Genomic DNA, 56309 nt, shown 5'->3' with positions numbered 1-56309 from the left:
TCCGAGAAGGATCTGACCGCGCTCGAATTCGCCGCGCGGCAGCAGCAATATTACGGCGCCATCGCCGCGGCCCCCTCCGAAGGGCTGGTCTCGGAGGCCACCGTCGCAGCGGCGAACTACCATGATGTCGCGTCGGCGGGCGCCTCGGCCGTCAAGGCCTGCGATTCGGCTCGAAAGGGCGGCAAGCCTTGCGTGGTCGTTGCCGAAATCCGTCCGATCGGCTGGGAGCCGCGCCGGATCAGCCTCAGCGCGGCGGCCAGCGACGGGGTACGCAAGCAGTACCGCCCGGCCAAGGGCCGCAAGGCGATGGCCATCTCGTCCGGGACCGGCATCTGGGCCGTCGCGTCGGGACCGGAGGCCGAACGCGATGCGGTTGCAAGCTGCGCCCGGCAGTCGAAACGCGACGATTGCCGCGTGGTCATCGCCGATCGCTAGCCAGGTGTCCAGTTTGCCTGACAGCAATTATGTCAGTTTTCCTTGACAGAGGTCAAAGTCTGTCCATGCTGTGTGGCGGTAACAAAAGGAAGACGTGGGACGCGCGGACCACCCGAAAGGCGGAATCGCGCCGTATTCCAGATGCTGTGCGGCCTGGCAAGGCAGATGTTTCCGATCGGAACGCAGGGCGGGTGGAATGTGGCGATCGACCGCAAAAGATCGGTCAAATTCGCGCCATCCCGCTTAGACAGGCAGCGTTTTTCGACTAAGAAAGACGCGCAGGGAAAAGAGGAGCGGCGCCACAGCGCGATCCCGGGAGCGGGACACGCAAGACGCCATGGGTGGGCGCCGCGAGGCACCCGAACAAAACGGAGGACCCGGACGGCTCCCGCGCCGCGGGGAACGATCGCCGGGTGACCAGCGGCCCTTCGGGGCCCGAAAGCGAAGGAGAGACCCGGTGGATTATACCGCAGCACTGGACACGGCCATCAACCGGCTGCACGATGAAGGCCGCTACCGTACCTTCATCGACATCGCGCGCCGGAAGGGGAATTTCCCCGAGGCCGTCTGGAGCCGCCCCGATGGCGGCCGTCAGGACATCGTCGTGTGGTGCGGCAACGACTATCTCGGCATGGGCCAGCATCCGATCGTTCTGGACGCGATGCAGGATGCGCTGAGCGCCGCCGGCGCCGGGTCGGGCGGCACGCGCAACATCTCGGGCACCACGATCTATCACAAGCAGCTCGAGGCCGAACTCGCGGACCTGCACCAGAAGGAGGCCGCTCTTCTGTTCACCTCGGCCTACATGGCCAACGACGCGACGCTCTCGACGCTGCCGGTCCTGTTCCCGAACCTCGTGATCGTCTCGGACGAACTGAACCATGCCTCGATGATCCAGGGCATCCGCCGCGGCAATTGCGACAAGCACATCTTCCGCCACAACGATGTCGCGCATCTGCGCGAAATCCTTGAAAGGATCGAAAAGGGGCGGCCGATCCTGATCGCCTTCGAGTCGGTCTATTCGATGGACGGTGATTTCGGCCCGATCGAGGCGATCTGCGATCTGGCCGACGAGTTCGGCGCGCTGACCTATATCGACGAGGTGCATGCGGTCGGCATGTACGGCCCCCGCGGCGCGGGCGTGGCCGAGCGTGACAACCTGATGCACCGCATCGACATCATCAACGGCACGCTCGCCAAGGCCTATGGCGTGTTCGGCGGCTATGTCGCGGCCTCGGCCAAGATGTGCGACGCCGTGCGCTCTTATGCGCCGGGCTACATCTTCACCACCTCGCTGCCTCCCGCGGTTGCGGCCGGTGCTGCGGCTTCGGTGCGCTATCTCAAATCCGCCAGTTCGCTGCGCGAGAAGCACCAGGACCGCGCGCGCGTCCTCAAGGCCCGTTTCAAGGGGCTTGGGATGCCGGTCATCGACCACGGCAGCCATATCGTGCCGGTGATCGTCGGGGATCCGGTCCACACCAAGCTGATCTCGGACAGGCTGCTGGAATATTTCGGGATCTATGTGCAGCCGATCAACTTCCCCACGGTGCCCCGCGGTACCGAGCGGCTGCGCTTCACGCCCTCGCCGGTGCACACGCAAGAGCAGATGGATGTGCTGGTCCGCGCGATGGACGAGTACTGGTCGCACTGTGCGCTGAATCGCGCCGAGCTTACGGCCTGACACAGTTCTGCGGGTGCAGCGCTCCCGGGCTTGTGATAATGTTTGCAGAGAAGGACGGCGATTCCCGGGGATCGCCGTTCTACCTTGGGAAACAAAGGCAGGCACGGGGCGGTTTTTATGATCAGGCGCAGGCAGTCGCGCATTGCGGCTGAGGGCTCTCAAGGCATACCCAAAGGGTTCGACGCCTACGAACTGCGCCTCGGAGACGTCATGCGTGGCGAACGGGCGACGCTGGGCAAGTCGCTGCTTGACGTCCAGCGCGAGTTGAAGATTCGCGCCACCTACATCGCCGCCATCGAGAACGCCGATCCCACCGCCTTCGAGACACCGGGCTTTATCGCCGGTTACGTGCGATCCTATGCCCGTTATCTCGGGCTCGACCCGGAATGGGCTTATCGGCGGTTCTGCGAAGAGGGCAATTTCGCCACTGTCCACGGGATGAACGCGGCCGCGGCCGCGCCGAACGCGCCATCGCGCCGCAAGGGCACAGAAGGGCGCGATCCGCTGGCCGACCCGAACGCGATCTTCGTCCCGCGCGGCGAGGCATTCCTGTCCCGGATCGAGCCCGGGGCGATCGGCTCCCTGACCGTGCTTCTGGGGCTGATGGCGGTTCTGGGCTATGGCGGCTGGACGGTGTTGCAGCAGATCCAGCAGGTCAGGCTGTCGCCGCTGGATCAGCAGCCCGGGCTTCTGGCCGATGTGGATCCGCTGGCCGCCGCCGATCAGACCGTGATTGCCGAGGCGCCCGTCACCCCGCCGACGACCGAGGCGCTGGACCGCCTTTATCGTCCCCAGGCGTTGGACCGGCCTGTGATGGTCCCGCGCGACGGACCGATTGCCACGCTCGACCCCGGCGAGATCGGGGTTCTGGTTTCGGACCGCCCGGACAATCACCGCCTTGCCACGGCCGCGACCGCCGTCGCGCCGGAGGCCCAGCCCGGCATGCCCGCGCCCGTACAGGTCGTGGCCGCGGCGCGCCTGCCTGAACTGGCGATCATCGCCGCCCGGCCCGCCTGGGTGCGCGTGTCCGCCGCCGACGGATCGGTGCTGTTCGAAAAGATCCTCGACGCCGGCGAAAGCTATGTGCTGCCCGAAACCGACCAGGCGCCGACGCTGCGCGCGGGCAATTCGGGAGCGGTCTATTTTGCGGTGAATGGCCAGACCTACGGGCCCGCCGCGCCGGGGGCCCAGGTCGCCAAGAACATCGAATTGTCGGCCGATGCCCTGAAGGGGCGGTTCCAGCTGGCCGATGTCGCGGCCGATCCCGATCTTGCGGTTGCGCTGGCGCAGAACGAGGCTGGTGCCGGGTCGCAATGACGCGAGCGCGACAGGGCGCGCGTTGCGCAGAGCCCGGCAATCCTTTATCCATAATGCGAAACCAGCCTACGCCGGACAGGAAACCCCGATGTCTTTGCACGCAGCGCGCCCGTGGCGCCAAATTGACCGCCGCAAGTCCCGCCAGATCCATGTCGGCCCCGTCGCCGTAGGGGGGGATGCGCCGATCTCGGTCCAGACCATGACCAATACGGTCACGACCGACGTCAAGGGCACCATCGCGCAGGTTCTGCGCGCGGCCGAGGCAGGCGCCGACATCGTCCGCATCTCGGTGCCTGACGAGGCCAGTGCCCGCGCGCTGAAGGAGATCGTTGCCGAAAGCCCGGTGCCGATCGTGGCCGACATCCATTTCCACTACAAGCGCGGCATCGAGGCCGCCGAGGCGGGCGCCGCCTGCCTGCGCATCAACCCCGGCAATATCGGCGACGAGACCCGCGTGCGCGAGGTCATCAAGGCCGCCCGCGACCACGGCTGTTCCATGCGGATCGGCGTCAACGCCGGGTCGCTGGAAAAGCACCTGCTCGACAAGTATGGCGAGCCGTGCCCCGAAGCGATGGTCGAGAGCGCGCTGGAACATATCCGCATCCTCGAAGACAACGACTTCTTCGAGTTCAAGATCAGCGTCAAGGCGTCGGACGTGTTCCTCGCCGCAGCCGCCTACCAGGGCATCGCCGAGGTGACGGATGCGCCGATCCATCTGGGCATCACCGAGGCCGGCGGGTTCGTGTCGGGCACGATCAAGTCGGCGATCGGGCTTGGCAACCTGCTGTGGATGGGGATCGGCGACACGATCCGCGTGTCGCTGTCGGCGGACCCGGTCGAAGAGGTCAAGGTCGGTTACGAGATCCTCAAGGCGCTGGGCCTGCGCCACAGGGGCGTCAACATCATTTCCTGCCCGTCCTGCGCGCGGCAGGGTTTCGACGTGATCAAGACCGTCGAGGCCCTGGAAAAACGGCTGGAACACATCAAGACGCCGATGAGCCTGTCGATCATCGGTTGCGTGGTGAACGGCCCGGGCGAGGCACTGATGACGGATGTGGGCTTTACCGGGGGTGGGGCTGGCAACGGGATGGTCTATCTCGCAGGCAAGCAGGACCACCGCATCTCGAACGAAGAGATGGTCGACCACATCGTCGCGCAGGTTGAGAAGAAGGCCGCCGAGATCGAGGCGGCGCTTGCGGCATCAGGGGCCGAGGCGGCCGAGTAGCGCGCCGCCGCTTCAACGGGCAAAAAGATCTTGCCGTCAGGCCGGACAGGAAAACTGGACCCTTCCTGTCCGGGTTGATTCAGTCGCCGTTTGCGTCAGTTGGCCCGAACCTCGTCCACGATCCGGCGCATCCCCTCGAGCGGCATGTAGCCCCGCAGCATCTGCGTTTCGACCACGAAGGTCGGGGTGCCAGAAATCTGCAACCGCTGGGCAAGACCCTGGTTCTCGGCGATCACGGCATCGACCTCGGGCGCGTTCATACGGCCCATGATCGCCGCACTGTCCAGCCCCAGCGAGTCGCCCAGCGATTTCAGGCCGTCCTCGGTCACGTTGCCCCGGAAGGTGATCAGCGCGTCATGCACGCGCTTGTAGGCATCGCCCCCTGCCAGTTGCAGCGTCGCGATGGCAAAGCGCGAGGACAGCACCGACTGGTCGCCGAGGATCGGGAATTCCTTCACCACGAAGCGGATATTGCCGTCGCTCGACACGAGTTCCGCGACCTCGTCATGGGCCTTGCGGCAATAGCCGCAGCGATAGTCGATGAATTCGACCAGCGTGATATCGCCGTCGAGGTTGCCGCCTACCCAGGATTGGCCATCGCGGAACAGCGCGTCGGCATTGACCTGGACGAGGGCCACGTCATTTGCAGACTGCGCCTCGGCCTGGCGCTGTTCCAGCACGCCGATCGCCTCCATCAGCACTTCGGGATTGTCCATTAGGTAGCTGCGCACCTCGGCCCGGAACGCCTCGCGCTCGGCTGCGGTCATCGTGGCCACGTCGAAGGCCTGGGCGGGCAGCGCGAGGCCGAGGGTCATCAGGGCGGCGGCGGGCAGGCGGGTCATCGGTCAGTCTCCATCATGGGTTGTCCTTCTTCCAGCACATCCCGCGCGCGGGGCCAATGGCCAATTTCCCTTGCCTTGGTCAATTCTTGCGGCGCATGGCGGTCGCGATGGCGGCCAGCGCGGCCTCGGGCAGGTCGCCCCGGATGAGGGTTCGCTCGAACACATGGGCGGGCGGCGGGCCCAGGTCGAGATCACGCATGAGCCCGCGATTGGCGGCCAGCGCGGCGGCGATGGCGCGGTCGTCCATCCGCCGGGCCACCCCGGCGGGATCGAGGCCGAGTGCGCGGGCGATCCCATCGAGCGTGGCGGGGGCCGCATCGGGTGCGGCGAACAGCGCATCCTGCGCGCGCCGGTAGGCATCGGGCCCGGCAAGGACAAGGACCACACGCGCGAAACGGGCGGCCCGGTCGGCGCCCGGTGCGGGGGCATCCTTGACGATAAGGCGCAACCCGGGATCGCTGTCGGCCAGCGCCCGTGCGGCCGCCAGCGCCGGGCCGCAGGTCGCGCAGCCGTAATCGACGAAGGTTACAAGCGTTACGTCACCCGTCGGATTGCCGCCTGACCAGTCGGCGGGATCGTGGAACAGCGCCACCCGGTGCGCCTCGATCCGGGCGAGGTCGTCCGCGACGGCATCGGAGTAGCGGCGCGCCTCTGCGGCGGCCAGCGCCTCGTCGATCACCTCGGGATGGTCCAGCAGATAGGCCCGCACCTCGGCGCGGAACGCCGCCCTTTGCGCCGGATCAAGTCCAGCGGCATAGGCCGGCGCTGCAGCCAGCGCCAAACCAAGAGGAATCATCCGTCTCGCCTTCATTTCTTGCGGCGTCCTGCGTTCTCGGCTGCGGCCAGCACGTCCTGTGCCCGCAGCCAGCCCGGCGCGCCCCGCGGCAACAGCCCGGCCGCGCGCCGGGCGTGGACGGCGGCCGTGTCCATCCTGCCGCCGATCGCGTAGCGCTCCGCCGTGGCCAGCGAGGCCATGCCGTTGTTGCCCGCCCGCGCATAGGCGACCGACAGATCGCGCAGCATCCGCGGGTCGAACGGATCCCGGGCGCGTGCCTTTTCCAGCGCCGCCAGCGCCTGACGGTTGCCATTTGCCGTGTCGAGCGCGAGCAGCGCCCTTCCGTGGCCCGCGAGGATCAGCGGTTCGTTCGGGGCCAGCGCGACGGCGCGGGCATAGGCGTTCACCGCCGGACCGAAGCGTCGCGATTCAAGCAGGATCTGGCCCTTCAGTTCCTGCACGAAGGCGTCGTTCGGCCGCTGGGCTTCCAGCCGGGCCATCTCGGCCAGGGCCTTCTCGGTCGAGGGCGTGCGATGGTGGGCGATCGCGCGCCGCATCACGCCCACGTCCGATCCGTCGCGTGCGGCCTTGCGCAGGGTGTAGCGCGGGCTTTGCAGGAAGGCGCCCAGCTTGCCCTTGGCGCGGGCGAACCAGTATTCGGCGGCCGTGTCCATTGCAGCCTTGCCCCCATAGGCCGCGGCAAAGCCCTTGGCCGCGCGCAGCCGGTCGGCCGTCAGCGGGTGGGTGCGCACGTAAGGATCCTGCCGGGTGACGCTCAGCGCCTCCTGCCCGCGGAAAAGGTCGAGGACGTCCACCATCGCCTGCGGGTCGACGCCGGCCCGTGCCATGTAGCGCGCGCCCGCCTGGTCGGCCGAGGATTCCTCGGCCCGGGTATGAGCGAAGAACAGACGCTGCGCGGAAGACGAGGTGCCCATGGCCAGTCCGACGCCCGCTTCTGCATTGCCCGACGCCGCGACCGCCATCGACATCAACAACCCCATCGCCGCGGCCGAATTCGCGCCGCGCAGGTTCGCCAGTCGACGCGTGATGTGGCCATTCGCGATATGGGCCAGTTCGTGCGCGATCACCGCCTGGGCCTGTTGGGCGTTGTCGAGCCGCAGCAGAAGGCCCGAGTGGATCATCACCGTCTGCCCGTCGAGGACGAAGGCGTTCATCGTGTTGTCGTCGATCACCATCACCCGGATCGCCGAGGCACTGATCCCCGCCTCGGCGGCCAGCGGCCGGGTCAGCTGGCGCAGCGCGTATTCGATCTCGGCGTCGCGGATCAGGTTCTGCGCGCGGGCCGCAACAGGTGCCAGAACGGCAATGACGGCAAGTGCCAGCACAAGGAACACCCCGCACACACGGACCCGCCCGATGGCTGCCATTGACCTCGCCCCCCTGCGCTGGAAGAAAGCCCGCATGACGGGCACCCTAAGGAGACGGGCATGAGGGTTTCAAGCCGCGGCGATGTCGATCCCTTCATTGTGATGGACGTGATGGCTGCCGCCGCGCGTGCCGAGGCGCAAGGCGCCCGGATCATCCACATGGAGGTCGGCCAGCCCGGCACGCCCGCCCCCGCCGCTGCCCGCGCGGCCCTGGCGAAGGCGATGGAGGCGGGGCCGCTGGGCTATACGGTGGGTTTGGGCCTGCCTGCACTGCGCGCCCGCATCGCGCGGCTGTATGGCGAGTGGTATGGCGTCGACCTGAACCCAGAGCGGGTGGTGATCACGCCCGGGTCCTCGGGCGGTTTCACACTGGCCTTTACCTCGCTGTTCGACGTGGGCGCCCGGGTCGGGATCGGGGCGCCGGGCTATCCGTCCTACAAGGCGATCCTTCAGGCGCTGGGGCTGGAAACCGTGATGATCGGCACCGAGGCACAGCACCGGTTCCAGCCGGTGCCCGGGGACTTGCCCTCCAAACTGGACGGTCTGCTGGTGGCTTCGCCTGCCAATCCCACCGGCACGATGCTGGACCACGACGCGCTGGGCGCGCTGATCGGGGCCTGTGCGGACCGCGGGGCGGCCTTCATTTCGGACGAGATCTATCACGGCATCGAGTACGAACGCAAAGCGGTCACCGCGCTGGAAATCACCGATCAGACCTATGTCATCAACTCGTTCTCCAAGTATTTCTCGATGACGGGCTGGCGCGTCGGCTGGATGGTCGTGCCCGAGGATCACATCCGCCGGATCGAGCGGCTGGTGCAGAACCTGTTCATCTGCGCGCCGCACGCCTCCCAGGTCGTGGCGCTGGCCGCGCTTGATTGCACGGATGAATTGCAGGCGAACATGGAGGTCTACCGCCGGAACCGCGCGCTGATGATGGAGGGGCTGCCCAAGGCGGGCTTCGCCCGGATCGCGCCGCCCGATGGCGCCTTCTACGTCTATGCCGACGTGTCGGACCTGACCGATGACAGCCGCGCCTTTGCCGCCGAGATCCTTGAAAAGGCGGGCGTCGCGGTCACCCCGGGGCTGGATTTCGACCCGGTGCGAGGCAAGGGAACGTTGCGCTTTTCCTATGCGCGCTCGACCGCCGATATCGAGGAGGGCTTGGCCCGCCTCGCCCGGTTCATGGCGGCGCGCTGAGGTGGAGGAGGCCAGGAAGGGCATCCTTGCGATGGCGGGCGCCTGCGTGATCTGGGGCCTCTCGTCGATGTACTACAAGCTCCTGTCCCATGTGCCCCCGGAGGAGGTGCTGGGTCACCGCACGCTGTGGTCGCTGGTGTTCTTCGGGCTGGTGCTGGCCGGGCAGGGGCGGTTGGGCGAGCTTGGCCGGCTGATCGTCCGGCCGCGCGCCCTGGCGGCGGTGGCGCTGGCCGCGCTGATGATCTCGGCCAACTGGTTCCTGTTCATCCTGTCGATCCAGATCGGCCACGCGGTCGAGGCCTCGCTTGGCTACTACATCTTCCCGCTGGTCGCCGTGGCGCTGGGCTTTCTGTTTCTCGGCGAGAGGCATTCGGCCGGGAAATGGGCGGCCGTCGCGCTGGCCTGCGTGGCTGTCGGGGGGCTGACCTGGGGCCTTGGCGTCGCGCCCTGGATTTCGCTGGCGCTAGCCGGCACGTTCGGGGTTTACGGTCTGATCAAGCGGGGCCTGCCCGCGGGTCCGGTCGTCTCGGTGACCGCCGAGGTGCTGTTGCTGGCGCCGCTGGCCCTGGTCTGGCTTTGGGGCGTGCATGTGCACGGCTGGGCCGGGTTGACGGGCCGCAATCTGGGCGCCTTTGGCCATGACCTGTCGGACAGCCTGATGCTGATGGTCTCGGGGCCTCTGACGGCGACGCCGATGATCCTGTTCTCCTATGCCGCCAAACGGGTCAGCTATGCCACGGTGGGGCTGGTCGGCTACATCAACCCCACGCTGCAATTCCTTGTTGCAACGCTTGTTTTCCGCGAGGCGTTCACACAATGGCACGGGCTGGCCTTTGCCCTGATCTGGGCCGCGCTGGCGCTGTATTCGGCTGAAAGCCTGCGTCAGGAAAGAGCGGCGCGCAGGGCAGCCAGCAGCGCCGGAACGTCCGGCACGACGCGGACATAGTCGCGCAAGCTGGCGTCGGCAAAGCCCTCGGCGATGAAATGGTCGATCAGCGCGGTCAGCGGCGCCCAGAACCCGTCGGTCGACAGCAGGAAGATCGGCTTGACGTGCAGACCAAGCTGGCGCCAGGTCAGCACCTCAAAGAACTCGTCCAGCGACCCCGCGCCGCCCGGCAGGACCACGATCGCGTCCGAGTTCATGAACATGACCTTCTTGCGCTCGTGCATGTTCTCGGTGACGACGAAGGTGGTCAGGTCGCGCTTGCCCACCTCGCGATCGAACAGATGCACGGGGATCACCCCGAAGGTCTGGCCGCCGGCCGCCTGCGCGGACCGCGCCACGCGGCCCATCAGCCCCACGTCTCCGGCGCCGTAGACCAGCCGCCAGCCCGCCTCGGCCAGCGCGCGCCCGAACGCCTCGGCTTCGGCTGCATGGGCGGGGTCGCGGCCGTCGCGCGAGCCGCAGAAGACGCAGACGGAAGGAGGACGAGCGATCATGGGGGAGCTTTGACCGTGGGATTTCTGGACCCGTGATAACGGGGTTGCTATGGTCCCGCAAGCGCAAGGGGCGGCGCCGAGAGGAAGGGCCATGTCGGACGGCAAGCGGAAATGGGGCCTGTGGACCTGGATCCTGATCGGGGGCGAGATCCTGATCGTTCTGATGGTGCTGAACTGGTTTCTCAACCGGGACCGCGCGCGCGACACGCCCGCCCCGGTACAGGGTGTACCCGAGCAGGGTGCCCTGCCGCCGCAAGGGGCAGAGCAGGCCGCAATGCCCGCCCCCGCGGTCGGTTCCGACAATGATGCGACACTGCTGGCGGATGCCCCGGACAAGATGGCCGACGAGCCGCCCGCGGACCGGGCGGCGCAGACCGCAGAGGGCGATGCCCCGGCCACGCCTGAACCGGCCGCCGCGCTGCCAGAGCCCCCGGTCTTCGACCTCGTCCGCGTCGATCCCGGGGGGGCGGCTCTGGTGGCAGGCCGTGCCGAGCCCGGCAGCGCGGTGGTCCTGCTGATCGAGGGCCGCGAGGGCGCGCGTGCCGAGGTGGGCGCGGATGGAGCGTTCACGCTGTTTCTTGACCTGCCCTTGGCCAGCGTGCCCCGCGCCCTGTCCTTGCGAATGGATCTGGCGGACGGCCGCAGGATCGCCTCGTCCGCGACCGTGTTCCTTGCGCCCGACCCCGCTGGGGCCGAGATCGCCGCGCCTGCGCCGACTTCGGCAGAGCCGCCACCCGCCGTTCCGGGCGAGGATGTCCAGGACACGGTTGCAGCGACCGAGGGGGCCGGGGTCGAAACAGGCCCGGTCCCGTCCGCCGAGGCCGCCGCGGCGGATGCCGCGCCCGGCCTTCCGGCGGTGCTGCTGTCCGACGCGGGCGGCGTGCGCGTGCTGCAGGCGCCCGAGGGCGACCTGCCGCCCGGAAAGCCGGGTCTGCTGATCGAGGCGATCTCGTACGACGCCCGGGGGGCGGTCGTCCTTGCAGGCCGGGGCGAGGCCGGGGGGGCGCTGCGGCTCTATCTGGACAATGCCGCCGTCGCCGGGGCGCGGATCGATGCGGCGGGGCGCTGGCGCCAGCGCCTTGATGGCGTGGCGCCCGGCCTTTACACCCTGCGCGCCGATCTTGTTACGCCCGAGGGCGGCGTCGCCGCCCGGTTCGAAACCCCGTTCCAGCGCGAACCCGCCGAAGAGATCGCCGCCGCGGCATCCGAGGGGGACAAGGACGGCGCTGGCCGCGAGGCCGCGGCGCGCGTGATCACCGTGCAGCCGGGGTTTACCCTTTGGGGGATCGCCGACCGCGCCTATGGCAGCGGCTTTCAATACGTCAAGATCTTCAGCGCCAACCGCACACAGATCCGCGACCCCGACCTGATCTATCCCGGCCAGGTGTTCGACCTGCCCGAGTGACCTGGTCACTGGTCTTTCCCTGTCCCAGGCATTAGGTTTGTACGGTTTCCTGAACCGGACCCCAGCCATGCGCCGCGGACGCCGCCCCACGACAGCCGATCTTTCGCAACTCGACCGCAAGAGCGGCATGCGCACGATTCGCAAGGTCACGCCCTATCTCTGGCCCGAGGGGCAGGGATGGGTGAAACGGCGCGTCGTGCTGGCGCTTCTGGTGCTGGTCCTGGCCAAGGTTGTCGCTGTCATCACGCCCTTCTTCTACAAGGCGGCGGTGGATGCGTTGACGGGCGAGGCGCGCACCGACGCGATGTTCCTGGCCGTGGGCGCGGTGGGGCTGACCGTCGCCTATGGCATGGCGCGGCTGATGAATACCGGCTTTCAGCAGTTGCGCGACGCGATCTTTGCCCGCGTGGCGCAGCGGGCGTTGCGCCGCCTCGCGCTGGAAACCTTTACCCATATCCACCGGCTGAGCCTGCGCTACCACATCACCCGCAAGACCGGCGGGCTGTCGCGAATCATCGAACGGGGGGTGAAGGGGGTCGAGTTCCTCTTGCGGTTCCTCGTCTTCTCGATCGGTCCGCTGGTGATCGAGCTGGCCCTGGTCGGTGCAATCTTCTATTTTGCCTTCGGGTTCTGGTACCTGGCCGTCGTCGCGGTGACGATCGCGCTGTATGTCCAGTTCACCTTCAAGGTCACCGAATGGCGGGTGAAGATCCGCCGCGAGATGAACGACCAGGACACCGATGCCAACCAGAAGGCGATCGACAGTCTGCTGAACTTCGAGACCGTCAAGTATTTCGGCGCCGAGGCGCGCGAGGCCCAGCGCTATGACCGCGCCATGGAGGGTTACGAGGCGGCGGCGATCAAGACCTCGTATTCGCTGGCCTTCCTGAATTTCGGACAGGCGCTGCTGATCACCGGCGGGCTGATCGCGGTGATGGTGATGGCGGCCATGGGGGTGCAGGCGGGGCGGCTGACCGTGGGCGATTTCGTGATGGTCAACGCCTACATGATCCAGATCACCATGCCGCTGAATTTCCTGGGCACGGTCTACCGGGAAATCCGCCAGAGCCTGGTCGATATGGCCGAGATGTTCGACCTGCTCGAACAGCCCGCCGAGGTGGTGGACAAGCCCGGCGCGCAGGCGCTGCGGGTCACGGGCGGGACGGTCGCGTTCCGCGATGTGCGGTTCGGCTATGATCCCGACCGGGTGATCCTGCGGGGGGTGACGATCGAGGTTCCCGCCGGCCGCAAGGTCGCCATCGTGGGCCCGTCCGGGGCGGGCAAGTCGACCATCGGGCGGCTTCTGTTCCGGTTCTACGACGTCAGCGGCGGTGCGGTGCTGATCGACGGGCAGGACCTGCGCGAGGTGACGCAGGAGTCCTTGCACGCGCAGATCGGGGTCGTGCCGCAGGACACGGTGCTGTTCAACGACACGATCTATTACAACATCGCCTATGGCCGTCCCGGGGCCAGCCGCGACGAGATCGAGGCCGCGGCGCGCGCGGCCAAGATCCACGATTTCGTCGCGGGATTGCCCCGGGGCTATGACACGCTGGTGGGCGAGCGCGGGCTGAAGCTGTCGGGCGGCGAGAAGCAGCGCGTGGGGATCGCGCGCACGCTGCTGAAGAACCCGCCGATCCTGCTGCTGGACGAGGCGACCTCGGCGCTGGACAGCGAGACCGAGGCGGGCATCCAGGCCCAGCTCAAGGCGATGGGCGAGGGGCGCACGGTGATTGCCATCGCGCACCGGCTGTCCACCATCGTGGATGCCGACGAGATCGTGGTGCTGGAGGACGGCCGCGTGGTCGAGCGCGGATCGCACGAGGTTCTGGTCGCCCGGGCCGGACGCTATGCCGCGATGTGGCAGCGCCAGCAGGCGGGCGAGGACGAGGACGTGGAGGCGGCGTGAGGTGGATGCCCGGAAAGTGGCGTCGGCTTGGAGGCCAAATGCCGGCATTGTGCCTTTTTTTGCCAATGTGCTATTGATCAGAGATGGGCAAGTATACAATCAGACATGACAAGAATGAACCCAGAGGATTTTTCAGGGGCGATGGAAGGCTGGCTCTGGGCGTCACCGTTGGGGCATTGGGGGTCCTTCTTTCGTTTATCGTGTTTGAGTTCTTCTGGGGGCCTAGGAACCGATCGGAATACATTTCTGTTGCGCCTTTGATCATCTCGCTGCTTGTTGCAGGAGCTTCAACGTACTTTGCTGCTCATGCGCTTCTTGAGCAACGTAGGGCACGTGAAGCCGGAACGGATCCGGTCTTGATCGTGCATCTCGGCCAAAGATCTGATGCGAGGGAGTTGATTACCTTTAATGTGACAAACGTGGGTGCAGGCGCTGCGATAAATGTCCTTCTCGATGTTGATGAGCCCGAGGATGAAGAGAATGATCGTTCGAAGCGAAATTATCTACGTCATTTATTTAAGTCGCATCACCCAATCTCTGTTATCCTTCAGGGTAAATCTTTGGAGTTTGATTTCGCGTTGGGCTGGTTTCTGATGGGGCAAGGCTCGGTTGGCCAGATCGATAGGGAGCTCCCGGCGCATCCGCTTCCACCCTTTCAAGCGAGGCTTTCGTATGAAGATCTCGCGGGCGGGAAATACTGGAGCGAGTTTACTATCGACGTTCGCGAGTTGCGAGGGCTTGGGGCGAGTAAGTCTCCTCAAATGCGAATGGTTGCCGCCCTTGAGGCCATCGCAAGGAAAAAATAACACGCATGCCCGATTAAAGCGCACGCCCGCTCCATCCCGACTGTCTCTCACTCCGCCGCCCGCAATGGCCGTTCCGGGCCGGTGCTCTCCGCATCCGGCTCTGGGCCGTCCGGGGGCAACTCCGACCAAAGCAATTGGGGCGAGCCGACGCCGCGGGCGGCGTGGTTCAGCGCCAACTCGCGCGCGGCCGGGCTGTCGGGGCCGCCCATCGCCGCCCGGAACCGCCGGAACGAGCCGTAGACCCCCGCCCAGAACCATTCGCGGATCGCCAGCAGGGCGGGCGTGAAGACCAGCGTCAGGATCGTAGCGATCCCGAGGCCGAAGACCACGGCCGTCGCCAACTGCTTCCACCACAGCGCGGTCGGGCTGTCGACGGTATAGCCGCCGTTCAGGAAGTCGAAGCTGACCCCCAGCATCATCGACGCAAGCCCCGCCATGGTCGTGACCGTGGTCAGCAGCACGGGGCGCAGCCGCACCTCGACCGTGCGCACGATCGCCTCGATCCGCGGCATGTAGCGGGCGTATTCCTGGTAGGTGTCGATCAGCACGATGTTGTTGTTCACCACGATCCCGGCCAGCGCGACGATGCCGGTGCCGGTCATGATGATCGAGAAGGGCTGGCCCATCACGATCATCCCGATCAGCACGCCAGTCGAGGACAGGATCACCGCCAGCAGCACGAGGGTCGCGTTGTAGACGCTGTTGAACTGCGCCAGCAGGATGATGAACATCAGCCCCAGCGCCGCGCCGAAGGCCTTGGACAGGAAGGCCGAGCTTTCCGCCTGGTCCTCCTGGTCGCCGGTCCATTCCCAGGTGACGCCCGCGGGCAGGGGATCGGTCTGCAGCCATTCGGTCAGCACCGCAATCCGTTCGTTGGCGTTGATCGGCGCGCCGTCCGGGGTGGTCAGGCCGTCGGCCACTGCGGCCTTGATGTCGAAATAGCGCTTGCCGTCCACCCGGTTGATCCGGCCCACCTTTTCGACCGGCGTCCGGGTGATGAAATTGGCGAGTGGCACCAGCCCCTCGGACGTGCGCACCTTGAGCGTGTCGAGGGTGGACAGAAGCCGGTCCTGTTCGGGCAGGCGCACGCGGATGTCGATTTCCTCGTCCGAGGAGGGCACGCGCATCGTGTCGAGCAGGATACCGCGGGTGACGAGCTGGACCATCGCGCCCACGGTCGAGGCGCTGGCGCCAAAGCGGCCGGCGGCCTCGACATCGACGTCGATCTGCCAGTCGATCCCCGGCAGCGGCAGCGTGTCCTCGATGTCGCGCAGGCCTTCGGTCGCCTCGAACCTTTCGACCGCGGCCTCGGCGGCGGCGGTAAGGCTGTCCCAGTCGTCGCCCATCAGGCGCAGATGCACCGGCTTGGGCGAGGCGGGGCCCATCGCAAGATCGAGGATCTCGGCGCGGACGCCGGGGATCGCGGCGAGCCGTTCCATGATCCGGGCCAGCACGAGGTCGCCGTCGAGGTTGGGGATGTCGGCCCGATCCTCCCAGGGGATCAGTTCGATCTGGATCTGCCCGATTGTGTCGAGCGGCGGGCTGGCGCCTGCGGTGTTGGCGTTGAGGCCCCCTTCGCCGGCAAAGGCGAAGGCGTTGCGCACGCCCCGCTCGGCGAGCACGATCGCTTCGGCCTTGCGCACCAGGCTGTCCTTTTCGTCGAGCGAAAGGTTGCCGCGGGCGCGGACATAGACGATGGCCTGCTCGGGCTCGGATTCGACGAAGAACTCCACCCCGTTGTTGTGCTTGCCGTAATACATGAAGACGGCGACGACGATGCCCAGCACCGCCGCGACCGACACCAGCGGCATCACCGGGTTGCCGGCGATCGCATGGATGATGTGCCCGGCCGGCGTGCGCCTGTACCCCGCCTGCACCGGTTTCCTGCGGGGGATCTGCAGGGCGTTCACGGCGATCGAGCACAGCACCAGCGCGGCCATGAAAAGGATCACGCCGGGCAGGATGTCCACGAGCCCCGAAGCGCCGGGCGAGGCGGCCGGAAAGGCCGGGTTCAGGATCCGCATCGCGCCGAAGAATGTCAGGACAAGCGCGAAGGCCATCAGCCCCCCCCGCGCCCAGAGCGGCCAGGGCCGGACCCGGGCGGTGATCCGCCACAGGATGCGCGAGAACCGCCCGGCGACGCCCCCCACCACCGGCAGGTAGACAAGGGCCACCATCAGGCTGGCCGACAGCACGAAGATCAGCGTGATCGGCAGCATGCCCATGAACTCGCCCGGCACGCCCGGCCAGAACAGCATCGGCAGGAAGGCACACAGCGTCGTCGCGGTGGAACTCACCACCGGCCAGAACATCCGTTTCGCCGCCTCGGTGAAGGCGTGCATCGGCCCGGTGCCTTCGGAAATCCGCCGGTCGGCATATTCGACCACCACGATGGCGCCGTCGACAAGCATGCCCACGGCGAGGATCAACCCGAACATCACGATGTTCGATACCGCGACGTCCATGACGCCGAGCAGAACGAAGCAGAGCAGGAACGAGGTCGGGATCGCAAAGCCCACCAGCAGCGCCGAGCGCGTGCCGAGAAAGGCCAGCACCACGATCATCACCAGCGCAATGGCGGTCAGCACCGAGCCTTCGAGCTGGCGCACCATCGAGTCGACGGTGTGCGACTGGTCGTTCGAGGTGCCGACGATCACGGCGTCGCGCAGGTCGTCCGGCCAGGCGGCGCGCGCCGCCTCGACCTCGGCGCGGACCAGTGCCGAGGTGTCGATGATGTTGAAGCCCTTGCGCTTGACGATCTGCAGCGCGACCGTCGGTTCTCCGTTGAAGCGTGCGATCGAGGTGCGATCCTCGAAGGTCAGGCGAATCTCGGTCAGGTCGCCCAGGGTCACCACCCGGTCGCCGTTCACCTTGACCGGCAGCGCGTAGATATCCTGCACCTCGTCGAAGGACGACGGGATCTTGACGGAGAACGTGCCCTGCGGCGCGTCCACCTCGCCCGCCGCGATCAACTGGTTGTTGTTGCGGACCACCTCGATCAGTTCGCCCGCGGTGACGTTGTAGGATTCAAGCCGCAGCGGGTCGATGATGACCTCGACCATCTCGTCGCGGTGCCCGGCGAGCGCGACCTCGAGCACGGGTTCCAGCCCTTCCAGCCGGTCCTGCAGATCCTTGGCGACGCGCAGCAGCGTCCGCTCCGGCAGCGGGCCCGAGAGGTTCACGATGATGATCGGGAATTCCGAGAAGTTGATCTCGTTGATCGAGTATTTCTCGTAGCCGTCGGGGAATTTGGCCTCGGCGGTGTTCATCCGGTCGCGCACGTCGGCGATGATCTTGGTCTTGTCCCAGCCGAACTCGAATTCCAGGGCGATGCCCGCGTAATTCTCGCGCGCGGTGGCGGTCATCGAATCGAGCCCGTCGAGATCCGACAGCTCGGTCTCCATCGGCTTGATCAGCAGCTTCTCGGCGTCCTCGGCCGAGATCCCGGGAAAGGGGACCGAGATGAACAGCGCGGGGATCTCGATGTCGGGCTCGCCCTCTTTCGGCAGTTCGACATAGGCCAGCGTGCCCGCGAGGATCGACAGGATCACGAAGGCCACGACCATTCGGGCGCGGCTGGCGGCCCAGTCGATGAGGCCGGTCATTCGGCGGCCCCGCGATAGGTGACGGCCAGCGGCACGCCATCGGTGACGAATTCCTGCCCGACGACGATCACATCGGCCTCGTCCGGCAGGCCGGTGATCCAGAACCCGTCGGCCGTGTCGCGCAGAACCTCGACGGGGACGAAGCGCGCGGTGGCGTCGGCCTCGGCCAGTCGAAGGCCAAGCCGCCCGGCATCGTCGAGTGTCATGGCCGATTGCGGCACCAGATGCGCCGTCTGTCCCGCCGTGACGATCCCCATCTCGACGGTCTGGCCTGCGCGGATCTCGCCCGCTGTGTTGGCGATCTCGACCTCGACCCGGAAGGTGCGCGTGGCGGAATCGGCGGTGCGCGCGACATGGCTGACCCGGCCCGTCACTTCGCGCCCCGAGGCCAGCCGCCCGCCTGCCAGCGCGCCCAGCTCGACCCGGTCAAGCTGGGTTTCGGGGACATAGCCGACAAGCTGGATCGGGTCGAGCTGGATCACGGTGGCACACAGGGCGCCCGGCTGCATCAGCGCGCCGAGTTCGGCGGTGTCGTCGTCGATCAGGCCCGCGAAGGGGGCGGTGATGGTCAGCCGGTCGATTTCGGTATTTGCGATGGCGACATTCGCCTCGGCGGTGCGGATCGCGGTACGGGCCGCCTCGAGCCCGGCCTCGGCCGAGGCGAGCGCCGCCTCGGCGGCGGAGACCGCCGACTGCGTGCCCGCAACCCGGCTTTCCGAGGCGAAGCCCCCTTCGGACAGCGCGCGCGCGGCGCGGTCGTTGATCGCGGCCTCGGCGATCTGCGCCTGGGCGCGGGCGACGTTCGCCTGCGCCTCGGGCAGGCGGGCGAGGGACTCGGCATGCGCTGCCTCGGCCTGGGCCAGCGTCGCGGCGCGCGTGCCTGGATCGAGCCGGCACAGCACGTCGCCCTCGGCCACCGCGGTTCCCTTGGGCAGCGGTTCGGAGATCACCCGCCCGTTGGTTTCGGCGCGCACCTCGACCTGGCGGGCGGCCTCGGTTTCGCCGCGCACCAGCACCGCGCCCTGGACCGTCTCGGCCCGGATCCTCTGGACCACGACCGACACCCGGCGTTCTTGCTCGACGGATGGGGCCTCGGGCGCAGCGGCGGCGGGCTCGGCACCGGCAAAAGCCATGACGCGGTCGCGTTCCATCAGGAGGAAATAAAGGCTGAGTGTCACCAGCAGTGCGGTGAGCATGGGGATCCAACGCATACGGACTCTGCCTCTTGTGCCGGTGTTCCGCGTCGACCGCGTTCCGTCCCCGCGTCCGTAGCACCAAGAAATGGCCGGTTCGTGGGGCAATGCAAACGGGTGAACCAATTGGTTCAGATTATCGCCTATGCCACTTTGTTTCAAGCCTGCGCAGCACCGGCCCCCGGGGCTTGGCAATCCCGGGCGCACTGGGGTAAGAGGGTCGGAAAGCCAGACCGCGAGGCGCCTGAGCGAGGCAGCATGAGCAACCCCGAAAGTTTCATCGAGGAAGTCACCGAAGAGGTGCGCCGTGACCGGCTTTTCGCCTGGATGCGGCGCTATGGCTGGATCGCGGTATTGGCCGTGCTGCTGCTGGTGGGCGGCGCAAGCTGGCGGGAATGGCGCTCGGCGCAACAGCAGGCGGCCGCCGAGGCGCTGGGCGACGGCATCCTTTCGGCGCTGGACGCGGACGATGCCGCGGCGCGGGTCACGGCGCTGGAGGCATTACCTGCCACCGGCGAGGCCCGCGCACTTGTGACGCTGCTGGCCGCCGGAGAGTCGGGCGGTGACGCCGCCCCGGCGCTGCGGGCGATGGCGAACGACGCCGCGCTGCCCCTGCACTATACCCAGCTGGCCGCGCTCAAGCTGGTGATGATCGAGGGGAGCGCCGCCGACCCGGCGGCGCGGCTGGAAACGCTGGCGCCGCTTGCCGAACCCGGGCGGCCCTATCGCCCGCTCGCGCTGGAGCAGATGGCTCTGGCAGAAATCGATGCGGGCAACACCGAGGCCGCGCTTGGCCACCTGCGCGCACTTGTCGAGGATGCGGGGACCAGCGCGGGCTTGCGTCAGCGCGCCAGTCAGTTGATTGTGTCGCTCGGCGGCGGGGTCCAGGAGGGCTGATCGCCCGCCTTTGGTATTACGAGAGGGCTCGCGCGGTGAAACTCGTTTCTGCAATCGGAACCCTGGCGACGCTCGCGCTTCTGGCGGGCTGTAGCGAAAAGGAGCTGATCCTTCCGGGTGAACGGTTGGGCGTGCGCGAGGCGCTTGGTCTCGAGGATCCGCAGGCCGAGGCGGGAGAACAGGTTTCCACCGCACTCGCGCTGCCGCCCGCGGTTGCCCGTGCCGACCATCCGCAGCCCGGCGGCAGCGCCACCCACCTGACCGAACACGCGGCGCTCGCCGCGGTCCCGGCGCGCGTCTGGTCCGCCGATATCGGGCAGGGCAATACCCGCCGGCATCGGATCACGGCAAGCCCGGTGGTGGCCGGCGGCAAGGTTTTTGCGATGGATTCCCAGAGCCGGGTCACCGCGGTCACGACGGGCGGCGGGGTGCTCTGGTCGGCCGACCTGACCCCGCCCTCGGAACGCAAGGCCGACGCGTCGGGCGGCGGGCTGGCCTATGGCGACGGGCGGCTTTTCGCGACCACGGGATTCGGCGCGCTGGTAGCGCTTGACCCCGCGACCGGGGCCGAGTTGTGGACCCAGCGCACCGATGCGCCGGTGACGGGCGCGCCGGCCTATCGCGACGGGCTGGTCTATGTGGTCAGTCGCGACGCTCGCGCCTGGGCCGTGCGGGCCGAGGATGGCCGGGTGCAGTGGCAGTTGCCGGGCACGCCTGCGCCCTCGGGCATGGTGGGGGGTGCCGCGCCGGCGGTATCCGACCGTCTGGCGGTCTTTCCCATCGGGTCGGCCGAACTGGTGGCGACGCTGCGCCAGTCGGGCGTGCGGGTCTGGCAGGCATCGGTAGCAGGCCAGCGCCGGGGCTTCGTCTATGCCACGGTGACCGACATCATGGCCGACCCGGTGATCTCGGGGAACGTGCTTTACACCGGCAACCAGTCGGGCCGGGCGGTGGCGCTGGAGGCGAATTCCGGCGAACGGCTCTGGACCGCCGAAGAGGGCGCCTACGGCGCGGTGGTGCCAGTGGGCGGGTCGGTCTTCATGGTTTCCGACCAGGCACAGCTTGTGCGGCTGGATGCCGACACGGGCCAGACCATCTGGGCCGTCGACATGCCCTACTTCACCAAGGAAAAGCTCAAGCGACGCAAGGCGATCCATGCCCATTTCGGGCCGGTGCTGGCCGGCGGGCGGCTCTGGGTTGCCTCTGACGACGGGCTGATGCGTGCGTTCAGCCCCGAAAGCGGCGCGCTTGTCACCACGGTCGAGGTGCCGGGCGGTGCGGCGTCGCGGCCGGTGGTGGCGGGGGGCACGCTTTATGTCGTGTCCGACCGCGGGCAACTCCACGCTTTCCGCTGAGGCGGGATTGGTGTAGGCGGGCGGTTCGATCCGTCCGGAGTTGGGAAAGATGAGCTTTACCCTCGCCATCGTGGGCCGCCCGAACGTGGGCAAGTCCACGCTGTTCAACCGCCTTGTCGGCAAACGTCTGGCGCTGGTCGACGACCAGCCGGGCGTGACTCGTGACCTGCGCGAGGGCGAGGCGCGGCTGGGCGACCTGCGCTTCACCGTGATCGACACCGCGGGGCTGGAAGAGGCCACCGACGAAAGTCTTCAGGGCCGGATGCGCAAGCTGACCGAGAGGGCGGTCGGCATGGCGGATGCCTGCCTGTTTCTGATCGACGCGCGGGCGGGCGTTCTGCCCGCCGACGAAATCTTTGCCGAGATCCTGCGCCGCAAGTCGGCCCATGTCATCCTGGCCGCGAACAAGGCCGAAGGGGCGGCCTCGGACGCGGGAGTGCTGGAGTGCTATGCGCTGGGGCTGGGCGATCCGGTGCGCATTTCGGCCGAGCATGGCGAGGGCATGGGCGATCTTTACGCCGCGCTTGCGCCCCTGGTGGAAGAGGCCGAGGCGCGCGAGATCGAGGAGGCCGCGCCCGAGACCGATGTCGACGTGCAGGACGACGACGAGGATACCGGCCCCCGCGTGCCGACCCGGGCCAAGCCGTTGCAGATCGCCGTGGTGGGCCGCCCGAACGCGGGCAAGTCCACGCTGGTCAATGCGATCCTCGGCGAGGACCGTTTGCTGACCGGCCCCGAGGCCGGGATCACCCGGGACGCGATCTCGGTGGTGCTGGACTGGCAGCAGACGCCGGTGCGGATCTTCGACACGGCGGGGATGCGCAAGAAGGCCAAGGTGCAGGACAAGGTCGAGAAGCTGTCGGTGGGCGATGCGCTGCGCGCGATCAAGTTCGCCGAGGTGGTGGTCGTGCTGCTGGACGGACAGGCGCCTTTCGAGACCCAGGACCTCAAGATCGCCGATCTGGCCGAGCGCGAGGGCCGCGCGGTCGTCGTCGCGGTGAACAAGTGGGATCTGGAAGAGGACCGGCAGGAAAAGCTGAAGGCGCTGAAAGAGGAATTCGCCCGCGCCCTGCCGCAACTGAGGGGTGCGCCGCTGGTGACGGTCTCGGCACTGACGGGCCGCGGGTTGGACAGGCTGCATGATGCGGTGATGTCGGCCTATGCGGTGTGGAACCGGCGTATCTCGACGGCACGGTTGAACCGCTGGCTTGCGGGCATGCTGGAACTGCACCCGCCGCCCGCGCCGGGCGGGCGCCGGATCAAGCTGCGCTACATGACCCAGGTCAAGACAAGGCCGCCGGGATTCGTGGTGATGGCGTCCAATCCCGAGAAGCTGCCGGAAAGCTATCGCCGCTACCTGGTGAACGGCCTGCGCGAGGATTTCGACATGCCGGGCACGCCAATCCGGCTGACCTTCCGCGCGCAGGGCGACCAGAACCCGTTCCGGACAAAGAAGAAAAAGACGCCCTCGCGGCTGCGCAAGCACTTGGGCAAGGGACCTTTGGGGGGCTAGGAGCAGACCCCGATCCGGGGCCTCTGCCGCCGGTGCCCGCGAGGCCCCGGTGCGGAGGCCAGGGCGGGGTCTGCCTTTGGTTCAGGTTGCCGCGCGGACCGTCAGGATCGCGATCAGCACCGCGCCCGCGATCGCCGCGAAGGCGACCAGTGGCGTCGTGGTCGCATTGGCCACGATCACGCCCACCAGCGCCCAGATCAGCGCGCCGCCATACTCCGGGGCGCGGTCCAGCGACACAAGCACCAAAGCCCCGGTCACCAGCGCGCCCGCCAGCGCGATCAGCGCCCAGACCACCGGGCCGAACAGAAGGCCGTAGCCGGCGCCCAGCAGGCCGACCGAGACCCAGCTTGCCGCGGTCAGCCAGCCTGCATAGACCGCGATCGGCGCCTGGCAGGTCCAGCGGTCGGTGAAGGGTGTCCGTGCCAGCGCCCAGAGCGCCATGGCCAGCATCCACCACAGCAGCACCGACGCCCAGATGGGCGAGAGTTGCGCCACCCCGATCCAGGCCGCGCCGGGCGCCAGCGACAGGATCAGCGGCAGGCGGGCGGGTTCCCACGCCTCGTCGCGGGCGCGCTTGAACAGGCCCACGCCCGCCGAGACCAGCAGCCAGACATAGATCAGCCCCCAGATCGAGAAGGCATAGCCCGCGGGTTGCACCGGCGGGTCGTCCTGCGGGACCGGGAACTGGCCGGGCTCGAAGCCCGAGAAGCCGCCCGACATCAGCGGCGATATCACGAAGAAGACCGTGGCGATGAAGACAAGGGCGGCCTTGACCGGGTCCATCAGGCCAGATCCCCCGATGCCGTCAGCGTGGTCCGGCCGCCGAGATACGGACCCAGCGCCTCGGGCAGCTTCACCGAGCCGTCTTCTTGTTGTCCGTTCTCCAGCACCGCGATCAGGCAGCGGCCCACGGCCACGCCCGAGCCGTTCAGGGTGTGGACGTAGTCCGGTTTGCCGCCACCCTCGGGGCGGAAGCGGGCGTTCATCCGGCGGGCCTGGAAATCGCCGCAGAGCGACACGGAGGAGATCTCGCGATAGGTGTTCTGGCCGGGCAGCCAGACCTCGATGTCGTGCGTCCGCCGCGCGCCGAAGCCCATGTCGCCGGTGCACAGGACGACCGTGCGATAGGGCAGGCCCAGCTTTTCGAGGATGCCCTGCGCGCAGCCCGTCATCCGGTCGAGTTCCGCGCGGCCCTGGTCGGGATGGACGATCGAGACCATCTCGACCTTCTCGAACTGGTGCTGGCGCAGCATGCCGCGTGTGTCCTTGCCCGCGCTGCCGGCCTCGGACCGGAAGCAGAGCGAATGGGCGGTCATCCGGCGGGGCAGGTCGGCCGCATCCAGGATCTCGCCCGCCACCGTGTTGGTCAGCGTCACCTCGGAGGTCGGGATCAGCCACCAGCCCTCGCGCGTCTGGTAGCTGTCCTCGCCGAATTTCGGCAATTGCCCGGTGCCATACATCATCTCGTCACGCACCAGCACGGGGGTGTTGACCTCGGTCAGGCCGTTCTCGGTAACGTGGGTGTCCAGCATGAACTGGGCCAGCGCCCGGTGGATTCGGGCGATGGCGCCCTTCAGCACTACGAAGCGCGCGCCAGAGAGTTTCGCGGCGGTCTCGAAATCCATCCCCGGCTGGACGCCGGCGAGGTCGAAATGCTCCCTCGGCGCGAAATCGAAGGCGCGGGGGCTGCCCCAGCGGTGGATCTCGACATTGTCATTTTCGTCGGCGCCGTCCGGCACGTCGTCGAGCGGCAGGTTGGGCAGGCGCATAAGGAGGTCGGCGAGGCGGGCATCCTCGGCGTGCGCCTCGTCCTCCAGCCGGGCGATCTCGTTCTTCTTCTCGGCCACCAGGGCACGCAGCCGCTCGAACCCGGCCTCGTCGCCCTTTGCCTTTGCCGCGCCCACGTCCTTCGAGGCGGTATTCCGCGCGGCCTGCGCCTCTTCTGCGGCCTGGATCTTCGACCGGCGCGCGGCGTCGATGGAAAGGATCTCGGCCGCGACCGGCGCGAGACCCCGGCGCGCGAGGGCAGCGTCAAAGGCGTCCGGATTCTCGCGGATGGCGCGGATGTCGTGCATGGGGAACTCCTCGACAGGGGCGGCTTGCGCGCTTTGCCCCCGTATGCCTCAGCCGCACGGGGTTTTGAACCGGGAATCGCTGTGCTCACTCGCCGCGCAGAAAGGCGGCGGTCGGCCGTGCGGCGGCGGTCCGGATCGGCCCGGCCCCGCTGACCCCGGCCGAGACCACGCCGACGACACGCCAACCCTGCGCCGTGCGGATCAGCACCGGCGCGCCGGATGTCCCCTGGGTGACCGTGCAGCCGAGCCCCAGAAGCCCGGCGGACTCGACGGCGACCGGGCAATTGGCGTGACGGCTGAGCGCGTTCAGCCGGTCGCGGCGATAGCCGATCACGTCGACCTTTGGCCCGACCGTTTCGGGCAGGGCCAGCGGGATCGGCCGAACCTCGTCGGACGGGATCGGCCCGGACAGCAGAATCAACGCAAGATCACCCTGCAAGGTCTTGGAATCCGGCCGCTTCCCGTGAACGTAACCCGGATGAAGGCGGATTGCGCGGGCGGTTCGGACCGCGGCAAAGCCATCGCGGTGCCAGCCCGCCACGAAATGCACCTGGCCCGGCCTGGCATTCCGGCCGCGAAGGGCGTGCAGGCAATGGGCCGCGGTCAGGACCGTGTCGGGGGTGATAAGCGTGCCGGTGCAGGTTCCGGCGGCGTCGAAGCCCGCGACGTTGACCCGGCCGATCGCCCGCCAGGCGCGGTGCTCGGCATCGCCAAGCATCACGGGTGCCGCGTCGCCCGATACGGCCGGTTGGGCAGCAAGACCTGCGGCAAGCAGCGCGAGGATGGCGAAAGTGCGTCTCATGCCCCTTGATATGCACCGGCCGAGCGCACATTCAAAGCGTCATGCCTTCGCCTTGCCAAGGCAGGGGTCACCGAATAGGGTGCCCCGCGACCAAGGAACCGGGCGGTCCTGCCGCCTGCCAACACGGGGAATCTCACGATGTTTGCAACGCCTGCCTTTGCGCAAGCGGCCGCGGGGGGCGGCGCCGGTGGCGCCTTCGCGTCTTTCATCCCTCTGATCCTGATCTTCGTGATCATGTATTTCCTGCTGATCCGGCCCCAGCAGAAAAAGATGAAGGAGCACAAGGCGATGGTCGAGTCGCTGCGCCGCGGCGACCAGATCGTGACGCAGGGCGGGCTGATCGGCAAGGTCTACAAGGTCAAGGACGAGTCCGAGATCGAGGTCGAGATCGCAGAGAATGTGCGCGTCCGCGTCGTGCGCCATACCATCGCGCAGGTCCTGAACAAGACCGAGCCGGCGGAGAAGGCGTAACCGCGCATGCTGCAGATCGCGCTTTGGAAACGGGCCACGATCTGGGCGATGGTCCTGATCGGGCTGGTGCTGGCCATGCCCAACCTGTTTTACGAGCGGGTGGAACGGCACAATGACGCCGTGCAGGCCATCGAGATCCAGGGTGCCACGCCGGAACTTGCGGCCGCGCGGGACGCGTGGCCCGGATGGTTGCCGAACGGGCTGGTCAATCTGGGGCTCGATCTGCGGGGCGGCGCGCATCTGCTGGCCGAGGTAAAGGTCTCGGACGTCTATGCCGACCGGATGGACGCGCTGTGGCCCGATGTGCGCGACGCATTGCGCGATGTGCGCGACGAGGTGGGGCCGATCCGGCGGGTCGATTCGCCGCCCGCCGAACTGCATGTTCGGCTGTCGCGCCCCGACGGCCTTGCCGCGGCGATCGAGGCGGCGCGCGCGCTTGCCCGGCCGACGGTCACGTTGACGGGTGTGGGCAGTTCCGACATCGAGGTGCGGGGCGCGGGCGATCTGCTGATCGTCCAGCTCTCCGAGGCCGAGCGGCTGGCAACGGACGACCGCACCATCCAGCAATCGCTGGAAATCGTGCGCCGCCGCGTCGACGAGGTCGGCACGCGCGAGCCGACGATCCAGCGCCAGGGCTCGAACCGCATCCTGATCCAGGTGCCCGGCATCGGTTCGGCCGAGGAACTCAAGGCGCTGATCGGTACCACGGCGCGGCTGACCTTCCATCCGGTCGTCTCGCGCACCGGGAACCCGAACGAGGCGCCGGGGGCGGGCAACGTCGTCTACCCCTCGATGGAGGATGAGGGCGTCTACTACGTGCTCGAAAAGGCCCCGGTGGTCTCGGGCGAGGAACTGACCGATGCGCAGCCCGCCTTTGACCAGAACGGCCTGCCCTCGGTCACCTTCCGTTTCAACCCCGCGGGCGCGCGCAAGTTCGGGCTGTACACGCAGGAAAACGTCGGCTCCCCCTTCGCGATCGTGCTGGATGACGAGGTGATCTCGGCCCCGGTGATCCGCGAGGCGATCCTGGGTGGCTCGGGTCAGATTACCGGCAATTTCACGGTCGAGGACTCGACCCAGCTTGCCGTTCTGCTGAGGGCGGGTGCGCTGCCGGCGGAACTGACCTTCCTTGAGGAACGCACCATTGGCCCGGAACTGGGCGCAGACAGCATCGAGGCGGGCAAGATCGCCAGCCTTGCCGCCTTTGCGGCGGTGCTTGTCTTCATGTGGGCAAGCTATGGGCTGTTCGGTTTCTTCGCCAACCTCGCGCTGATCGTCAACGTGGGCCTCATCTTCGGGCTTCTGTCGCTGATCGGGGCCACGCTGACGCTGCCCGGGATCGCGGGGATCGTGCTGACCATCGGCATGGCGGTCGATGCCAACGTGCTGGTGTTCGAGCGCATCCGCGAGGAACTCAAGACCGCCCGCGGCCCCGCCCGTGCCATCGAGCTTGGCTATGAAAAGGCGCTGTCGGCAATCTTCGACGCCAACATCACCACCTTCATCATCGCGGCGATCCTGTTCACGATGGGCTCGGGGCCGGTCAAGGGCTTTGCGGTGACGCTGGGTCTGGGCATCCTCACCTCGGTCTTCACCGCGATCTACGTGACGCGTCTGATGGTTGTGTTGTGGATGGAACGGCGCCGGCCCAAGACAATCACCGTGTGAGGGAGAGACCATGCGCCTGAAACTCGTGCCCTCGGAGACGAACTGGAACTTCTTCCGGTTCGCGTCGATCACCTTCGGCGCCTCGTTGGCTGCGATGGTGCTGTCGGTGGTGCTGTTCTTCCTGATGGGGCTTAATTTCGGCATCGACTTCCGCGGCGGCACCACGATCCGTACCGAAAGCACCCAAGCCGTCGATGTCGGCGTCTATCGCGACGCGCTGTCGCCGCTGAACCTCGGCGACGTGGCGATTTCCCAGGTGTTCGATCCGGGCTTTGGACCCGACCGGAACGTGGCCCAGATTCGCATCCAGGCCCAGGACGACGAGGCAAGCGTCACGCCCGAGACGATCAATGCGGTCGAGGCGGCGCTGATGGCGGTCGACCCGGCGATCACCTTTCCTTCGGTCGAAAGCGTCGGGCCCAAGGTCTCGGGCGAACTGATCCGCTCGGCGGTCATCGCGGTGTCGCTGGCGATGGGCGCGATGCTGGTCTACATCTGGCTGCGCTTCGAATGGCAGTTCTCGCTGGGTGCGGTCGCGGCGCTGATCCATGACCTGACGCTGACCATCGGCATCTTCGCGCTTCTCCAGATCAAGTTCGACCTCGCGATCATCGCGGCGCTGCTGACGATCGTCGGTTACTCGATCAACGACACCGTGGTGGTGTTCGACCGGGTGCGGGAAAACCTGCGCAAGTACAAGCGTATGGACCTGAAGGAATTGTTGAACCTTTCGATCAACGAGACGCTGTCGCGCACCACCATGACCTCGTTCACCACGCTTCTCGCGCTGTTTGCGCTGTTTGCGCTGGGCGGTGACGTGATCCGCGGATTTGTCTTCGCGATGATCTGGGGGATCTTCGTGGGCACGTATTCGTCGATCTATATGGCGTCGAACATTGTTCTGATGTTGGGGGTCAAGCGCGACTGGTCCAAGGACCAGGACGGCGGCGCGGGGACGCAATTCGCCAACGTGGATGCCTGAAGCAGCCGGGATCACCTCGGCGGTTCCCCTGCGCGGCTCCGGCTGATCCTCGCCGTCCTGCCTGGCAACGCCTGGTCTCGGGCAGTGGCGGCGGCAAGCGGTTTTCCCGCGCCGCCACCTGTGCCATCATCGGTGCTGCGATCCGCCCGGCCTGCCCGCCCTCGACTCAAAGGACCCGCCGATGCGACTCACGGAATTACGCCTGCCCGACGGGCTTCCGGTTGACGGCTACGGCCCGGGTTTCTTCCGCCTCGGCGGCCGTGTGCACGAGGGTGCGGTGATCGTCGCCGAGGGCGCGGCGCAGGCCTGGAACGGCGTCACTGACCCTGCGCCCCTCTTCGCGCTCGCGGGGCGTGCCGACATCCTTCTGGTGGGCACGGGCGATGCGCTTCTTCCCCTGCCGGCCGGCCTGCAGGCCCGCCTCGAAGAGTCCGGTCTCGGCGTCGAACTGATGGCAAGCCCGTCCGCGGCGCGCAGCTACAACGTCTTGCTCGCCGAAGGCCGCCGCGTTGCCGCCGCCCTTGTCCCGGTCTCGGCACACCCTGCCTGAGCCTTCTTCTTGGGCCAAATACTCCCGCGCGGAGCGCGCGCGGCCGCATGGCCGCGCCATGCCCGGGCGCCGGACACGCGGGCCGCCTGCGTCCTGCGCCGGCGGAGGGCAGGAGCGCGCCCTTTCCGGCTTTCCGGCTTCCCGCCGATCGGCTATGCCCAACCCCATGGAACTGGTGGTGGAAAACCTTGCCTGTGCCCGCGGCGGCGTGCCGGTGCTCGAGGGGGTGGACTTTTCCCTGTCCGCGGGTCGGGCGCTCCTGCTTCGCGGCCCGAACGGCATCGGCAAGACGACGCTCCTGCGCACCCTTGCGGGGCTTCAGCCGCCGCTTGCGGGCCGCGTCTCGGCCCCGCCCGAGGCGATGGCCTATGCCGCCCATGCCGACGGGCTCAAGGCCACCCTCACCGTCGAGGAGAACCTGCGCTTCTGGGCGCGGATCTTCGGCCAGCGGGGCATCGACCGCGCGCTCGACGAGTTCAACCTGCGCGATCTTGCCCCTCGCCAGGCGCAGAACCTCTCGGCCGGGCAGAAGCGGCGGCTGGGACTCGCCCGCCTGCTGGTCACCGGCCGCCCGATCTGGGTGCTGGACGAACCCACCGTCTCGCTCGACACCGCCTCGGTCGCGCTGTTCGGCCAGGCCGTCGCCCGGCACCTCGGCGCAGGCGGCGCGGCGGTGATCGCGACCCATATCCACCTGGGCTTCGAGGCCGAGGAACTGGACGTGACCCCCTTCAAGGCCCGGCCTCGGGCCATGGACCGCTTCGACGAGGTCTTCGCATGATCGCGCTCCTGACCCGCGATCTGGCGCTCGCGATCCGGGCGGGCGGGGGCTTCGGGCTGGGACTTGCGTTCTTCCTGATCGTCGTGGTGCTGGTCCCCTTCGGTGTCGGCCCCGAAAGCGCGATCCTCTCGGCCATCGCGCCCGGCATCCTGTGGGTGGGCGCGCTTCTGGCCTGCCTGCTGTCGCTCGACCGGATCTTCGCGCTCGATTTCGAGGATGGCTCGCTCGATCTCCTGGCCACCGCCCCGATCCCGCTGGAAGGCGTCGTGGCGATGAAGGCCGCGGCGCATTGGGTGACGACCGGCCTGCCGCTGACGCTGGCCGCGCCGGGTCTCGGGCTTCTGCTGAACCTCGACCCCGCGGCCTATGGCTGGCTCGTGCTGAGCCTTGGGCTGGGCACGCCCGCGCTCAGCATGATCGGCACCTTCGGCGCGGCGCTGACCGTGGGGCTGAAGCGGGGGGGGCTGCTGCTGTCGCTGCTGGTGCTGCCGCTCTACGTGCCGACGCTGATCTTCGGGGCGGAAACCGTGGGCCGGGGCGCAGCGGGGCTGGCCACCGCAACGCCCGTGCTGATGCTGGCGGGAATCACCCTGGCGGCGCTGGCACTTCTGCCCTTTGCCGCGGCTGCGGCGATCCGCATCAACCTGCGCTAGGGTTCACGCGCTATTCAGTTGAGACCGCGCACAAAGCCGACTAGGAAACGCTCATGTCGCTCTGGGAATACGCCAACCCTCAGAAATTCATGCGGACGTCGGGGGCTCTTCTGCCCTTCGTCTGGATCGCCACGGCGGCCTGCCTTGGCGTCGGCCTCGTCTGGGGCTTCTTTCTGACGCCCGAGGCCGAGAATTTCGGCTCGACGGTCAAGATCATCTACCTTCACGTGCCCGCCGCGATGATGGCGATCAACGCCTGGGTGATGATGCTGGTGACCTCGCTGATCTGGCTGATCCGCCGTCACCACGTCTCGGCGCTGGCCTCGCGCGCGGCGGCACCCATCGGGCTGACCATGACGGTCATCGCGCTGGTCACCGGCGCGATCTGGGGCGAGCCGATGTGGGGCACCTATTGGGCCTGGGATCCGCGGCTCACCTCGTTCCTGATCCTGTTCCTGTTCTACCTCGGCTATATCGCGCTGTGGGAGGCGATCGAGAACCCGGACGCGGCGGCCGACCTGACCTCGGTTCTGTGCATCGTCGGATCGGTCTTCGCGCTGCTCAGCCGCTATGCGGTCAATTTCTGGAACCAGGGGCTGCACCAGGGCGCGACGCTGTCGCTGGACAAGGAAGAGAACATCGCCAACGTCTACTGGCTGCCGCTGTTGATCTGCCTTGCGGGGTTCGTGCTGCTGTTCGTGGCACTCGTGCTGGTGCGTACGCGCACCGAGATCCGCGCCCGCCGGATCAAGGCGCTGGTCACGCGGGAGCGGATGGCATGATCCCTGATCTGGGAAAATATGCGGGGGCGGTTCTGTCCTCCTACGCGATCTCTGTGGTGCTGCTTGCCGGGCTGATCGCGCTGTCGCTGTGGCGTGGTGCAAGGGTCCGGCGCCAGTTGGACGAGATGGAATCCCGCAGGAAGACCGATGGCTGAAAAGAAACGTGTCTCGCCGCTGATGTTCCTGCCGCCGCTGATCTTCATCGGTCTGGCGGCGCTGTTCTTCGTGGGGGTCAGCCGCGATGACCCTAACGCGCTGCCCTCGACCCTCATCGGCAAGACGGCGCCAGCGCTTGCGTTGGAGCCGCTGGAGGGGGCGATCTTCGGCGATGCGGACCTGCGCGAGGGGGGCGTGACGCTGGTGAACTTCTGGGCCAGCTGGTGCGGGCCCTGCCGGGACGAGCATCCGGTACTCGAGGCGCTGGCCGACGAGGGCGTGACGATCTACGGCGTCAACTACAAGGACAAGCCGGAGAACGCGATCAGGTTCCTCGGCCAGCTTGGCAACCCCTATGCGGCCATCGCCGCCGATCCATCGGGCCGCACGGCGATCGAATGGGGGGTCTACGGGGTGCCGGAAACCTTCGTCGTGGACGGGCAGGGGCGCGTCGTGCTGCGCCACCCGGGGCCATTGAGCCCGGCGATCATCGAAGAGACTCTGCGCCCTGCGATCGAAAAGGCGGCCACGGGGAACTGATTGCTGGAAGCGCGGTCTGAGGGCACGCACGTTTCGCCGATCGGAGACAACTGTCGCTCCGCAAGAAAAACGCCCCCGTCGTCCGTACGGGGGCGTTCTCATTCCGGTGGCGGGCAGGCGTCAGGCCGTGCGGGCCAGGTCGCGCAGCACGTAGTGCAGCACGCCGCCATGCTCGACATATTCCTTCTCGATCGCGGTATCGATCCGGCATTTGAGCGTGATCGTCTTCGTGGTCCCGTCGCCGCAGGTGATCGTGCAGGGCACCTCGGCCAGCGGCTTCAGATCGCCCGCAAGCCCGTCGATCGAGAACGTCTCGTCGCCCTTGAGACCGAGCGTCCTGCGGGTGTCGCCGCCGGTGAACTCGAACGGGATCACGCCCATGCCGACGAGGTTCGAGCGGTGGATGCGCTCGAAGCTTTCGGCGATGACGGCCTTGACGCCCAGCAGCGCCGTGCCCTTGGCCGCCCAGTCGCGCGATGACCCCGCGCCGTATTGTTCGCCGCCGATCACGATCAGCGGCACGCCCTCGGCCTTCCACGCCATCGCCGCCTCGAAGATCGAGGTCTGGTTGCCGTCCGGGCCCAGCGTATAGCCGCCCTCGACACCTTGCAGCATCTCGTTGCGGATGCGGATGTTGGCGAACGTGCCGCGCATCATCACCTCGTGGTTGCCGCGCCGCGAGCCGTAGGAATTGAACTCGCGCACCGGAACCTGCCGTTCGACAAGATAGCGGCCGGCGGGCGTGGTGTCGCGGAACGACCCCGCGGGGCTGATGTGGTCGGTCGTGACCATGTCGCCGAGAATCGCCAGCGCGCGCGCGCCCTCCAGATCGCCGATCGCGCCGGGCGTGGCGCCCATGCCCTGGAAATAAGGTGGATTCTGGATGTAGGTCGAGGTCGGCGGCCAGTCGTAGGTCTGGCTGTCGGTGGTTTCCACCGCCTGCCATTTCTCGTCGCCCTTGAAGACATCGGCGTATTTCGACCGGAAGGCCTCGCGGGTGACGGTTTGCTCGACCAGATCGGCGATCTCCTTCTGGGTGGGCCAGATGTCCTTCATGTAGACATCCTTGCCGTCCCTGTCGGTGCCGATCGGCTCGCGGGTGAGGTCGATGTTCATGTCGCCCGCGATGGCGTAGACCACGACCAGCGGCGGCGAGGCGAGGTAGTTCGCGCGCACATCGGGTGAAATCCGGCCCTCGAAGTTGCGGTTGCCCGACAGCACCGAGGTGGCGATCAGGTCGTTGTCGTGGATGGTCTTCGAGATCTCCTCGGCCAGCGGCCCCGAGTTTCCGATGCAGGTGGTGCAGCCGTAGCCCACGAGGTTGAAGCCGATGGCGTCCAGATCCTCCTGCAGGTTCGCGGCCTCGAGATACTCGCTGACGACCTGGCTGCCTGGGGCGAGCGAGGTCTTGACCCAGGGCTTGCGGGTCAGGCCCAGCGCGCGGGCCTTGCGCGCCACCAGACCCGCCCCGATCATCACGTAGGGGTTCGAGGTGTTGGTGCAGGACGTGATCGAGGCGATCACCACCGAGCCATCGCGGATCTCGTAGTCCTGGCCTGCCACTTTCGCCGACTTGCGCGGGTCGACCATCGCGTCGGGGGCGGGCCCTTCGGAGGCCATGGCGGTGGCGGCCGCGCTTTCGTCCTCGCCGCGATACTCGGCGACGACGTTGAAGAAGCTCTCGGCCGCGCGGTCGAGCGGCGTATGGTCCTGGGGCCGCTTGGGCCCCGAGATCGCGGGCACCACGTCGCCCATGTCGAGTTCCAGCCTGTCGGTATAGACCGGCTCGTAATCGGGACCGCGCCAGAGACCGTTTTCCCTGGCATAGGCTTCGACCAGCGCGATGCGGCCCTCGTCGCGGCCCGTCTGGCGCAGGTAGCGCAGCGTCTCGTCGTCCACGGGGAAGAACCCGCAGGTGGCGCCGTATTCGGGGGCCATGTTGGCGATGGTCGCGCGGTCGGCCAGCGGCAGGTGGTCAAGGCCCGATCCATAGAATTCGACGAACTTGTTCACCACGCCCTTCTTGCGCAGCATCGCCACGACCTTGAGCACGAGGTCGGTGGCGGTCGTGCCCTCGACCATCCTGCCGGTCAGCTTGAAACCCACCACTTCGGGGATCAGCATCGACACGGGCTGGCCCAGCATGGCCGCCTCGGCCTCGATGCCGCCGACGCCCCAGCCCAGAACGCCGAGGCCATTGACCATCGTGGTGTGGCTGTCGGTACCGACCAGCGTGTCGGGATAGGCGACTGTTTCGCCGGTCTGGTCGGTGTCCGTCCAGACGGTCTGGGCAAGGTATTCCAGGTTCACCTGGTGGCAGATGCCGGTCCCCGGCGGCACCACGCGGAAATTGTCGAACGCATTCTGGCCCCATTTCAGGAAGGTATAGCGTTCGATGTTGCGCTCGTATTCCCGGTCGACGTTCATCTGGAAGGCGCGCGGGGTGCCGAACTCGTCGATCATCACGGAGTGGTCGATCACCAGGTCGACGGGGTTCAGCGGGTTGATCTTCTGTGGATCGCCCCCCAGCGCCTTGATCCCGTCGCGCATCGCGGCCAGATCCACGACCGCCGGAACGCCGGTGAAATCCTGCATCAGCACCCGGGCCGGGCGATAGGCGATCTCGCGCACGCTCTGGCCGCCATTCGCGGCCCAGTCGGAAAAGGCCCTGATGTCGTCCACCGTGACCGTCTTGCCATCCTCGAAGCGCAGGAGGTTTTCCAGAACCACCTTGAGCGCGGCGGGCAGGCGGGCGAAATCGCCCAGCCCCGCGGCCTCGGCCGCCGGGATCGAATAATAGGCATAGGTCGCGCCGCCGGCGGTCAGCGTGCGGCGGGTCTTGGCGGTGTCCTGTCCAACGGTGATCGGCATCTGGGGTCGGCCTCCATGGCTGAAGCGCATCTCTCGCGCACGCTCTTGCCCTAACGGCCGTTGGCGATCAAGAGGGTGCGGTATTTTTATGTATACTACGGTGCACTGAAGATCCAGCCCCGGCGGCGGATGCGCACGCTGCACTCCCGAATCCTTGATTGGCAGCGGAGGGGTGGGTTCTGTAGGAAGGTCGGGCACGGGGACAACAGGGCGGGGACCATGCGAGCTTTCATCACGGTGCTGATCTCGGTCTGGCTGGCGCTTTCGGGCATGGCCAGGGCCGACAACGGACCGGTGGTGGTGGAACTCTTCACGTCGCAGGGATGTTCGTCCTGCCCGCCCGCGGATGCGCTGATGGCAGAGCTGGCCAAGCGCGAGGACGTCATCCCGTTGGCGCTGCACGTGGATTACTGGGACTATATCGGCTGGAAGGATGTCTTTGCCGACCCCGCATTTACCCGCCGCCAGAAAGCCTATGCCCGCGCCGCCGGACAGCGGTCGGTCTATACACCGCAGATGGTGGTCGGCGGGCAAGATCACGTGGTCGGCTATCGCCCGATGGACCTGGCCCGGCTGATCGAGGCACATCACGGTATGGCGAGCCCGGTGACCCTGACGATGGAGCGCGACGGGGACACCGTGACGATCAGTGCCCGCTCGGATACGGCCTTCGAGGAAGATGCGGTGCTGCAGGTGGTACGCTACAAGCCGACGCAGGAGGTCGAGATCACCCGTGGCGAAAATGCGGGGCATACGTTTCACTATGCCAACATCGTAGATGTCTGGAAGGCGGTGGCGCGCTGGGACGGAGCGAAGCCGCTGGTCGTGACGGTGCAGACCGAGGGCGAGCAGCCGATCGTGGCGCTGGTGCAGAGGGCCGGGCCGGGCCGCATCCTGGCTGCGGCGCGGCTGCGCTAGGGGCGGGGCGGCGTTCGTTTCCCGGAAGCGGCGTTTGCGGAACGACGGCGCCGGGTCTCGAAGAGCCTCTTTCGATCTTTGCGCGCGGGTTGTCGCCAGAATTACGGTTGGCGCGGGGTGGTGTTCCGGTTCAGCGAAGGCGTGCGTTCGGGGGGCCGCCAGTATGTGTTGAAAGCGGGATCTCTTCTGGTCACTGCCCCGGATCCATCGGCCGGACCCGGCGCCGCGTGGCCTGAGCCGCCGACTATTGGCCCGCCTGCTGGCGTTGCCCCTGCCATGCGCGCGCCGGAACTCGTCTCGCGGGGCGGACGTGCAGCGCGTGCCGACGGCTGCGAGCACACCGGTGCTACTTGGATGCCGGTGCTTTCAGCCTGATCTCGCCCGCAGCTTCCAGTCCGCGGAGCGCCGCGGTGATCTCGGACATGGCGGCCTCGGCCTCTTCCGCCGCCGGGGTGCCACGTTCCGAGATCTCGTCGCGCAACTGCGCGGCCATGCGTTGGGACATGTTCGACAGGATGAAGTCTACCGTGACCTGGGTCTTTTCGTCTGCGCCCGCCATCGCGGTGATGAGGGTCGGCTGATCAACGGTACGGGTCAGCGCCTGCACGTCGAGCGGCGCGAGCCGGTCGGGGATGTCGGCAAATGTGAAGACCGCGCGACGCACGCGATCGGCAAGGTCGGCATCGGTTTCGGCCAGGCCCTGCAGGACGTCGTCGCGGGTGGCCGCGGGCGCGGCATCGAGGATCGCGCCCATGCGTTTCTCGGCCGGCGTCTCGAAGGCGCGCACCGGGGCGTCAAGCACGCGGTGGGCCAGCGCGTCGCCGATTCGCGCGATGGCAGCCGGGGGGACGGTGGAGGTGCGCGAAATCGCAAAGGCGATGCGCCGGGCCTCGGCGCCGGGCATCTGGCCGAGAGCCGCGGCCGAGATCTGGCTGGGCAGCTTGGCCAGGACGATGGCGGCGACCTCGGGGCTTTCGCCGAGCAGCAGTTCGGCCAGCTTCTTTGGTTCCTGTTCGGACAGCACGCTCCACGGATCGGTCGGATGGTCGCCCGCGTGCTGGGCCTGCAGGGCGGCCGCGGCCTCGGGACTGAGGTGCTCGCCCAGAAGCTCGATCGCGCCGTCGATGCCGCCGGGGAAGGCGAGGCCTGCCTGTTCCAGTTCTGCGACGAATTCCGAAACGACCGCCTCCAGCGTCGGAGCATCGATATAGCGGAGCGCCGCGATTTCGTCCGCGAGGGTTGTCTGAAGCGACGCGGGCAATTGATTGAGCGGAAGGCTGATTCCCTCGCTGAGCAAGAGGCGCACGATGATCGCGGCCTTCCTGCGGCGGGTCAGGCCGGCGGCCGAGCGGACATGGCCTTGGGGGGTGTGGGCGAGGCTGTTCACGCGCTCCTCCGTCTGCAACGATGTCACCTTGGACATCGGGCGTTAAGGTGGGGTTAGCGGGTGCGCCTCGGCGCCGACGAAAAAGCGGCGCAGGCCGGAGCCGCGCCGCAGGATTTTCCGGATGTCCGCCGGATCAGCTGGTCGACTGGGTCACGCAGGTGCCCGTCGCCGCATCGAAGCTCTGGCCGTCTGCACACTGGCTTGCGTTGATCTTCTTCTCCCAGCCACATTCGGCGGCCACGAGGGTCGGGGCGAGCGCAAGAACGGCCGCCGAGAGGATGGTCTTGAGGGTCATCGGTGCATCTCCCTGGTGAGGTGTGACACAAGGTAGCACGGTTTTCCCGATTTCCAAACTCACGCGAATGTCAGGCCAGGATGGCGCCCCTGCCTGCCGGTCTCTCAGGCGGTTTCGCCAAAGACGCGGGCGAAGATCGTGTCCACGTGCTTGGTGTGATAGCCGAGGTCGAACTTCTCCTCGATCTCGGCCGGGCTGAGCGCGGCGGTCACGTCGGGGTCGGCCAGCAGCTCCTGCTTGAAGTCCTTGCCCTGTTCCCAGACCTTCATGGCGTTGCGCTGTACCAGCCGATAGGAATCCTCGCGCGAGACACCGGCTTGGGTCAGCGCCAGCAGCACCCGCTGGGACATGACCAGTCCCTTGAATTTGTTCATGTTGTTCAGCATGGTTTCGGGGTAGATCACCAGCTTGTCGATCACGCCCGCCAGCCGGTTCAGCGCGAAATCCAGGGTCACGGTGGCGTCGGGGGCAATGCCACGCTCGACCGAGCTGTGCGAGATGTCGCGCTCGTGCCAGAGGGCGACGTTCTCGAGTGCCGGGATCACGCAGGCGCGCACCAGCCGCGCCAGCCCGGTCAGGTTCTCGGTCAGCACCGGGTTGCGCTTGTGCGGCATGGCGGAACTGCCCTTCTGGCCGGCCGAGAAGAATTCCTCGGCCTCCAGGACCTCGGTGCGCTGCATGTGGCGAATCTCGATGGCGACGTTCTCGATCGAACTTGCGATGACGCCCAGCGTGGCGAAGAACATCGCGTGGCGGTCGCGCGGGATGACCTGGGTCGAGATCGGCTCGGGTGTCAGGCCCAGCATCTTGCAGACATGCTCCTCGACGCGCGGGTCGATGTTGGCGAAGGTGCCGACCGCGCCGGATATGGCGCCGGTGGCGATCTCCGCCCGAGCCGCCGCCAGACGCCGCTTGTTGCGGTCCATCTCGGCGTAGAAGCGGGCGAAGGTGAGCCCCATCGTGGTCGGTTCGGCATGGATGCCGTGGCTGCGGCCGATCCGGACCGTGTCCTTGTGTTCGTAGGCGCGGCGCTTCAGGGCGGCCAGAACCTTGTCGATATCGGCCAGAAGGATGTCGGCGGCGCGGGCCATCTGCACGTTCAGGCAGGTGTCCAGCACGTCCGACGAGGTCATGCCCTGGTGGACGAAGCGGGCCTCGTCGGCGCCGACATGTTCGGCCAGATGGGTCAGGAAGGCGATCACGTCATGTTTGGTCACCGCCTCGATCTCGTCGATGCGGGCGACGTCGAACTCGACGTCCTTCGCCTTCCACACCGCTTCGGCGTTCGCCTTCGGGATCACGCCAAGCTCGGCCATCGCGTCGCAGGCGTGCGCCTCGATCTCGAACCAGATGCGGAACCGGGTGGAGGGGTCCCAGATGGCGGTCATTTCGGGGCGGGCATAGCGGGGGATCATGGGCGGCGCCTTCGCTTGGACGGGATTGCGGGGTCTGATACCCGTTGGGGCAGGGCGCGGCAAGCATTGGGGGGCAGGGTGCCGGATCTGGGCGAGTTCGAGGGGGCTTGGCGGCTGGTGCGGGTGATCGAGGACGCCCGGGCGGGCCAGACCGCAACCTTCGAGGGGCGGGCGGTGTTCAACCGGTCCGGCGATGGGCTGTACTATGCCGAACACGGTATCCTTCGGTTGCCGGGGCAGGCCCCGATGACGGCCGAACGCCGCTATCTGTGGCGGCCTGCCGGGGCCGGGATCGAGGTCTGCTTCGAGGATGGGCGGTTCTTTCATGCGATCGCGTCGGGACCGCGGGCCGAGGCGCATCACGATTGCCCGCCCGACCGCTATGCGGTCGCCTATGATTTCGGTGGCTGGCCCGCCTGGTCCTGCCGCTGGCGCGTCATCGGACCGCGCAAGGACTATGCAATGGCCTCGTCCTACGCGCGGCTCGGGGCTTGCGCGGCGGACGGCGCTGGGGTAGAAGAAACGTCAACCATCTGAACGGGAGTGACCGACATGGCCCTGGCCCTGACCGACAAGGTTCTTGCCGAAACCCTGCTGCCCGAGCGTGGGCTGGCACTGCGCGTCAGGCAGGCGCTCCTGGTGATTGCCGGGATCGCCCTGCTTGCGCTGGCAGCCAAGATCAAGGTGCCGATGTGGCCGGTGCCGATCACCATGGGCACCTTCGCGGTGCTGACCATCGGCGCGGCCTATGGCCCGCGTCTGGGTCTTGCCACGATCCTCGGCTACATGCTGGTGGGCGCGCTTGGCTTCGACGTCTTCGCGGGCTCGAGCGCCGAGGTGGCGGGGCTGACCTACATGATGGGCTCGACTGGTGGCTATCTCGTCGGCTACGTGCTGGCCGTGATCGCGCTGGGGTTTGCAGCCCGCGCCGGGTGGGACCGCTCGATGGGCCGCATGGCGCTGGCGATGCTGGCGGGCAACGTGCTGATCTACCTTCCCGGTCTGCTCTGGCTTGGCCAGCTTTACGGCTGGGACCAGCCGATCCTCGCCTGGGGCCTGACGCCCTTCCTGATCGGCGACGCGCTGAAGCTTGGTCTTGCCGCTCTGCTGATCCCGGGGCTCTGGGCGCTGATCGGCCGCGCCCGCGGCTGATCGCTTCCGATCGAATTGCAGAGGGGCGTGGCCGACCGGGCCGCGCCCCTTTTGCGTTGCGCGGTTGGCGGGCGGTCCGCCATGAGTATTTGGACCAAGAAGAAGGCGCTGCCGTTCCTCGATCTTCCGTCTGGTCGGGGATATCCCCGACGGAGGCCCGATCCGCCGGGCGGGCCAAGGGCGCGGGATCAGGCCAGGTCGGTTTCGATCCGGGCGGCGCGTTCAAGCGTCTGGTGTACCGGGCAGCGGTCGGCGATCTCGATCAGCCGGTCGCGCTGGTCCTTGTCGAGATCGCCGGCCAGCCGGATCGCGCGGCGGAACAGGTCGACCTTCTGTCCGCTGCGCGCCTCGGCGTCCTGGGCGTGAACCTTGTCGTGGGTGACGTCGACCTGGACGCCGTCCAGCGGCCAGCCCTTGCGGCGGGCATACATCCGGATCGTCATCGAGGTGCAGGCGCCGAGTGCCGCGGCCAGAAGCCCGTAGGGCGACAGCCCCCGGTCGGTGCCGCCGTAGGAGTCGGGCTCGTCCGCGGTCAGGTGGTGGCGGCCCGAGGTGACGTCCTGCTGAAAGCCCGCGGGGTCGGCCTCGGTCACGCGGACCACGCCCTCGGGGGCGCCAGGCGGCGGGGCGGGGTCGTGCAGATCGAGGTAGCGCGCGGCCCAGGCCGCGATCACCCCTGCGGCGTAATCGGCATCTTCGGGACGCGAGATCAGGTGGTCGGCGCTGTCGAGGGTGACGAAGCTCTTGGGGTGTTTCGCATGGGTGAAGATTTCGGTCGCATTGCCGATGCCCACGACCTCGTCCCGGGGGGCATGCATCACCAGCAGCGCGCGGTTCAGGCGGGCAAGGGCGTCCACAAGCGATTCGCGCGCCACGTCCGTGAGGAAATCTGCGCCGATCCGCACCGGGCGTCCGCCGAGCAAGACCTCGCGCACGCCATCGGGCCCGGGGTCTGTGGCCGACAGGTGGCGGGTGACATGCTCGGGGTCGAAGGGGGCGCCGAGGGTGACGACGGCGCGCGCGCTTTCGATTTCGCGCGCCGCCTTCAGGACTGCGGCGCCGCCCAGCGAATGGCCGATCAGCAGGCCCGGGGCGAGCCCCATCCCCGTCATGTGGCCCGCTGCGGCGACAAGGTCGGCGACATTGGTGGTGAAGGTCGTGTTCTCGAACTCGCCCTCGGAATGGCCGAGCCCGGTGAAGTCGAACCGGAGCACCGCGAAGCCCAGCGCGGTCAGCCGCCGGGAAATGCGGCGGGCGGCGTGGATATCCTTGCCGCAGGTAAAGCAATGGGCGAACAGCGCGGCCGCGCGTGGTGCACCCTCGGGGCGGTCGAGCCGGGCGGCCAGCCGGTGGCCGTCGTGACCCGTGAAGTTGATCTTCTCCATCTGCGCTCCTTTCCCTTGCGCTGGGTTCAGACTGGGGGCGGGACGACCCGGGGACAAGGCCCGGGCGCGGGGATGTGAGGCATGGTGGCCCGGCCCGTCGGCATGGCTCCGCCCGGCGCGTGGCCGCAACGAGAAAGGGGCGCCCGCGGGCGCCCCTTGTGGTCGTGCCTGTTCCCGAAAGCCGGGATCAGCAGCTGTAGTACATCTTGAACTCGACCGGGTGCGGAGTGTGTTCGAAGGCGTAGACCTCTTCCCACTTGAGTTCCATGTAACCCGCGATCTGGTCCTTGGTGAACACGTCGCCTGCGAGCAGGAAGTCGTGATCCTTCGCGAGGCTGTCCAGCGCTTCGCGCAAGGACGCGCAGACGGTGGGGATGCCTTCCAGTTCCTCGGGCGGCAGGTCGTAAAGGTTCTTGTCCATCGCCTCGCCCGGATCGATCTTGTTCTTGATCCCGTCGAGACCGGCCATCAGCAGTGCCGAGAAGCACAGGTAGGGGTTCGCCGACGGGTCGGGGAAGCGGGCCTCGACACGCTTGGCCTTGGGCGATTCCGTCCACGGGATCCGGATGCAGCCCGAGCGGTTGCGGGCCGAGTAGGCGCGCAGCACTGGGGCCTCGAAGCCCGGGATCAGCCGCTTGTAGGAGTTGGTGGACGGGTTGGTGAAGGCGTTCAGCGTCTTGGCGTGCTTCAGCAGGCCGCCGATGTACCACAGCGCCTCCTGGGACAGGTCGGCATACTTGTCGCCCGCAAACAGCGGCTTGCCGTCCTTCCAGATCGACATGTTGCAGTGCATGCCCGAGCCGTTGTCGCCCGCCATCGGCTTGGGCATGAAGGTCGCCGTCTTGCCATAGGCCTGGGCCACGTTGTGGATGACGTACTTGTATTTCTGCAGGTTGTCGGCCTGTTTTTTCAGGCTGTCGAAGATCATCCCCAGTTCGTGCTGGCAGGTCGCCACCTCGTGGTGGTGCTTGTCGACCTTCATGCCGATCCGCTTCATTGTGGACAGCATTTCCGAGCGGATGTCCTGGCCCTCGTCCGACGGGTTCACCGGGAAATAGCCGCCCTTGTAGGTCGGACGGTGGGCAAGGTTGCCCGTCTCATACTCGGTGTCGGTGTTCCAGGCGGCATGCTCGACGTCGAGCGCATAGGACACCTTGTTCGGGCTGACCGCATAGCGGACGTCGTCGAAGATGAAGAACTCGGCCTCGGGACCGAAATAGGCCACGTCGCCGATGCCCGATGATTTCAGGTAGGCCTCGGCCTTCTCGGCGGTGCCGCGCGGGTCGCGCTCGTAGGGTTCGCCGGTGTCGGGTTCGACCACAGAGCAGTGCACGCAAAGCGTCTTTTCCGCGTAGAACGGATCGATATAGGCGCTGTCGGTGTCGGGCATCAGTTTCATGTCCGAGGCTTCGATCGACTTCCAGCCCGCGATCGACGAGCCGTCGAACATGAAGCCTTCGTCGAGGAAGTCCTCGTCCACCTGGTCGGCCATGACGGTGACGTGCTGCAGCTTGCCGCGCGGGTCGGTGAAGCGGATGTCGACGTATTCGACATCCTCGTCCTTGATGGTCTTGAGAACGTTGTCCTTGCTCATGTGACCTTACTTCCCCTTTCCTCAGGTTGGTCGCGATGCGCCGGGGCTGGGCCCGGCGGGTGTGGCGGTGTGGTTCAGAGTGCGTCTTCGCCGGTTTCGCCGGTGCGGATCCGGATCGCCTGTTCGACGGGCGAGACGAAGATCTTGCCGTCGCCGATCTTCTCGGTCTTGGCGGCGTTCACGATGGCCTCGATGGCGGCGTCCACCTGGTCGTCGGGCAGGACCACCTCGATCTTCACCTTGGGCAGGAAATCCACGACGTATTCGGCGCCGCGATAGAGTTCGGTGTGGCCTTTCTGGCGGCCGAACCCCTTGACCTCGATGACGCTGAGGCCCTGGACGCCAGCCTCCTGGAGCGCCTCCTTGACCTCGTCGAGCTTGAAGGGCTTGATGATCGCCTCGATCTTCTTCACGGCGCGAGACTCCTTCTAGATGACGTTCGTCGCCCGACAGATCACTTTCCCCGGGGACGCACAATTGGCTAGGGTGGCGCTTCGCAGGGCGCCTTTCTGAATCCTTAAGGACTGCCTGTTTTGTGTGCGACTAGCCGTTTTATGTGGCGGCGTGAAAACGGCCGGGGCGGACGACATGTCGGAAATCCTCTCATCTGCCCAAATGCGCGCCATCGAGCGGGCCGCAATCGACTCCGGCGCGGTCACCGGCCTGGAGCTTATGGAACGTGCCGGTCGGGGTGTCGTCGAGGCGATCTTCGGCGAATGGCCGCATCTGGCGGCGGCTCCGCACAAGGCTGTGGTCGTCTGCGGACCGGGTAACAATGGCGGCGACGGTTTCGTGGTAGCACGATTGTTGAAGACGTGGGGCTGGGAGGTGGCGGTCTTCCTTTGCGGCGATTCCGAAAAGCTGCCGCCGGATGCAAGAGTGAACTGCGCGCGTTGGGCGTCACTGGGGCCCGTCGGCCAGATGCGGGACGCGCCAAGGAGCGCGCAAGAGACGGATCTGTTCGTGGATGCGCTGTTCGGCACGGGTTTGACCCGGCCGCTTGCGGGGGCGGCATTGCAATGGGTGGCGGAACTGGCCGCCGATCCGCGGGCGGCCTCGCAGACGGTCGCCGTGGACATCCCGTCGGGGCTGTGCAGTGACAGTGGACGGGGACTGGGCGCGCAGACTGGGACGACCGTTCGGGCCGGTTTGACGGTGACCTTTCATGCGGCCAAGCACGGTCACTATCTGGGCCGGGGGCCGTTCATCTGCGGCAGGCTGGTCGTGAAGGGCATAGGCCTCGGTCACGAAGGGCGCCCCGAACTCACGCGCCTTTGCCAGGCTCCGCCGGCCGATCGGCTCGGCAAGAAGGCGGGGGGGCACAAATACGCGCATGGCCATGCGCTGGTTCTGTCTGGCGGCGCCGGCCGGACCGGGGCGGCCCGGCTGGCGGCGGATGGGGCGCTGCGGGCGGGGGCGGGGCTGGTGACGGTGGCGGCACCCGGGGCGGCGATGCCGGAATGTGCCTGCCAGTTGACCGCTGTCATGCTGAGGCGCTGTGACGATGCCGCCGGGCTGGCCCGACTGCTGGAGGACGAACGGCTGAATGTCCTTTGCCTTGGGCCGGGGCTGGGGCTTGGCGAAGATGCGCGCGCGCTGACGGCGCAGGCGGTTCAGAGCGGGCGGAAAGCGGTTCTCGATGCCGATGCCCTGACATTGGTCGCGCGCGATGCGTCGATCCGTGCCGCGTTGCATCGCGATTGCGTGCTGACGCCCCATGGCGGCGAGTTCGCGCGGCTCTTCCCGGACATCGCCGAAAAGCTGGAGGCCCCACCGGTCACCGGCCCGGCCTTTTCGAAAGTGGACGCGACGCGCGAGGCGGCGGCGCGGGCGGGCTGTGTCGTGCTGTTCAAGGGCCCGGACACGGTGATCGCCGCGCCGGATGGGCGGTGCGCGGTCAACGCGGCGGTCTATGACCGGGCGGCGCCCTGGCTTGCAACGGCCGGGTCCGGGGACGTGCTGGCAGGTATGATCGCCGGGCTTATGGCGCGCGGGTTCGATGCTTTTGATGCCGCCTGTGCGGGGGCTTGGCTGCATGTGGAAGCCGCACGCGCGTTCGGGCCCGGGCTGATCGCCGAAGACCTGGCCGCCATGCTGCCGCGGGTGTTTCGCGATCTCGGGCTCTGAGGCTGGAAAGTGCGTCCGGGCCGCAACTTCGGCGGCATCGGGCCGGGGCGAGGATAAGCCGGGCGGGTGGCGATGTTCGACCGGCGAGGCCCCCTTGACCGGCCGCTTTTTCCCCTCGCATCCCATGCGGTGCTTTGTTAGAACGGCTCGGATTTCAGGGGGCGGCCCTACGCGTCACGGGCTGCCCTTTAGGTTTTGGCGGGTGTGGCGGAACTGGCAGACGCACCAGATTTAGGTTCTGGCGCCGCAAGGCGTGGGGGTTCAAGTCCCTCCACCCGCACCAGGAACGGATGAAAAGGACGAGAAGATGCAGGTCACCGAGACCCTGAATGATGGCCTCAAGCGCGGTTACACGATCACCGTGACCGCCGCCGAGCTCGACGAAAAGGTTAACGAGAAACTTGCCGAGGCCCGGCCCCAGATCGAGATGAAGGGGTTCCGCAAGGGCAAGGTGCCGATGCCGCTGCTGAAGAAGCAGTTCGGCCCGCGCGTCATGGGCGAGGTGATGCAGGAAACCATCGACGGCGCGATGAATGCGCATTTCGAGGAGACCGGCCATCGCCCGGCGCTGCAACCCGAGGTCAAGATGGTGGGCGAGGATTGGAAAGAGGGCGACGATGTCGTGGTCGAGATGACCTACGAGTCGCTGCCCGAGATCCCCGCGCCCGATCTGAAGACGATCAAGCTGGAGAAGCTGGTGGTCAAGGCCGCCGACGCCGACATCGACGAGGCGCTGGGTAAGCTTGCCGGCACCGCGCAGACCTACGAGGATCGTCGCAAGGGCTCGAAGGCGAAGGACGGGGACCAGGTGGTCATCGACTTCGTCGGCAAGCTGGGCGATGAACCGTTCGAGGGCGGATCGGCCGAGGACTATCCGCTGGTGCTGGGCTCGGAGAGCTTCATACCCGGTTTCGAGGATCAACTGGTCGGCGCCAAGGCGGGTGACGAGGTGACGGTCACGGTCACCTTCCCCGAGAACTACGGCGCCGAAAAGCTGAAGGGCCAGGAGGCCACCTTTGACGTGACTGTGAAGGCCGTGAAGGCGCCGAAGCCCGCCGAGATCGACAACGAACTGGCCAAGCAGTTCGGTGCCGAAGATCTGGAGGCGCTGAAGAAGACGGTCGCTGAACGGCTGGAGGCGGAGTTCGGCGGCGCGGCGCGCGCGGTGATGAAGCGTGCGCTGCTGGATGTGCTGGACGAGATGACCGGATTTGATCTGCCGCCGAGCCTGGTCGAGGCCGAGGCGCGGCAGATCGCCCACCAGTTGTGGCACGAGGATCATCCCGAGGTGCATGGCCACGACCATGGCGCGATCGAGCCGACCGAAGAGCATCAGAAGCTTGCCGCCCGCCGGGTGAAGCTGGGGCTTCTGCTGGCCGAGATCGGCCGCAAGGCCGAGATCAGCGTGTCCGACAACGAGATGACCCAGGCGGTGCTGGCCCAGGCACGGCAATATCCGGGCCAGGAAAAGCAGTTCTTCGAATTCGTTCGTGGCAACCAGGCGCTGCAGCAGCAGATCCGCGCGCCGATCTTCGAGGACAAGGTGGTCGACTACATCTTCGAACTGGCCGAAGTGACCGAGAAGGAAGTCGAGAAGGCCGATCTTGAGAAAGCGGTCGAGAAGCTCGACGAGGAATGAGCGTGCCCCTTCCAGGGGTGACACAGGTTACGGGCCGTCCTTCGGGGCGGCCCTTTCCTTTCGGATCAGCGGTCCGGCACTAGGGGTCTTCACCTGGCCCATAGCTGATTGCCGCGCACGTGGCTGCGCGGAGCCGCTGAAGCAGTCGGAGCCAGGCAAAGGAAAGGGCCGCACCTTGGAAGGTGCGGCCCAATTGAAGCATGTTGCTTTGGTCCGAAACAGGCCTAGCGCGGCTGTTCCTCGCCCGAGCCCTGCGTCTCGGCGACGTCGGCGAGGGTGTCGTCGTCGTTGGCAGCCGAGCCGATATCGTCGAAGAGTTCGGAGATCTCGAATTCCGCGGCGGCCTCTTCCTCGGCGGCGAGTTCCTGAATCGACTTGCCGGACGCCTGGAGCACGGCCTCTTCGGCCGAGCGGGCGACGTTCACCTTGACCGTGACCTCGACCTCGGGGTGAAGCGATACGGTCACGTCGTGCAGGCCGAGCTCCTTGATCGGGCCGGTCAGGATGACCTGTTTGCGATCAACCGAGAAGCCGTCTGCGGTGGCGGCGTCGGCGACGTCACGGGTGGTGACCGAGCCGTAGAGCGCGCCGGCGTCGGAGGCCGAGCGAATCACCACGAACTGCTGGCCTTCGAGCTTGGCGGCGAGCGCCTCGGCCTCTTTCCTGGTCTCGAGGTTGCGCGCCTCGAGCTGGGCCTTGTCGGCATCGAAGCGCTTGATGTTCGCCTCGTTGGCGCGCAGCGCCTTGCCCTGGGGCAGCAGGTAGTTGCGGGCGTAGCCGTCCTTGACGTTCACGACCTCGCCCATCTGGCCGAGCTTGGCCACGCGTTCGAGAAGAATCACTTGCATGGGTTTCGCTCCTTACTTCACGGCGTAGGGCAGAAGCGCGAGGAAGCGGGCGCGTTTGATCGCGCGCGAAAGCTCACGCTGCTTCTTGGCCGAGACGGCTGTGATGCGCGAAGGCACGATCTTGCCCCGCTCGGAGATATAGCGCTGCAGCAGGCGCGTGTCCTTGTAGTCGATCTTGGGCGCGTTGTCGCCCGAGAAGGGACAGACCTTGCGGCGGCGGAAAAACGGTTTTGCGGCCATGGTTTGGGCTCCTCTTTGCAGGCGTTGGATCAGCGACGCTCGCGGCGGTCGCCGCGGTCGCCCCGGTCACCACGATCGCCCCGGTCACCGCGTTCGCCACGCTCTTCGCGCTTCTGCATCTGTGCCGACGGACCTTCTTCGTGGGCGTCGACCTTGACGGTCAGAACGCGCATCACGTCCTCGTGCAGGCGCATCAGGCGCTCCATCTCCTGCACGGCGGGCGCCGGCGCGTCGGTGCGCAGGTAGGCGTAGTGGCCCTTGCGGTTCTTGTTGATCTTGTAGGCCATCGTCTTGACGCCCCAGTACTCGTGGTCGACAAGCTTGCCGCCGTTATCCGCGAGGACGGTGCCGAAATGTTCGATGAGGCCCTCGGCCTGCGCGTTGGACAGGTCCTGACGCGCGATGAACACATGCTCGTAAAGCGGCATGGTCTCTCCAGTTCTGTTACGGGTGCGCTTCAAAGGGCGGGGTCGAGTGGTCTTCCGCATCCCGCCCACGAGAGGCCGCACCGATGACATCCGTCGCGGAAGACCTGCGCCTTATACAGAGACGCGCGTTCGATGCAAGCCCGCGTCTGCCCACGCGGGGCCCGCGCCATGCCGCTGCCCGGAAATCTGCCCCGGCCGGGCCTATTGCCGCCCCTTTCCCGGGCAAGGGTCTGCGGCGACCGCAACAAAGGAGAGGCGGCGGACATGACGGCCGACCGTGACATCCCGGGCGAGCGCCCGACCTTGCGCCGTGAGGTGGCCCGTGCAGAGGTGACCGAGACCGGGTGGGGATATGTGGTGGCCGCGGACGGGGCGTTTCACCGCAAGGCCGTCGTGATCGAACGGGGGGCATGGGCGGGCGCGTTTGCATGTTTCGCCTTGGCGGGCGTGCATTGGCTGGTGCCGCCGCTTTACCCGGTGCTGGGGCTTGGCGGGCAACTGGCGGTGAGCGGGGCGCTGGCGTTTGCCGGGCTTGGCCTGTCCTGGCTTGCGGACCGTGGGTTGCTGGAAGAGGTGCATGTGGATCTTGAGGTCCGTGCGCTGCGCTGCATGCGGAGCAACGCGCGGGGCGTGCTGCGCATCCTGCGCGAAGTCGGCTTTGACGAGATCGGCTCGGTCTTCGTGCTGCGGGCCGAAGGGGCTGGGCGGGCAGCCAGGCTGTTCGTCCGGGTCGGGACGGGCAACGACCTGATCGAGGTGACGCGCGGGCGCGAGGTGGCTCTCGGCGTGCTGCAGCAGCGGATGGCCAGCGATTTCCATGGATCCAGCCTGCGCAAGACATCCCCCGGACGCCGGGGCAAGCGCGGGCGCGGGCTTGCCCGACCGCTGTCGCACGCCGCCTGACGGAGTGCGCGACCGGTCGCCACCTGCCTGTTCCGGCGTCTTGTGAACCCCGGTCCGAGCCGGTAGACCCACCGGAAATCGGCGAGGGAGAAGTATGCACATGCATGCATTCGTGTTTCCGGGTCAGGGGGCGCAGACGATCGGGATGGGTCGCGCGCTGGCGGACGCCTGCCCGCAGGCCCGCGAGGTCTTTGAAGAGGTCGACGACGCGCTTGGCGAGAAGTTGTCGGCGCTGATCTGGGAGGGCGACCAGGACGAACTTACGCTGACCCGGAACGCCCAGCCTGCGTTGATGGCGACCTCGATGGCGGCGATGGCGGCGCTGGGGGCCGAGGGGGTCTCGGTGACATCGGCGGCCTTTGTCGCAGGCCATTCGTTGGGCGAATACTCGGCGCTGTGCGCGGCGGGTGCGATCAGCCTGGCCGACACGGCACGGCTGCTGCGGGCGCGCGGTGAGGCGATGCAGGCGGCGGTGGCCGTGGGCGAGGGGGCGATGGCGGCGATCCTGGGGCTTGACCTTGCCGCCGTGCAGGCGGTCGCGGCTGCTGTGGCTGAAGGGCAGATCGTTCAGGCCGCGAACGACAACGACCCGGCCCAGGTGGTGATATCGGGCCACAGGGCTGGGGTTGAGCGGGCGGTGGCGCTGGCGGCGGAGCGGGGCGCGAAGCGGGCGGTGATGCTGCCGGTCTCGGCGCCGTTCCATTGTGCGCTGATGGAGCCCGCGGCACGGGTGATGGCAGAGCGGCTGGCCGAGGTGACGATCGACGTGCCGCTGGTGCCAGTGGTGGCGAATGTCCGCGCCGAGGGTGTGACGGACCCCGCCGAGATCAGCGCGCTGCTGGTCCAGCAGGTGACCGGCATGGTTCGATGGCGCGAGTCGGTCGCGTGGATGGCCGGGCAGGGTGTCACTGATATCTGGGAAATCGGCGCGGGCAAGGCGCTGTCGGGTATGGTCCGGCGGATCGCCCGCGACGTCGCCACGCGCCAGGTCGGCACCCCCGAGGAGGTGACGGCGGCCGTGGACAGCATGAACTGAGGAGGGGGCTATGTTCGATCTGAGCGGAAAATGTGCGCTGGTGACCGGCGCATCGGGGGGGATCGGCGGCGAGATCGCGCGGGCGCTGCATGCGCAGGGCGCGACGGTGGGCCTGTCGGGCACGCGCGAGGCGCCGCTGCGGGCGCTGGCCGAGGCGTTGGGCGAGCGGGCCCATGTGCTGCCCTGCGACCTTTCGGATCCGGCGGCGGTCGATGCGTTGTCCAAGCAGGCGGCCGAGGCGATGGGCGGGCTCGACATCCTGGTGAACAACGCCGGGATCACCCGCGACACGCTGTTCATGCGGCTGAAGGACGAGGACTGGCAGGCGGTGATCGACGTCAACCTGACCGCTGCGATGCGGCTGTGCCGGGGCGCGATCCGGGGCATGATCAAGGCGCGCTGGGGCCGGATCGTCAACATCACCTCGGTGGTGGGCACGACGGGCAATCCGGGGCAGGCCAACTATTGCGCGGCCAAGGCGGGGCTGGTGGGCATGTCGAAATCGCTGGCCCAGGAGGTCGCGGCCCGCGGCATCACGGTGAACTGCGTTGCGCCGGGCTTCATCGAGACCGCGATGACCGAGAAGCTGACCGAGGAACAGAAGGCGGGCATTCTTGGTTCCGTGCCGATGGGGGCGATGGGAACGCCTGGCGACATCGCGGCGGCGGTGGTCTATCTGGCCAGCGCCGAGGCGGGTTACGTCACCGGTGCCACGCTGCATGTGAACGGCGGGATGGCGATGGTCTGAGGCGCGGCGGGGCCGCACCGGGGCCCCTGCTTCGGCCTGCGACGGGAAAGCGTTTGCCAACAACATGCGATGTGTTATAGGCGGCGCGAGTTCGTCGGGGGGTGTTCCCCGCGCTTGCGAGTGCCCCGCCTGCGCGGGGTCAGAGATGGCCCCTCGCGGCCAACGGCATAAAGACGGGCACGCTGCCTGAACAAATGTGAGGAACGGAAATGAGCGACATCGCGGATCGCGTTAAGAAGATCGTCGTCGAGCACCTGGGCGTCGAAGAGGACAAGGTGACCGAGAATGCCTCGTTCATCGACGATCTGGGCGCTGACTCCCTGGACACGGTCGAACTGGTCATGGCCTTCGAAGAGGAATTCGGGATCGAGATTCCGGACGACGCCGCCGAGACCATCCAGACCTTTGGCGACGCGGTGAAGTTCATCCAGGAAGCCGCCTGAGGCGATCTTCTGACCGGTTGCGGAACGGCGCCCCTAGGGGCGCCGTTTTTTTTGGGGTCGGCGCATGCGCAGCGGCCCGAGCGACTACGGGGGTGATGCGTCGCCCGGAAAGCGCCGGAATCCTGATCCTCGCCGCCGCCCCGGCTTGCCCATGGCGCCCAATGCGCGGTATCAGATCGCGAAATGGCCGAGGGCAAGAGCGAGGAGGGGCGGATGCGTCGAGTTGTGGTCACGGGCCTGGGTATGGTCACGCCGCTGGCCTGCGGGGTCGAGGAAACCTGGGCGCGGCTGATCGCCGGACAGTCGGGGGTGGGGCCGATCACGCGGTTCGATGCCTCGCGGGTTGCCACGACCTATGCTGCCGAACTGCGCTTGGGCGATGGCACGGACGGCACGTTCAATCCCGATGACTGGATGGAGCCCAAGGAGCGGCGCAAGGTCGACGACTTCATCCTCTACGGCATGGCGGCGGCCACCCAGGCAGTGAAGGATTCGGGCTGGGAGCCGAAGACCGACGCCGAGCGCGAGCGGACCGGCGTGATGATCGGGTCCGGCATCGGCGGGCTGTCGGCGATTGCGGATACCGCGGTGCTGATGCAGGAAAAGGGGCCGCGACGGGTTTCACCATTCTTCATCCCGTCGGCGCTGATCAACCTGGTTTCGGGGCAGGTGTCGATCCGCTTCGGGTTCAAGGGGCCTAACCATGCGGTGGTGACGGCCTGTTCCACGGGGGCACATGCCATCGGCGATGCCGCCCGCCTGATCCAGTGGGGCGATGCCGACGTGATGGTTGCAGGCGGTGCCGAGAGTCCGATCTCGGAGATCGGGATCGCGGGATTCAACGCCTGCAAGGCGCTGTCCACGAAACGCGGCAACGACCCGCAATCGGCATCGCGGCCGTGGGATGCGGACCGGGATGGCTTTGTCATGGGCGAGGGTGCGGGCGTCGTGATCCTGGAGGAATACGAGCACGCCAAGGCGCGGGGCGCAAAGATCTATGCCGAGGTGCTGGGCTATGGCATGTCGGGTGATGCCTATCACATTACCGCGCCGTCCGAGGATGGCGAGGGCGGATACAGGTCGATGGCCGCGGCGCTGAAGCGGGCGGGGCTGTCGCCTGCGGACGTGGACTACATCAACGCCCACGGCACCTCGACCATGGCCGACACGATCGAGTTGGGCGCGGTCGAACGCCTGCTGGGTGATGCGGCCGAGACGGCGACGATGTCGTCGACGAAGTCCTCGATCGGGCACCTTCTGGGCGCGGCGGGGGCGGTCGAGGCGATCTTCTGCATCCTTGCTTTGCGCGATCAGGTGGCGCCGCCCACGCTGAACCTCGACACGCCGCCCGAAGGCGCGCGGCTGGATCTGGCGCCGAAGGTCGCTCGCAAGCGCGAGATCGGAGTGGCGCTGTCGAACTCTTTCGGGTTCGGCGGTACGAACGCGTCGCTGGTGATGGGGCGTGGTGAGATCTGATGTGGCGCGCGGTCGCCTCGAATGCGCTGACGCTGTTCATCGTGCTGTTCCTTCTGGGGGGCGGCGTGCTGATCTGGGGGCAACGGCAATATTCCGCGCCCGGACCACTGGCCGAGCCGATCTGCCTGCGGGTCGAGGCCGGCTGGACAATGGGCCGGGTTTCGCGCGCGCTTGACGAGGAAGGGGCGATCTCGAGCCCGACGATCCTGCGTCTCGGGGCGCAGTACGCCGAGAAATCGAACCTTTTGAAGGCGGGCAGCTTCCTGATCCCGCCCGGGGCGTCGATGGAGGAGATCGTCGATGTGGTCACCCGCGGCGGGCGGTCGACCTGCGGGACAGAGTTGAATTTCCGGATCGGGGTGGTGAGCGCCGAGCTGCAACTGCGCGAGGTCGATCCCGCGACCGGGCGCTATGTCGAGGTGCTCGCCTTCGACCCGGCGGGCGAGGCGATCCCGGATGAATATTCCGAGTTGCGCGCCGCGCCGGATTTGCGGTTCCGGGTGACCCTGGCCGAGGGCGTCACCAGCTGGCAGGTGGTCGAGGAGTTGAAGGCCGCGGATTTCCTGGACGGCGAGGTGGCCGAACTGCCCGCCGAGGGGAGCCTTTCGCCCGACAGCTATGAGGTGAGCGTGGGCACCGGGCGGACGGCGTTGATCGCCGAAATGCAGTCACGCCAGGCGAGGATCCTGGACGAGCTTTGGGCGCGGCGGGCGGACGGGTTGCCTGTCGAGACGCCGGAAGAGGCGCTGGTGCTGGCCTCGATCGTCGAGAAGGAAACCGGCGTGCCCGATGAGCGGCGCCGGGTCGCCAGCGTTTTCGTGAACCGTCTGAGGCAGGGGATTCGGCTGCAGACCGATCCCACGGTGATCTACGGGCTGACCCAGGGCAAGGAACCGCTTGGCCGCGGTATTCGCCAGAGCGAACTGAGGCGCGAGACGCCGTGGAACACCTATGTGATCGACGGGCTGCCACCCACCCCGATCGCCAATCCCGGACGTGCCTCGATCGAGGCGGCCCTGAACCCGGACGACACGGATTTCCTGTTCTTCGTGGCAGATGGCACCGGCGGGCATGCCTTTGCCAGGACGCTGACCGAGCACAACGAGAACGTCGCGCGCTGGCGCGAGATCGAGGCGGAGAGGCAGGATCAGGCGCAGTAGTGTTCCATTAACTATTTGGTAACAATAAACTTCTTGACTCTGCGCGCGGTCTCGCATATACCTTCAGGCAAGCTGGAATACATGGGTCGGCGGCCCGGGGACACTCCCCGAGGCCGCTTTTTCGTGTCTTCACCTGCGACGGGGGGCCGGCAGGACAAGCGAACAAGGACAGCATGGGAACGATATCGGCCCCGCAAGCGGGCGAGACGGCTGCCCGGGCGGTGCTTGTGGAAGCCGAGGAACACTATCGGCGCACAATTCGCGCCTTGAACGAAATCATCGAAGAAGTCGAGGCCGGCAAGACCGAGCGCGCGCGCTCGCTTCGCGGGGCTTTGACGGATCTCGGCAAGGCGGTGCAAACCGCATTCGGCGAAAGGTCACGAGTTGAAAAGCTTCTCCGAGATGAAGCGGGCATCGCCAGCGACTACGCACTCGACCTCGATGAGGCACGCCTTGAGGTCGGGCGCCGACTGGATCGCATGCGCACCACGCGAGGAGCAGACGGCCTTCCTGAACAGCCTGGATGACGGGGCGCTCATGGCGCTGCCGTTCCTGTTCGAGTTCTGGGCGTTGCCGCATCAGTTGCCGCCTGACGGGGACTGGCGTGCGTGGGTGATCCTGGGTGGTCGCGGCGCGGGAAAGACGCGGGCGGGCGCGGAATGGGTCCGGTCCGAGGTCGAGGGGCCGCGGCCGCTTGATCCGGGCCGGTCGCGGCGGGTGGCGCTGGTGGGCGAGACGGTGGATCAGGTCCGCGAGGTGATGGTCTTTGGCGACAGCGGCCTCATGTCCTGTTCGCCGCCGGACCGCCGCCCGCGCTGGGAGGCGTCGCGGCGGCGGCTGGTCTGGCCGAACGGGGCGGTCGCGCAGGTCTTTTCCGCGCACGATCCCGAGGGTCTGCGGGGCCCGCAATTCGATGCGGCCTGGGCCGACGAACTGGCCAAATGGAAGAAGGCGGAAGAAACCTGGGACATGCTGCAATTCGGGTTGAGGCTTGGGCCGTCGCCCCGGCAGTGTATCACGACGACGCCGCGCAATGTGGGCGTCCTGCGGTCGATCCTGGCAAATCCGACGACGGCGGTGACACATGCACCGACCGAGGCGAACCGGGCGAACCTGGCCGCGTCGTTTCTGGAGGCGGTGCGCGCGCGGTATTCGGGTACGCGGCTTGGCCGGCAGGAACTGGACGGGGTGCTGCTCGAGGAATCCGAGGGGGCGCTCTGGACGCTCGCGGGGATCGAGGCGGCACGGATCGACACGGCCCCGCCGCTTGACCGGATCGTGGTCGCGGTCGATCCGCCGATCACCGGGCATGGCGGGTCCGACGAATGTGGGATCGTGGTCGTGGGCGCACGGACCCAGGGGCCGCCGCAGGACTGGAGTGCGGTGGTGCTGGAGGATGCGAGCCTGACGGGCGTTGCGCCTACGGTCTGGGCGCAGGCGGCGATCGACGCGATGGAGCGGTTCGGTGCCGACCGCCTGGTGGCCGAGGTCAACCAGGGTGGCGATCTGGTCGAGACGGTGATCCGCCAGCTTGATCCGCTGATCCCGTTCCGGGCGGTACATGCCTCGCGCGGCAAGGCGGCGCGCGCCGAGCCGGTGGCGGCGCTTTACGAGCAGGGGCGGATCAAGCACCTGCGCGGGCTCGCCCTGCTTGAGGATCAGATGTGCCGGATGACCTCGCGCGGGTTCGATGGGCGCGGCAGTCCCGACCGGCTGGACGCGCTTGTCTGGGCAATCCACGAACTGATGATCGCCCCGGCTGCGCATTGGCGGCGACCCCGGGTGCGCAGCCTTTAAA

Annotated in this window: 53 protein-coding genes and 1 tRNA gene (1 of these 54 cut by a window edge); 35 read left to right on the top strand and 19 right to left on the bottom strand. The window is 67.4% G+C overall.

Features of this window, described 5'->3' with window-relative positions; genetic code table 11:
• The 4 genes from EV655_RS11675 to ispG all read left to right on the top strand — a co-directional run.
• Positions 1 to 435 carry the 3' portion of a 5-aminolevulic acid synthase gene (locus EV655_RS11675; RefSeq protein WP_132545016.1) on the top strand. Its footprint begins 102 nt before the window's first position, so 435 of the gene's 537 nt are visible here — the last part of the coding sequence; the start codon falls outside the window, past its left edge; its stop codon occupies positions 433 to 435.
• Between the two features lie 457 nt (positions 436 to 892).
• A complete protein-coding gene (gene hemA, locus EV655_RS11670) occupies positions 893 to 2116 on the top strand; it encodes a 5-aminolevulinate synthase (protein WP_132545014.1) in 1224 nt (407 codons plus the stop codon).
• A 117-nt stretch (positions 2117 to 2233) separates the two neighbouring features.
• A complete protein-coding gene (locus tag EV655_RS11665; protein ID WP_132545012.1) occupies positions 2234 to 3433 on the top strand; it encodes a helix-turn-helix domain-containing protein in 1200 nt (399 codons plus the stop codon).
• An 88-nt stretch (positions 3434 to 3521) separates the two neighbouring features.
• Positions 3522 to 4658: a flavodoxin-dependent (E)-4-hydroxy-3-methylbut-2-enyl-diphosphate synthase gene (ispG, locus tag EV655_RS11660; protein WP_132545010.1), complete on the top strand. Its 1137-nt coding sequence runs from the start codon at positions 3522 to 3524 to the stop codon at positions 4656 to 4658.
• A 95-nt stretch (positions 4659 to 4753) separates the two neighbouring features.
• On the opposite strand, the gene EV655_RS11655 is transcribed toward ispG, so the two are convergent.
• The 3 genes from EV655_RS11655 to EV655_RS11645 form a co-directional block, all read right to left on the bottom strand.
• Positions 4754 to 5500, bottom strand: a complete 747-nt coding sequence (locus tag EV655_RS11655; protein WP_132545008.1) for a DsbA family protein — start codon at positions 5498 to 5500, stop codon at positions 4754 to 4756.
• Between the two features lie 79 nt (positions 5501 to 5579).
• Entirely contained in the window at positions 5580 to 6281 is a 702-nt protein-coding gene (locus EV655_RS11650) for a DsbA family protein (protein ID WP_165905334.1), read from the bottom strand.
• A 26-nt stretch (positions 6282 to 6307) separates the two neighbouring features.
• Entirely contained in the window at positions 6308 to 7663 is a 1356-nt protein-coding gene (locus EV655_RS11645; RefSeq protein ID WP_132545004.1) for a M48 family metalloprotease, read from the bottom strand.
• 60 nt (positions 7664 to 7723) lie between these two features.
• Here EV655_RS11645 and EV655_RS11640 point away from each other — a divergent pair, with 60 nt between their 5' ends.
• Complete coding sequence (locus tag EV655_RS11640; RefSeq protein WP_132545002.1) at positions 7724 to 8863, top strand: pyridoxal phosphate-dependent aminotransferase; 1140 nt, start codon at positions 7724 to 7726, stop codon at positions 8861 to 8863.
• 1 nt (position 8864) lies between these two features.
• On the top strand, positions 8865 to 9809 hold the full coding sequence (gene rarD / locus EV655_RS11635) for an EamA family transporter RarD (RefSeq protein ID WP_132545001.1): 945 nt from the start codon (positions 8865 to 8867) through the stop codon (positions 9807 to 9809).
• On the opposite strand, the gene EV655_RS11630 is transcribed toward rarD, so the two are convergent.
• Complete coding sequence (locus EV655_RS11630; protein ID WP_132544999.1) at positions 9746 to 10303, bottom strand: LOG family protein; 558 nt, start codon at positions 10301 to 10303, stop codon at positions 9746 to 9748. The two genes, rarD and EV655_RS11630, sit on opposite strands and share 64 nt — an antisense overlap.
• Before the next feature lie 91 nt (positions 10304 to 10394).
• Between EV655_RS11630 and EV655_RS11625 the strand changes: the two genes are divergently transcribed.
• The 3 genes from EV655_RS11625 to EV655_RS11615 all read left to right on the top strand — a co-directional run bounded on the left by EV655_RS11625 (position 10395) and on the right by EV655_RS11615 (position 14423).
• Positions 10395 to 11708 (top strand): LysM peptidoglycan-binding domain-containing protein, encoded by a 1314-nt coding sequence (locus tag EV655_RS11625; RefSeq protein WP_132544997.1) that lies wholly within the window; start codon positions 10395 to 10397, stop codon positions 11706 to 11708.
• Positions 11709 to 11775: 67 nt separating this feature from the next.
• Entirely contained in the window at positions 11776 to 13617 is a 1842-nt protein-coding gene (locus tag EV655_RS11620; RefSeq protein WP_132544995.1) for an ABCB family ABC transporter ATP-binding protein/permease, read from the top strand.
• A gap of 83 nt (positions 13618 to 13700) precedes the next feature.
• On the top strand, positions 13701 to 14423 hold the full coding sequence (locus EV655_RS11615; protein WP_132544993.1) for a hypothetical protein: 723 nt from the start codon (positions 13701 to 13703) through the stop codon (positions 14421 to 14423).
• Between the two features lie 47 nt (positions 14424 to 14470).
• Here the strand turns inward: EV655_RS11615 and EV655_RS11610 are convergent, their stop codons facing one another.
• Together EV655_RS11610 and EV655_RS11605 are read right to left on the bottom strand one after the other, a co-directional pair.
• Positions 14471 to 18028: an efflux RND transporter permease subunit gene (locus tag EV655_RS11610; RefSeq protein WP_132544991.1), complete on the bottom strand. Its 3558-nt coding sequence runs from the start codon at positions 18026 to 18028 to the stop codon at positions 14471 to 14473.
• Positions 18025 to 19224, bottom strand: coding sequence for an efflux RND transporter periplasmic adaptor subunit (locus tag EV655_RS11605; protein ID WP_243645061.1), 1200 nt, complete (start codon positions 19222 to 19224; stop codon positions 18025 to 18027). The genes EV655_RS11610 and EV655_RS11605 overlap by 4 nt, the downstream gene beginning before the upstream one ends.
• A 255-nt stretch (positions 19225 to 19479) precedes the next feature.
• Between EV655_RS11605 and EV655_RS11600 the strand changes: the two genes are divergently transcribed.
• The 3 genes from EV655_RS11600 to der are packed head-to-tail and all read left to right on the top strand — an operon-like array spanning position 19480 to position 22986.
• The gene (locus EV655_RS11600; RefSeq protein ID WP_132544988.1) at positions 19480 to 20118 is read left to right on the top strand and encodes a hypothetical protein; all 639 of its coding nucleotides are present in this window, start codon (positions 19480 to 19482) and stop codon (positions 20116 to 20118) included.
• A gap of 35 nt (positions 20119 to 20153) precedes the next feature.
• Complete coding sequence (locus tag EV655_RS11595) at positions 20154 to 21473, top strand: outer membrane protein assembly factor BamB family protein (protein ID WP_132544986.1); 1320 nt, start codon at positions 20154 to 20156, stop codon at positions 21471 to 21473.
• Between the two features lie 49 nt (positions 21474 to 21522).
• Positions 21523 to 22986, top strand: coding sequence for a ribosome biogenesis GTPase Der (gene der / locus EV655_RS11590; RefSeq protein ID WP_132544984.1), 1464 nt, complete (start codon positions 21523 to 21525; stop codon positions 22984 to 22986).
• Positions 22987 to 23067: 81 nt separating this feature from the next.
• Here the strand turns inward: der and EV655_RS11585 are convergent, their stop codons facing one another.
• The 3 genes from EV655_RS11585 to EV655_RS11575 form a co-directional block, all read right to left on the bottom strand.
• Positions 23068 to 23769, bottom strand: a complete 702-nt coding sequence (locus EV655_RS11585; RefSeq protein ID WP_207901955.1) for a hypothetical protein — start codon at positions 23767 to 23769, stop codon at positions 23068 to 23070.
• Positions 23769 to 25061: a serine--tRNA ligase gene (gene serS, locus EV655_RS11580; protein WP_132544982.1), complete on the bottom strand. Its 1293-nt coding sequence runs from the start codon at positions 25059 to 25061 to the stop codon at positions 23769 to 23771. Before serS ends, EV655_RS11585 begins: the two co-directional genes overlap by 1 nt.
• 85 nt (positions 25062 to 25146) lie before the next feature.
• On the bottom strand, positions 25147 to 25863 hold the full coding sequence (locus tag EV655_RS11575; protein WP_132544980.1) for a trypsin-like serine peptidase: 717 nt from the start codon (positions 25861 to 25863) through the stop codon (positions 25147 to 25149).
• A gap of 138 nt (positions 25864 to 26001) precedes the next feature.
• On the opposite strand from EV655_RS11575, the gene yajC reads away from it, so the two are divergent.
• From yajC to EV655_RS11530, 9 genes are all read left to right on the top strand, one after another.
• Positions 26002 to 26334 carry a preprotein translocase subunit YajC gene (gene yajC, locus EV655_RS11570; RefSeq protein ID WP_132544978.1) on the top strand — a complete coding sequence of 111 codons (333 nt, stop codon included), beginning with the start codon at positions 26002 to 26004 and terminating at the stop codon, positions 26332 to 26334.
• A 6-nt stretch (positions 26335 to 26340) separates the two neighbouring features.
• Entirely contained in the window at positions 26341 to 28002 is a 1662-nt protein-coding gene (secD, locus tag EV655_RS11565; protein ID WP_132544976.1) for a protein translocase subunit SecD, read from the top strand.
• 10 nt (positions 28003 to 28012) lie between these two features.
• Positions 28013 to 28984 (top strand): protein translocase subunit SecF, encoded by a 972-nt coding sequence (gene secF / locus EV655_RS11560; protein WP_132544974.1) that lies wholly within the window; start codon positions 28013 to 28015, stop codon positions 28982 to 28984.
• A gap of 181 nt (positions 28985 to 29165) precedes the next feature.
• Positions 29166 to 29534, top strand: coding sequence for an Mth938-like domain-containing protein (locus tag EV655_RS11555; protein ID WP_132544972.1), 369 nt, complete (start codon positions 29166 to 29168; stop codon positions 29532 to 29534).
• A 166-nt stretch (positions 29535 to 29700) separates the two neighbouring features.
• On the top strand, positions 29701 to 30315 hold the full coding sequence (gene ccmA, locus EV655_RS11550; RefSeq protein WP_132545065.1) for a heme ABC exporter ATP-binding protein CcmA: 615 nt from the start codon (positions 29701 to 29703) through the stop codon (positions 30313 to 30315).
• Positions 30312 to 30968 (top strand): heme exporter protein CcmB, encoded by a 657-nt coding sequence (gene ccmB, locus EV655_RS11545; RefSeq protein ID WP_132544970.1) that lies wholly within the window; start codon positions 30312 to 30314, stop codon positions 30966 to 30968. Before ccmA ends, ccmB begins: the two co-directional genes overlap by 4 nt.
• Before the next feature lie 53 nt (positions 30969 to 31021).
• Positions 31022 to 31750, top strand: coding sequence for a heme ABC transporter permease (locus tag EV655_RS11540; RefSeq protein WP_132544968.1), 729 nt, complete (start codon positions 31022 to 31024; stop codon positions 31748 to 31750).
• Entirely contained in the window at positions 31747 to 31905 is a 159-nt protein-coding gene (ccmD, locus tag EV655_RS11535; RefSeq protein WP_132544966.1) for a heme exporter protein CcmD, read from the top strand. Before EV655_RS11540 ends, ccmD begins: the two co-directional genes overlap by 4 nt.
• The gene (locus EV655_RS11530) at positions 31898 to 32446 is read left to right on the top strand and encodes a DsbE family thiol:disulfide interchange protein (protein WP_243645060.1); all 549 of its coding nucleotides are present in this window, start codon (positions 31898 to 31900) and stop codon (positions 32444 to 32446) included. Before ccmD ends, EV655_RS11530 begins: the two co-directional genes overlap by 8 nt.
• A gap of 120 nt (positions 32447 to 32566) precedes the next feature.
• On the opposite strand, the gene acnA is transcribed toward EV655_RS11530, so the two are convergent.
• Positions 32567 to 35317, bottom strand: a complete 2751-nt coding sequence (acnA, locus tag EV655_RS11525) for an aconitate hydratase AcnA (protein ID WP_132544965.1) — start codon at positions 35315 to 35317, stop codon at positions 32567 to 32569.
• Between the two features lie 219 nt (positions 35318 to 35536).
• On the opposite strand from acnA, the gene EV655_RS11520 reads away from it, so the two are divergent.
• Positions 35537 to 36235: a DUF1223 domain-containing protein gene (locus EV655_RS11520; RefSeq protein WP_132544963.1), complete on the top strand. Its 699-nt coding sequence runs from the start codon at positions 35537 to 35539 to the stop codon at positions 36233 to 36235.
• Positions 36236 to 36581: 346 nt separating this feature from the next.
• Here the strand turns inward: EV655_RS11520 and EV655_RS11515 are convergent, their stop codons facing one another.
• From EV655_RS11515 to purB, 3 genes are all read right to left on the bottom strand, one after another.
• Positions 36582 to 37622, bottom strand: coding sequence for a FliG C-terminal domain-containing protein (locus tag EV655_RS11515; RefSeq protein WP_243645059.1), 1041 nt, complete (start codon positions 37620 to 37622; stop codon positions 36582 to 36584).
• A 133-nt stretch (positions 37623 to 37755) separates the two neighbouring features.
• Positions 37756 to 37917: a hypothetical protein gene (locus EV655_RS18675; protein ID WP_165905333.1), complete on the bottom strand. Its 162-nt coding sequence runs from the start codon at positions 37915 to 37917 to the stop codon at positions 37756 to 37758.
• A 104-nt stretch (positions 37918 to 38021) separates the two neighbouring features.
• A complete protein-coding gene (gene purB, locus EV655_RS11510) occupies positions 38022 to 39332 on the bottom strand; it encodes an adenylosuccinate lyase (RefSeq protein ID WP_132544959.1) in 1311 nt (436 codons plus the stop codon).
• Between the two features lie 78 nt (positions 39333 to 39410).
• Here purB and EV655_RS11505 point away from each other — a divergent pair, with 78 nt between their 5' ends.
• Complete coding sequence (locus EV655_RS11505; protein WP_132544957.1) at positions 39411 to 39869, top strand: DUF6314 family protein; 459 nt, start codon at positions 39411 to 39413, stop codon at positions 39867 to 39869.
• Between the two features lie 15 nt (positions 39870 to 39884).
• A complete protein-coding gene (locus tag EV655_RS11500; RefSeq protein ID WP_132544955.1) occupies positions 39885 to 40484 on the top strand; it encodes a biotin transporter BioY in 600 nt (199 codons plus the stop codon).
• 188 nt (positions 40485 to 40672) lie between these two features.
• Here the strand turns inward: EV655_RS11500 and EV655_RS11495 are convergent, their stop codons facing one another.
• From EV655_RS11495 to EV655_RS11485, 3 genes are all read right to left on the bottom strand, one after another.
• Complete coding sequence (locus EV655_RS11495) at positions 40673 to 41869, bottom strand: bifunctional alpha/beta hydrolase/OsmC family protein (protein ID WP_132544953.1); 1197 nt, start codon at positions 41867 to 41869, stop codon at positions 40673 to 40675.
• A 187-nt stretch (positions 41870 to 42056) separates the two neighbouring features.
• Entirely contained in the window at positions 42057 to 43463 is a 1407-nt protein-coding gene (glnA, locus tag EV655_RS11490; RefSeq protein WP_132544951.1) for a type I glutamate--ammonia ligase, read from the bottom strand.
• 74 nt (positions 43464 to 43537) lie between these two features.
• A complete protein-coding gene (locus EV655_RS11485; protein WP_132544949.1) occupies positions 43538 to 43876 on the bottom strand; it encodes a P-II family nitrogen regulator in 339 nt (112 codons plus the stop codon).
• A gap of 175 nt (positions 43877 to 44051) precedes the next feature.
• Here EV655_RS11485 and EV655_RS11480 point away from each other — a divergent pair, with 175 nt between their 5' ends.
• From EV655_RS11480 to tig, 3 genes are all read left to right on the top strand, one after another.
• Complete coding sequence (locus tag EV655_RS11480) at positions 44052 to 45590, top strand: NAD(P)H-hydrate dehydratase (RefSeq protein ID WP_132544947.1); 1539 nt, start codon at positions 44052 to 44054, stop codon at positions 45588 to 45590.
• 198 nt (positions 45591 to 45788) lie between these two features.
• Positions 45789 to 45873 (top strand) — tRNA-Leu (locus EV655_RS11475).
• Between the two features lie 24 nt (positions 45874 to 45897).
• Complete coding sequence (tig, locus tag EV655_RS11470; protein ID WP_132544945.1) at positions 45898 to 47229, top strand: trigger factor; 1332 nt, start codon at positions 45898 to 45900, stop codon at positions 47227 to 47229.
• Positions 47230 to 47453: 224 nt separating this feature from the next.
• On the opposite strand, the gene rplI is transcribed toward tig, so the two are convergent.
• The 3 genes from rplI to rpsF are packed head-to-tail and all read right to left on the bottom strand — an operon-like array spanning position 47454 to position 48745.
• Positions 47454 to 48077 (bottom strand): 50S ribosomal protein L9, encoded by a 624-nt coding sequence (rplI, locus tag EV655_RS11465; RefSeq protein ID WP_132544943.1) that lies wholly within the window; start codon positions 48075 to 48077, stop codon positions 47454 to 47456.
• 12 nt (positions 48078 to 48089) lie between these two features.
• On the bottom strand, positions 48090 to 48317 hold the full coding sequence (gene rpsR, locus EV655_RS11460; protein WP_068246410.1) for a 30S ribosomal protein S18: 228 nt from the start codon (positions 48315 to 48317) through the stop codon (positions 48090 to 48092).
• Between the two features lie 29 nt (positions 48318 to 48346).
• Entirely contained in the window at positions 48347 to 48745 is a 399-nt protein-coding gene (rpsF, locus tag EV655_RS11455; protein WP_132544941.1) for a 30S ribosomal protein S6, read from the bottom strand.
• Between the two features lie 264 nt (positions 48746 to 49009).
• On the opposite strand from rpsF, the gene EV655_RS11450 reads away from it, so the two are divergent.
• From EV655_RS11450 to EV655_RS11415, 8 genes are all read left to right on the top strand, one after another.
• On the top strand, positions 49010 to 49648 hold the full coding sequence (locus EV655_RS11450; RefSeq protein WP_132544939.1) for a hypothetical protein: 639 nt from the start codon (positions 49010 to 49012) through the stop codon (positions 49646 to 49648).
• A 100-nt stretch (positions 49649 to 49748) separates the two neighbouring features.
• Positions 49749 to 50684 carry an ACP S-malonyltransferase gene (fabD, locus tag EV655_RS11445; protein ID WP_132544937.1) on the top strand — a complete coding sequence of 312 codons (936 nt, stop codon included), beginning with the start codon at positions 49749 to 49751 and terminating at the stop codon, positions 50682 to 50684.
• A gap of 10 nt (positions 50685 to 50694) precedes the next feature.
• Entirely contained in the window at positions 50695 to 51432 is a 738-nt protein-coding gene (gene fabG, locus EV655_RS11440; protein WP_132544935.1) for a 3-oxoacyl-[acyl-carrier-protein] reductase, read from the top strand.
• 209 nt (positions 51433 to 51641) lie between these two features.
• Positions 51642 to 51875: an acyl carrier protein gene (locus tag EV655_RS11435; RefSeq protein ID WP_132544933.1), complete on the top strand. Its 234-nt coding sequence runs from the start codon at positions 51642 to 51644 to the stop codon at positions 51873 to 51875.
• 213 nt (positions 51876 to 52088) lie between these two features.
• Positions 52089 to 53351: a beta-ketoacyl-ACP synthase II gene (fabF, locus tag EV655_RS11430; protein ID WP_132544931.1), complete on the top strand. Its 1263-nt coding sequence runs from the start codon at positions 52089 to 52091 to the stop codon at positions 53349 to 53351.
• A complete protein-coding gene (mltG, locus tag EV655_RS11425; protein ID WP_132544929.1) occupies positions 53351 to 54511 on the top strand; it encodes an endolytic transglycosylase MltG in 1161 nt (386 codons plus the stop codon). The genes fabF and mltG overlap by 1 nt, the downstream gene beginning before the upstream one ends.
• 173 nt (positions 54512 to 54684) lie before the next feature.
• The gene (locus EV655_RS11420) at positions 54685 to 55038 is read left to right on the top strand and encodes a hypothetical protein (RefSeq protein WP_132544927.1); all 354 of its coding nucleotides are present in this window, start codon (positions 54685 to 54687) and stop codon (positions 55036 to 55038) included.
• Complete coding sequence (locus EV655_RS11415) at positions 54953 to 56308, top strand: terminase large subunit domain-containing protein (protein ID WP_132544925.1); 1356 nt, start codon at positions 54953 to 54955, stop codon at positions 56306 to 56308. The genes EV655_RS11420 and EV655_RS11415 overlap by 86 nt, the downstream gene beginning before the upstream one ends.
• Position 56309 lies beyond the last annotated feature (1 nt).

This window comes from Rhodovulum euryhalinum (assembly GCF_004342445.1).
Taxonomy (GTDB): Bacteria; Pseudomonadota; Alphaproteobacteria; order Rhodobacterales; family Rhodobacteraceae; genus Rhodovulum; species Rhodovulum euryhalinum.
The sequence above is the reverse complement of the archived record's forward strand: the minus strand, read 5'-3'. Positions and strand labels throughout refer to the sequence as shown.

Coding starts and splice junctions, on each gene's coding strand:
- EV655_RS11665 (WP_132545012.1), top strand. CDS start 2,234: ATGATCAGGCGCAGGCAGTCGCGCATTGCGGCTGAGGGCTCTCAAGGC.
- ispG (WP_132545010.1), top strand. CDS start 3,522: ATGTCTTTGCACGCAGCGCGCCCGTGGCGCCAAATTGACCGCCGCAAG.
- EV655_RS11655 (WP_132545008.1), bottom strand. CDS start 5,500: ATGACCCGCCTGCCCGCCGCCGCCCTGATGACCCTCGGCCTCGCGCTG.
- EV655_RS11645 (WP_132545004.1), bottom strand. CDS start 7,663: ATGGCAGCCATCGGGCGGGTCCGTGTGTGCGGGGTGTTCCTTGTGCTG.
- EV655_RS11640 (WP_132545002.1), top strand. CDS start 7,724: ATGAGGGTTTCAAGCCGCGGCGATGTCGATCCCTTCATTGTGATGGAC.
- EV655_RS11630 (WP_132544999.1), bottom strand. CDS start 10,303: ATGATCGCTCGTCCTCCTTCCGTCTGCGTCTTCTGCGGCTCGCGCGAC.
- EV655_RS11625 (WP_132544997.1), top strand. CDS start 10,395: ATGTCGGACGGCAAGCGGAAATGGGGCCTGTGGACCTGGATCCTGATC.
- EV655_RS11620 (WP_132544995.1), top strand. CDS start 11,776: ATGCGCCGCGGACGCCGCCCCACGACAGCCGATCTTTCGCAACTCGAC.
- EV655_RS11615 (WP_132544993.1), top strand. CDS start 13,701: ATGGGCAAGTATACAATCAGACATGACAAGAATGAACCCAGAGGATTT.
- EV655_RS11610 (WP_132544991.1), bottom strand. CDS start 18,028: ATGACCGGCCTCATCGACTGGGCCGCCAGCCGCGCCCGAATGGTCGTG.
- EV655_RS11605 (WP_243645061.1), bottom strand. CDS start 19,224: ATGCTCACCGCACTGCTGGTGACACTCAGCCTTTATTTCCTCCTGATG.
- EV655_RS11600 (WP_132544988.1), top strand. CDS start 19,480: ATGAGCAACCCCGAAAGTTTCATCGAGGAAGTCACCGAAGAGGTGCGC.
- der (WP_132544984.1), top strand. CDS start 21,523: ATGAGCTTTACCCTCGCCATCGTGGGCCGCCCGAACGTGGGCAAGTCC.
- EV655_RS11585 (WP_207901955.1), bottom strand. CDS start 23,769: ATGGACCCGGTCAAGGCCGCCCTTGTCTTCATCGCCACGGTCTTCTTC.
- serS (WP_132544982.1), bottom strand. CDS start 25,061: ATGCACGACATCCGCGCCATCCGCGAGAATCCGGACGCCTTTGACGCT.
- EV655_RS11575 (WP_132544980.1), bottom strand. CDS start 25,863: ATGAGACGCACTTTCGCCATCCTCGCGCTGCTTGCCGCAGGTCTTGCT.
- yajC (WP_132544978.1), top strand. CDS start 26,002: ATGTTTGCAACGCCTGCCTTTGCGCAAGCGGCCGCGGGGGGCGGCGCC.
- secD (WP_132544976.1), top strand. CDS start 26,341: ATGCTGCAGATCGCGCTTTGGAAACGGGCCACGATCTGGGCGATGGTC.
- secF (WP_132544974.1), top strand. CDS start 28,013: ATGCGCCTGAAACTCGTGCCCTCGGAGACGAACTGGAACTTCTTCCGG.
- EV655_RS11555 (WP_132544972.1), top strand. CDS start 29,166: ATGCGACTCACGGAATTACGCCTGCCCGACGGGCTTCCGGTTGACGGC.
- ccmA (WP_132545065.1), top strand. CDS start 29,701: ATGGAACTGGTGGTGGAAAACCTTGCCTGTGCCCGCGGCGGCGTGCCG.
- ccmB (WP_132544970.1), top strand. CDS start 30,312: ATGATCGCGCTCCTGACCCGCGATCTGGCGCTCGCGATCCGGGCGGGC.
- EV655_RS11540 (WP_132544968.1), top strand. CDS start 31,022: ATGTCGCTCTGGGAATACGCCAACCCTCAGAAATTCATGCGGACGTCG.
- ccmD (WP_132544966.1), top strand. CDS start 31,747: ATGATCCCTGATCTGGGAAAATATGCGGGGGCGGTTCTGTCCTCCTAC.
- EV655_RS11530 (WP_243645060.1), top strand. CDS start 31,898: ATGGCTGAAAAGAAACGTGTCTCGCCGCTGATGTTCCTGCCGCCGCTG.
- acnA (WP_132544965.1), bottom strand. CDS start 35,317: ATGCCGATCACCGTTGGACAGGACACCGCCAAGACCCGCCGCACGCTG.
- EV655_RS11520 (WP_132544963.1), top strand. CDS start 35,537: ATGCGAGCTTTCATCACGGTGCTGATCTCGGTCTGGCTGGCGCTTTCG.
- EV655_RS18675 (WP_165905333.1), bottom strand. CDS start 37,917: ATGACCCTCAAGACCATCCTCTCGGCGGCCGTTCTTGCGCTCGCCCCG.
- purB (WP_132544959.1), bottom strand. CDS start 39,332: ATGATCCCCCGCTATGCCCGCCCCGAAATGACCGCCATCTGGGACCCC.
- EV655_RS11500 (WP_132544955.1), top strand. CDS start 39,885: ATGGCCCTGGCCCTGACCGACAAGGTTCTTGCCGAAACCCTGCTGCCC.
- EV655_RS11495 (WP_132544953.1), bottom strand. CDS start 41,869: ATGGAGAAGATCAACTTCACGGGTCACGACGGCCACCGGCTGGCCGCC.
- glnA (WP_132544951.1), bottom strand. CDS start 43,463: ATGAGCAAGGACAACGTTCTCAAGACCATCAAGGACGAGGATGTCGAA.
- EV655_RS11480 (WP_132544947.1), top strand. CDS start 44,052: ATGTCGGAAATCCTCTCATCTGCCCAAATGCGCGCCATCGAGCGGGCC.
- tig (WP_132544945.1), top strand. CDS start 45,898: ATGCAGGTCACCGAGACCCTGAATGATGGCCTCAAGCGCGGTTACACG.
- rplI (WP_132544943.1), bottom strand. CDS start 48,077: ATGCAAGTGATTCTTCTCGAACGCGTGGCCAAGCTCGGCCAGATGGGC.
- rpsR (WP_068246410.1), bottom strand. CDS start 48,317: ATGGCCGCAAAACCGTTTTTCCGCCGCCGCAAGGTCTGTCCCTTCTCG.
- rpsF (WP_132544941.1), bottom strand. CDS start 48,745: ATGCCGCTTTACGAGCATGTGTTCATCGCGCGTCAGGACCTGTCCAAC.
- EV655_RS11450 (WP_132544939.1), top strand. CDS start 49,010: ATGACGGCCGACCGTGACATCCCGGGCGAGCGCCCGACCTTGCGCCGT.
- fabD (WP_132544937.1), top strand. CDS start 49,749: ATGCATGCATTCGTGTTTCCGGGTCAGGGGGCGCAGACGATCGGGATG.
- fabG (WP_132544935.1), top strand. CDS start 50,695: ATGTTCGATCTGAGCGGAAAATGTGCGCTGGTGACCGGCGCATCGGGG.
- EV655_RS11435 (WP_132544933.1), top strand. CDS start 51,642: ATGAGCGACATCGCGGATCGCGTTAAGAAGATCGTCGTCGAGCACCTG.
- fabF (WP_132544931.1), top strand. CDS start 52,089: ATGCGTCGAGTTGTGGTCACGGGCCTGGGTATGGTCACGCCGCTGGCC.
- mltG (WP_132544929.1), top strand. CDS start 53,351: ATGTGGCGCGCGGTCGCCTCGAATGCGCTGACGCTGTTCATCGTGCTG.
- EV655_RS11420 (WP_132544927.1), top strand. CDS start 54,685: ATGGGAACGATATCGGCCCCGCAAGCGGGCGAGACGGCTGCCCGGGCG.
- EV655_RS11415 (WP_132544925.1), top strand. CDS start 54,953: ATGAGGCACGCCTTGAGGTCGGGCGCCGACTGGATCGCATGCGCACCA.